The organism is Streptomyces sp. Je 1-79 (assembly GCF_025195125.1).
Taxonomy (GTDB): Bacteria; Actinomycetota; Actinomycetes; order Streptomycetales; family Streptomycetaceae; genus Streptomyces.
Genome location: NZ_JAMGSL010000003.1, coordinates 431,063 through 486,262, shown reverse-complemented (window position 1 = coordinate 486,262; position 55,200 = coordinate 431,063). Strand labels below are relative to the sequence as shown.

At 72.8% G+C, this 55,200-nt stretch carries 52 protein-coding genes, 1 other RNA gene and 2 pseudogenes (2 of these 55 only partly in view); 28 read left to right on the top strand and 27 right to left on the bottom strand.

What is annotated here, in order from left to right:
- Together M5362_RS07610 and M5362_RS07605 are read left to right on the top strand one after the other, a co-directional pair.
- Positions 1–17 carry the 3' portion of a DUF4190 domain-containing protein gene (locus tag M5362_RS07610; protein WP_260226563.1) on the top strand. Its footprint begins 856 nt before the window's first position, so the window shows 17 of its 873 coding nt (coding positions 857–873); the start codon falls outside the window, past its left edge; its stop codon occupies positions 15–17.
- A 66-nt stretch (positions 18–83) separates the two neighbouring features.
- Positions 84–1,844, top strand: a complete 1,761-nt coding sequence (locus M5362_RS07605; RefSeq protein WP_260226561.1) for an NAD+ synthase — start codon at positions 84–86, stop codon at positions 1,842–1,844.
- On the opposite strand, the gene M5362_RS07600 is transcribed toward M5362_RS07605, so the two are convergent.
- Together M5362_RS07600 and M5362_RS07595 are read right to left on the bottom strand one after the other, a co-directional pair.
- Positions 1,810–3,045: an MFS transporter gene (locus M5362_RS07600; RefSeq protein ID WP_260226560.1), complete on the bottom strand. Its 1,236-nt coding sequence runs from the start codon at positions 3,043–3,045 to the stop codon at positions 1,810–1,812. The two genes, M5362_RS07605 and M5362_RS07600, sit on opposite strands and share 35 nt — an antisense overlap.
- A gap of 160 nt (positions 3,046–3,205) precedes the next feature.
- The gene (locus M5362_RS07595; protein ID WP_260226559.1) at positions 3,206–4,228 is read right to left on the bottom strand and encodes an endonuclease/exonuclease/phosphatase family protein; all 1,023 of its coding nucleotides are present in this window, start codon (positions 4,226–4,228) and stop codon (positions 3,206–3,208) included.
- 311 nt (positions 4,229–4,539) lie between these two features.
- Between M5362_RS07595 and panB the strand changes: the two genes are divergently transcribed.
- The 3 genes from panB (at position 4,540) to M5362_RS07580 (ending at position 7,445) form a co-directional block, all read left to right on the top strand.
- The gene (panB, locus tag M5362_RS07590; protein ID WP_260226558.1) at positions 4,540–5,403 is read left to right on the top strand and encodes a 3-methyl-2-oxobutanoate hydroxymethyltransferase; all 864 of its coding nucleotides are present in this window, start codon (positions 4,540–4,542) and stop codon (positions 5,401–5,403) included.
- Positions 5,404–5,592: 189 nt separating this feature from the next.
- Positions 5,593–6,585: an ATP-binding cassette domain-containing protein gene (locus tag M5362_RS07585; RefSeq protein ID WP_260226557.1), complete on the top strand. Its 993-nt coding sequence runs from the start codon at positions 5,593–5,595 to the stop codon at positions 6,583–6,585.
- The gene (locus M5362_RS07580; protein ID WP_374214421.1) at positions 6,582–7,445 is read left to right on the top strand and encodes an ABC transporter permease; all 864 of its coding nucleotides are present in this window, start codon (positions 6,582–6,584) and stop codon (positions 7,443–7,445) included. The genes M5362_RS07585 and M5362_RS07580 overlap by 4 nt, the downstream gene beginning before the upstream one ends.
- Positions 7,446–7,494: 49 nt before the next feature.
- Here M5362_RS07580 and M5362_RS07575 read toward each other — a convergent pair whose 3' ends face one another.
- The gene (locus M5362_RS07575; RefSeq protein WP_260226556.1) at positions 7,495–11,292 is read right to left on the bottom strand and encodes a BTAD domain-containing putative transcriptional regulator; all 3,798 of its coding nucleotides are present in this window, start codon (positions 11,290–11,292) and stop codon (positions 7,495–7,497) included.
- A gap of 99 nt (positions 11,293–11,391) precedes the next feature.
- On the opposite strand from M5362_RS07575, the gene M5362_RS07570 reads away from it, so the two are divergent.
- Positions 11,392–12,186, top strand: coding sequence for a site-2 protease family protein (locus tag M5362_RS07570; protein WP_260226555.1), 795 nt, complete (start codon positions 11,392–11,394; stop codon positions 12,184–12,186).
- A gap of 26 nt (positions 12,187–12,212) precedes the next feature.
- On the opposite strand, the gene M5362_RS07565 is transcribed toward M5362_RS07570, so the two are convergent.
- Together M5362_RS07565 and npdG are read right to left on the bottom strand one after the other, a co-directional pair.
- On the bottom strand, positions 12,213–12,455 hold the full coding sequence (locus M5362_RS07565) for a hypothetical protein (RefSeq protein WP_260226554.1): 243 nt from the start codon (positions 12,453–12,455) through the stop codon (positions 12,213–12,215).
- Between the two features lie 24 nt (positions 12,456–12,479).
- Positions 12,480–13,178: an NADPH-dependent F420 reductase gene (npdG, locus tag M5362_RS07560; protein WP_260226553.1), complete on the bottom strand. Its 699-nt coding sequence runs from the start codon at positions 13,176–13,178 to the stop codon at positions 12,480–12,482.
- A 120-nt stretch (positions 13,179–13,298) separates the two neighbouring features.
- Here npdG and M5362_RS07555 point away from each other — a divergent pair, with 120 nt between their 5' ends.
- On the top strand, positions 13,299–13,901 hold the full coding sequence (locus M5362_RS07555; protein WP_260226552.1) for a hypothetical protein: 603 nt from the start codon (positions 13,299–13,301) through the stop codon (positions 13,899–13,901).
- 207 nt (positions 13,902–14,108) lie between these two features.
- Positions 14,109–15,446 carry an MFS transporter gene (locus tag M5362_RS07550; RefSeq protein ID WP_261365659.1) on the top strand — a complete coding sequence of 446 codons (1,338 nt, stop codon included), beginning with the start codon at positions 14,109–14,111 and terminating at the stop codon, positions 15,444–15,446.
- Between the two features lie 67 nt (positions 15,447–15,513).
- On the opposite strand, the gene M5362_RS07545 is transcribed toward M5362_RS07550, so the two are convergent.
- The gene (locus M5362_RS07545) at positions 15,514–15,744 is read right to left on the bottom strand and encodes a hypothetical protein (RefSeq protein WP_260226550.1); all 231 of its coding nucleotides are present in this window, start codon (positions 15,742–15,744) and stop codon (positions 15,514–15,516) included.
- 58 nt (positions 15,745–15,802) lie between these two features.
- Here M5362_RS07545 and map point away from each other — a divergent pair, with 58 nt between their 5' ends.
- A complete protein-coding gene (gene map / locus M5362_RS07540; RefSeq protein ID WP_260226549.1) occupies positions 15,803–16,660 on the top strand; it encodes a type I methionyl aminopeptidase in 858 nt (285 codons plus the stop codon).
- 114 nt (positions 16,661–16,774) lie between these two features.
- Positions 16,775–17,425 (top strand): heme oxygenase (biliverdin-producing), encoded by a 651-nt coding sequence (locus tag M5362_RS07535; RefSeq protein ID WP_260226548.1) that lies wholly within the window; start codon positions 16,775–16,777, stop codon positions 17,423–17,425.
- Positions 17,426–17,469: 44 nt separating this feature from the next.
- Here M5362_RS07535 and M5362_RS07530 read toward each other — a convergent pair whose 3' ends face one another.
- Positions 17,470–18,156 (bottom strand): PhzF family phenazine biosynthesis protein, encoded by a 687-nt coding sequence (locus M5362_RS07530; protein WP_260226547.1) that lies wholly within the window; start codon positions 18,154–18,156, stop codon positions 17,470–17,472.
- Positions 18,157–18,366: 210 nt separating this feature from the next.
- Between M5362_RS07530 and M5362_RS07525 the strand changes: the two are divergent.
- The 6 genes and pseudogenes from M5362_RS07525 to M5362_RS07500 form a co-directional block, all read left to right on the top strand.
- A pseudogene (locus M5362_RS07525) lies at positions 18,367–18,582 on the top strand (iron chelate uptake ABC transporter family permease subunit); the annotation flags it as partial.
- A pseudogene (locus M5362_RS07520) lies at positions 18,576–19,381 on the top strand (ATP-binding cassette domain-containing protein). The pseudogenes M5362_RS07525 and M5362_RS07520, both read left to right, overlap by 7 nt.
- Before the next feature lie 155 nt (positions 19,382–19,536).
- Positions 19,537–20,691, top strand: a complete 1,155-nt coding sequence (gene efeO, locus M5362_RS07515) for an iron uptake system protein EfeO (RefSeq protein WP_260226546.1) — start codon at positions 19,537–19,539, stop codon at positions 20,689–20,691.
- 11 nt (positions 20,692–20,702) lie between these two features.
- Positions 20,703–21,971: an iron uptake transporter deferrochelatase/peroxidase subunit gene (gene efeB, locus M5362_RS07510; RefSeq protein WP_260226545.1), complete on the top strand. Its 1,269-nt coding sequence runs from the start codon at positions 20,703–20,705 to the stop codon at positions 21,969–21,971.
- 16 nt (positions 21,972–21,987) lie between these two features.
- Positions 21,988–22,863, top strand: coding sequence for an iron uptake transporter permease EfeU (efeU, locus tag M5362_RS07505; protein ID WP_260226544.1), 876 nt, complete (start codon positions 21,988–21,990; stop codon positions 22,861–22,863).
- Positions 22,826–23,851: a hypothetical protein gene (locus M5362_RS07500; RefSeq protein ID WP_260226543.1), complete on the top strand. Its 1,026-nt coding sequence runs from the start codon at positions 22,826–22,828 to the stop codon at positions 23,849–23,851. Before efeU ends, M5362_RS07500 begins: the two co-directional genes overlap by 38 nt.
- Positions 23,852–23,871: 20 nt before the next feature.
- On the opposite strand, the gene M5362_RS07495 is transcribed toward M5362_RS07500, so the two are convergent.
- Positions 23,872–24,642, bottom strand: coding sequence for a bifunctional DNA primase/polymerase (locus M5362_RS07495; RefSeq protein ID WP_260226542.1), 771 nt, complete (start codon positions 24,640–24,642; stop codon positions 23,872–23,874).
- 100 nt (positions 24,643–24,742) lie between these two features.
- Complete coding sequence (locus tag M5362_RS07490; RefSeq protein WP_260226541.1) at positions 24,743–25,363, bottom strand: TetR/AcrR family transcriptional regulator; 621 nt, start codon at positions 25,361–25,363, stop codon at positions 24,743–24,745.
- Between the two features lie 220 nt (positions 25,364–25,583).
- Between M5362_RS07490 and ddaH the strand changes: the two genes are divergently transcribed.
- On the top strand, positions 25,584–26,417 hold the full coding sequence (ddaH, locus tag M5362_RS07485) for a dimethylargininase (protein ID WP_374214420.1): 834 nt from the start codon (positions 25,584–25,586) through the stop codon (positions 26,415–26,417).
- Positions 26,418–26,477: 60 nt separating this feature from the next.
- Here ddaH and M5362_RS07480 read toward each other — a convergent pair whose 3' ends face one another.
- Together M5362_RS07480 and M5362_RS07475 are read right to left on the bottom strand one after the other, a co-directional pair.
- A complete protein-coding gene (locus tag M5362_RS07480; RefSeq protein WP_260226540.1) occupies positions 26,478–27,485 on the bottom strand; it encodes a small ribosomal subunit Rsm22 family protein in 1,008 nt (335 codons plus the stop codon).
- 9 nt (positions 27,486–27,494) lie between these two features.
- Positions 27,495–28,769, bottom strand: a complete 1,275-nt coding sequence (locus tag M5362_RS07475) for a Bcr/CflA family multidrug efflux MFS transporter (RefSeq protein WP_260226651.1) — start codon at positions 28,767–28,769, stop codon at positions 27,495–27,497.
- 76 nt (positions 28,770–28,845) lie between these two features.
- Here M5362_RS07475 and M5362_RS07470 point away from each other — a divergent pair, with 76 nt between their 5' ends.
- Positions 28,846–29,847 (top strand): Gfo/Idh/MocA family protein, encoded by a 1,002-nt coding sequence (locus M5362_RS07470; RefSeq protein ID WP_260226539.1) that lies wholly within the window; start codon positions 28,846–28,848, stop codon positions 29,845–29,847.
- Here the strand turns inward: M5362_RS07470 and M5362_RS07465 are convergent.
- Entirely contained in the window at positions 29,834–31,465 is a 1,632-nt protein-coding gene (locus tag M5362_RS07465) for an alkaline phosphatase (RefSeq protein WP_260226538.1), read from the bottom strand. The two genes, M5362_RS07470 and M5362_RS07465, sit on opposite strands and share 14 nt — an antisense overlap.
- Before the next feature lie 135 nt (positions 31,466–31,600).
- On the opposite strand from M5362_RS07465, the gene M5362_RS07460 reads away from it, so the two are divergent.
- Positions 31,601–32,356: an SDR family oxidoreductase gene (locus M5362_RS07460; RefSeq protein ID WP_260226537.1), complete on the top strand. Its 756-nt coding sequence runs from the start codon at positions 31,601–31,603 to the stop codon at positions 32,354–32,356.
- A gap of 88 nt (positions 32,357–32,444) precedes the next feature.
- Here M5362_RS07460 and M5362_RS07455 read toward each other — a convergent pair whose 3' ends face one another.
- Together M5362_RS07455 and M5362_RS07450 are read right to left on the bottom strand one after the other, a co-directional pair.
- Positions 32,445–32,768 (bottom strand): nuclear transport factor 2 family protein, encoded by a 324-nt coding sequence (locus M5362_RS07455; protein WP_260226536.1) that lies wholly within the window; start codon positions 32,766–32,768, stop codon positions 32,445–32,447.
- 63 nt (positions 32,769–32,831) lie between these two features.
- A complete protein-coding gene (locus M5362_RS07450; protein WP_260226535.1) occupies positions 32,832–32,972 on the bottom strand; it encodes a hypothetical protein in 141 nt (46 codons plus the stop codon).
- Here M5362_RS07450 and M5362_RS07445 point away from each other — a divergent pair.
- Entirely contained in the window at positions 32,971–33,285 is a 315-nt protein-coding gene (locus M5362_RS07445; protein WP_260226534.1) for a MazG-like family protein, read from the top strand. The two genes, M5362_RS07450 and M5362_RS07445, sit on opposite strands and share 2 nt — an antisense overlap.
- A 139-nt stretch (positions 33,286–33,424) precedes the next feature.
- On the opposite strand, the gene M5362_RS07440 is transcribed toward M5362_RS07445, so the two are convergent.
- Positions 33,425–35,809 (bottom strand): hypothetical protein, encoded by a 2,385-nt coding sequence (locus tag M5362_RS07440; protein WP_260226533.1) that lies wholly within the window; start codon positions 35,807–35,809, stop codon positions 33,425–33,427.
- A 196-nt stretch (positions 35,810–36,005) separates the two neighbouring features.
- On the opposite strand from M5362_RS07440, the gene M5362_RS07435 reads away from it, so the two are divergent.
- Positions 36,006–36,542, top strand: coding sequence for a hypothetical protein (locus M5362_RS07435; protein WP_260226532.1), 537 nt, complete (start codon positions 36,006–36,008; stop codon positions 36,540–36,542).
- A 101-nt stretch (positions 36,543–36,643) separates the two neighbouring features.
- On the opposite strand, the gene rnpB is transcribed toward M5362_RS07435, so the two are convergent.
- An RNA gene (gene rnpB / locus M5362_RS07430) (RNase P RNA component class A) lies at positions 36,644–37,048 on the bottom strand.
- 77 nt (positions 37,049–37,125) lie between these two features.
- On the opposite strand from rnpB, the gene M5362_RS07425 reads away from it, so the two are divergent.
- Both M5362_RS07425 and M5362_RS07420 read left to right on the top strand, forming a co-directional pair.
- Positions 37,126–37,893 (top strand): MerR family transcriptional regulator, encoded by a 768-nt coding sequence (locus M5362_RS07425; protein ID WP_260226531.1) that lies wholly within the window; start codon positions 37,126–37,128, stop codon positions 37,891–37,893.
- Positions 37,890–38,777 (top strand): hypothetical protein, encoded by an 888-nt coding sequence (locus M5362_RS07420; protein ID WP_260226530.1) that lies wholly within the window; start codon positions 37,890–37,892, stop codon positions 38,775–38,777. The genes M5362_RS07425 and M5362_RS07420 overlap by 4 nt, the downstream gene beginning before the upstream one ends.
- Here M5362_RS07420 and M5362_RS07415 read toward each other — a convergent pair.
- Entirely contained in the window at positions 38,728–40,170 is a 1,443-nt protein-coding gene (locus M5362_RS07415) for an RNB domain-containing ribonuclease (RefSeq protein ID WP_260226529.1), read from the bottom strand. The genes M5362_RS07420 and M5362_RS07415 overlap by 50 nt on opposite strands.
- Before the next feature lie 97 nt (positions 40,171–40,267).
- Between M5362_RS07415 and yaaA the strand changes: the two genes are divergently transcribed.
- Entirely contained in the window at positions 40,268–41,032 is a 765-nt protein-coding gene (yaaA, locus tag M5362_RS07410; protein ID WP_260226528.1) for a peroxide stress protein YaaA, read from the top strand.
- An 83-nt stretch (positions 41,033–41,115) separates the two neighbouring features.
- Positions 41,116–41,763 carry a bifunctional 4-hydroxy-2-oxoglutarate aldolase/2-dehydro-3-deoxy-phosphogluconate aldolase gene (locus M5362_RS07405; RefSeq protein WP_260226527.1) on the top strand — a complete coding sequence of 216 codons (648 nt, stop codon included), beginning with the start codon at positions 41,116–41,118 and terminating at the stop codon, positions 41,761–41,763.
- On the opposite strand, the gene M5362_RS07400 is transcribed toward M5362_RS07405, so the two are convergent.
- The 4 genes from M5362_RS07400 to M5362_RS07385 all read right to left on the bottom strand — a co-directional run bounded on the left by M5362_RS07400 (position 41,756) and on the right by M5362_RS07385 (position 45,690).
- Positions 41,756–42,583: a GNAT family N-acetyltransferase gene (locus M5362_RS07400; protein ID WP_260226526.1), complete on the bottom strand. Its 828-nt coding sequence runs from the start codon at positions 42,581–42,583 to the stop codon at positions 41,756–41,758. The genes M5362_RS07405 and M5362_RS07400 overlap by 8 nt on opposite strands.
- A 76-nt stretch (positions 42,584–42,659) precedes the next feature.
- Complete coding sequence (locus tag M5362_RS07395) at positions 42,660–44,117, bottom strand: bifunctional RNase H/acid phosphatase (protein ID WP_260226525.1); 1,458 nt, start codon at positions 44,115–44,117, stop codon at positions 42,660–42,662.
- A complete protein-coding gene (locus M5362_RS07390) occupies positions 44,117–44,860 on the bottom strand; it encodes a zinc ribbon domain-containing protein (RefSeq protein ID WP_260226650.1) in 744 nt (247 codons plus the stop codon). Before M5362_RS07390 ends, M5362_RS07395 begins: the two co-directional genes overlap by 1 nt.
- A complete protein-coding gene (locus M5362_RS07385; protein WP_260226524.1) occupies positions 44,857–45,690 on the bottom strand; it encodes a Nif3-like dinuclear metal center hexameric protein in 834 nt (277 codons plus the stop codon). The genes M5362_RS07390 and M5362_RS07385 overlap by 4 nt, the downstream gene beginning before the upstream one ends.
- A gap of 805 nt (positions 45,691–46,495) precedes the next feature.
- Between M5362_RS07385 and M5362_RS07380 the strand changes: the two genes are divergently transcribed.
- Both M5362_RS07380 and M5362_RS07375 read left to right on the top strand, forming a co-directional pair.
- Positions 46,496–47,611, top strand: coding sequence for a hypothetical protein (locus M5362_RS07380; RefSeq protein WP_260226523.1), 1,116 nt, complete (start codon positions 46,496–46,498; stop codon positions 47,609–47,611).
- 35 nt (positions 47,612–47,646) lie between these two features.
- Positions 47,647–47,784: a hypothetical protein gene (locus M5362_RS07375; RefSeq protein ID WP_260226660.1), complete on the top strand. Its 138-nt coding sequence runs from the start codon at positions 47,647–47,649 to the stop codon at positions 47,782–47,784.
- Positions 47,785–47,880: 96 nt separating this feature from the next.
- On the opposite strand, the gene M5362_RS07370 is transcribed toward M5362_RS07375, so the two are convergent.
- Genes M5362_RS07370 through M5362_RS07360 form a run of 3 tightly spaced genes read right to left on the bottom strand, consistent with a single transcriptional unit; the run spans position 47,881 to position 50,805 of the window.
- Positions 47,881–48,822, bottom strand: a complete 942-nt coding sequence (locus M5362_RS07370) for a 3-oxoacyl-ACP reductase (RefSeq protein WP_260226522.1) — start codon at positions 48,820–48,822, stop codon at positions 47,881–47,883.
- 14 nt (positions 48,823–48,836) lie between these two features.
- Positions 48,837–49,913 (bottom strand): Zn-dependent alcohol dehydrogenase, encoded by a 1,077-nt coding sequence (locus M5362_RS07365; protein ID WP_260226521.1) that lies wholly within the window; start codon positions 49,911–49,913, stop codon positions 48,837–48,839.
- Between the two features lie 28 nt (positions 49,914–49,941).
- Positions 49,942–50,805: a MaoC/PaaZ C-terminal domain-containing protein gene (locus M5362_RS07360; RefSeq protein ID WP_260226520.1), complete on the bottom strand. Its 864-nt coding sequence runs from the start codon at positions 50,803–50,805 to the stop codon at positions 49,942–49,944.
- Positions 50,806–51,302: 497 nt separating this feature from the next.
- Here M5362_RS07360 and M5362_RS07355 point away from each other — a divergent pair, with 497 nt between their 5' ends.
- Positions 51,303–51,908, top strand: coding sequence for a response regulator transcription factor (locus M5362_RS07355; protein WP_260226519.1), 606 nt, complete (start codon positions 51,303–51,305; stop codon positions 51,906–51,908).
- Positions 51,909–51,954: 46 nt separating this feature from the next.
- Here M5362_RS07355 and M5362_RS07350 read toward each other — a convergent pair whose 3' ends face one another.
- The 3 genes from M5362_RS07350 to M5362_RS07340 form a co-directional block, all read right to left on the bottom strand.
- Positions 51,955–53,388, bottom strand: a complete 1,434-nt coding sequence (locus M5362_RS07350; RefSeq protein WP_260226518.1) for an MFS transporter — start codon at positions 53,386–53,388, stop codon at positions 51,955–51,957.
- 109 nt (positions 53,389–53,497) lie between these two features.
- Complete coding sequence (locus tag M5362_RS07345; protein ID WP_260226516.1) at positions 53,498–54,691, bottom strand: lipid-transfer protein; 1,194 nt, start codon at positions 54,689–54,691, stop codon at positions 53,498–53,500.
- A gap of 12 nt (positions 54,692–54,703) precedes the next feature.
- On the bottom strand, positions 54,704–55,200 hold the end of the coding sequence (locus M5362_RS07340; protein WP_260226515.1) for an acyl-CoA dehydrogenase. The gene runs 1,666 nt beyond the window's last position; only the last 497 of its 2,163 coding nucleotides appear in the window; its start codon lies beyond the right edge, outside the window — the gene reads right to left on this strand; the stop codon is at positions 54,704–54,706.

The window sequence follows — 55,200 nt, the reverse complement described above, 5'->3', positions numbered from 1 at the left end:
CCGGCTCGACCAAGTAGGACACGGCAGCGCCCGGACATGACGTCGCCAGGACATAGCGTCGGTCTGACGATTACACTGGGCCCGTGCCTCAACTACGCCTCGCTCTGAATCAGATCGACTCGACCGTCGGCGATCTCGCCGGGAACGCCGAGGCGATCGTCCACTGGACCCGGCACTCCGCCGAGCAGGGCGCGCATCTGGTCGCGTTCCCCGAGATGGTGCTGACCGGCTACCCCGTCGAGGACCTCGCGCTGCGCTCGTCCTTCGTCGAGGCGTCCCGGGACGCCCTGCGGGCGCTCGCCCGGCGCCTCGACGCGGAGGGGTTCGGTGAGCTCCCCGTGATCGTCGGCTATCTCGACCGTTCGGACCGCGCCGAGCCCCGGCTCGGCCGGCCCGCCGGATCCCCCGAGAACGCCGCCGCCGTGCTGCACCGCGGAGAGGTGGTGCTGCGGTTCGCCAAGCACCACCTCCCCAACTACGGCGTCTTCGACGAGTACCGCTACTTCGTCCAGGGCGACACCCTGCCCGTCGTCCGGGTCCACGGTGTCGACGTGGCGCTCGCGATCTGCGAGGACCTGTGGCAGGAGGGCGGCCGGGTCCCGGCGGCCCGCAGCGCCGGCGCCGGGCTGCTGCTCTCGGTCAACGCCTCGCCGTACGAGCGGGAGAAGGACGACACCCGGCTCGAACTCGTCCGCAGGCGCGCCCAGGAGGCGGGCTGCACGACCGCCTATCTCGCGATGATCGGCGGCCAGGACGAGCTGGTCTTCGACGGCGACTCGATCGTCGTCGACGCGGACGGCGAAGTCGTCGCGCGCGCACCGCAGTTCTCCGAGGGCACGGTGATCCTCGACCTCGACCTGCCGGCCGCCTCGCCCGACGCCCCGGAGGGCGTCGTGGACGACGGGCTGCGGATCGACCGCGTGATCCTCGCCGAGGAGCCCCTCCCCGCGTACGAACCGGAGCTGACCGGCGGCTACGCGGACCGGCTCGACGACGACGAGGAGGTGTACTCGGCGCTGGTCGTGGGGCTGCGCGCGTACGTCGCCAAGAACGGCTTCCGCTCGGTCCTCATCGGCCTCTCCGGCGGCATCGACTCGGCGCTGGTCGCCGCGATCGCCTGCGACGCGGTGGGCGCGCAGAACGTGTACGGCGTCTCCATGCCGTCCAAGTACTCGTCGGACCACTCGCGCGGCGACGCCGCCGAACTGGCCCGCCGCACGGGCCTCAACTTCCGTACGGTGTCGATCGAGCCGATGTTCGACGCGTACATGGGCGCGCTGGGCCTGACCGGCCTCGCGGAGGAGAACCTCCAGTCCCGGCTGCGCGGCACGACGCTGATGGCGATCTCCAACCAGGAGGGTCACATCGTCCTCGCGCCGGGCAACAAGTCCGAGCTGGCGGTGGGGTATTCGACGCTGTACGGCGACTCGGTCGGCGCGTACGGACCCATCAAGGACGTCTACAAGTCGACCGTGTTCCGGCTGGCGCGCTGGCGCAACCGGGCGGCCGAGGAGCGCGGTATGACGCCGCCGATCCCGGAGAGCTCGATCAGCAAGCCGCCCAGCGCCGAGCTGCGCCCGGGTCAGGTCGACACCGACTCGCTGCCGGACTACGACGTCCTGGACCGGATCCTCGCGATGTACGTCGACCGTGACCAGGGCAAGGACGCCATCGTCGCGGCCGGCTTCGACGAGGAGCTGGTGGCGCGGACGCTGCGGATGGTGGACACGGCGGAGTACAAGCGGCGCCAGTACCCGCCGGGCACCAAGATCTCGGCGAAGGGCTTCGGCAAGGACCGCCGGCTGCCGATCACGAACCGCTGGCGGGAGACGACGAGCCGCTGACGGCCCGCTCGACGGCCGGGGCGCTTCCCGCGACGACGCGGGAGGCGCCCTCGTGCGTACGCGGACGGTCCAGCAGGCCCGCCACCGCGGCGATCGCCAGGCCGACGACGGCGAGGACCGCGCCGACGAGGGTCGGGGAGGTCCAGCCCCAGCCGGCCGCGACGGCCGCGCCGCCCGCCCAGGCGCCGCCCGCGTTGGCCAGGTTGAAGGCGGAGTGGTTGGAGGCGGAGGCGAGGGTCGGCGCGTCCTTGGCCTTGTTCATGACCAGCATCTGGAGCGGGGTGGTGGTCATGAAGCCGACGGCGCCGAGGACGACGACGGTCACGAGCGCCAGCCACGGCACATGGATCGTGAAGCGGAAGGCGACCAGGACGAGCGCGAGGGCGGCGAGGGAGCCGTAGAGCGTCGGCCGGAGCGCACGGTCGGTGAGCGGGCCCGCGGCGAGCGCGCCGGCCGTCATGCCGATGCCGAAGAGGGCGAGGACGAGGGTGACGGAGGACTCGCCGAAGCCCATGACCTCGGTGGTCATCGAGGCGAGGTAGGAGTAGACGGCGAAGACGCCCGCGAAGCCGAAGACCGCGGTCACCAGGCCCAGCAGCACCTGCGGCCGGCCGAGCGCGCGCACCTCGCGGCCCAGGCTCTGCCGCTCGTCGACGGGGACGTACGGCACGAGCCGGGCGAGCGCCGCCATGGCCAGGAGGCCGATGACGGTGACGACGAGGAAGGTCGCCCGCCAGCCGAGGTGCTGGCCGAGCAGGGTCGCGGCGGGTACGCCGAGGATGTTGGCGACCGTGAGTCCCAGGAACATGGTGGCGACCGCCCGCGCCTGCCGGCCCTCGGCCACGAGCCGTGCGGCGACGACGGCGCCGACGCCGAAGAACGCGCCGTGCGGGAGCCCCGCGAGGACCCGGCCCGCGACCAGCCAGCCGAAGCCGGGCGCGAGCGCGGAGGCCAGGTTGCCGACGACGAAGAGCGCCATCAGCAGGAGCAGCATCTTCTTGCGCGGCACCCGGGAGCCGAGGGCGGTGAGCAGCGGGGCGCCGATGACGACGCCGATCGCGTACGCGGAGACGAGGTGTCCCGCGGTGGGGACGGAGGTGCCGAGGTCGTCGGCGACATTGGGCAGCAGGCCCATCATCACGAACTCGGTGGTGCCGATGCCGAAGGCGGAGACGGCGAGCGCGAACAGCGCCAGGGGCATGGGAGAAGCCTTTCCAGAGAATAGTTCGTCGACTGAACAAATACTCTCAGGCGGAATGTTCCCGGTGGCTTCCCCCAGGTGAAGGGGAGGTATCGACCCGGACGCGGATCGGAGTCGGCCGTGTTTCCGGGGCCGGGCTCCGCTCCGCGCCGTCCGCGGATCAGAGCTTCACGCGCGCCGCGATCGGCAGGTGGTCGCTCTCCGTCCGCGGCAGCGTCCACGAGGACATCGGCTCCACGCCCTTCACCAGGATCTGGTCGATCCGCGCCATCGGGAACGAGGCCGGCCAGCTGAAGCCGAAGCCGTCGCCCGACGCGCCCTGCGTGGAGCGCATCTGCGCGGTGACGGCGTTGAGGGAGCGGTCGTTCATGGTCCCGTTGAGGTCGCCGAGCAGGACGACCCGCTCGTGGGACTCGGCGGCGATGGCCTCGCCCAGCAGGTTCGCGCTGTTGTCGCGCTGGTTGGCGGTGAAGCCCGCGTTCATCTTGACCCGCACGGACGGGAGGTGGGCGACGTACACGGCGACCTCGGCGTCGGGCGTGGAGACCGTGGAGCGCATCGCCCGGGTCCAGCCCATCCCGATGTCGACCGCGGCGGTGCCGTGCAGCGGGTACTTGCTCCACAGGCCGACCGTGCCCTGCACGGAGTGGTGCCTGTACGTGCCGGCCAGGGCCTTCTCGTAGACCGGGACCATCTCGCCCTTGAGCTCCTCCAGGGCGACCACGTCCGCGCCGGACTCGGCGATCTGCCGGGCCGTGCCCTCGGGGTCGGCGTTGTCGGCGTTCACGTTGTGGGTGGCGACCGTGAGGTCGCCGCCCGGCTCGGACTTGTCGGTGATCAGCCCGCCGAAGAGGTTCGCCCAGACCACGGCCGGCAGGAGCAGGGCGATCAGCGCGGTCGCGGAGCGCCGCAGCAGGGCCAGGGCCAGCAGGACCGGCACGAAGACGCCCAGCCAGGGCAGGAAGGTCTCGTTGAGGCTGCCCAGGTTGCCGATCCGGTTGGGGATCTCGGTGTGGAAGACCATCAGCAGCGTGAGGAGCACCGCGCAGACGGCGAGCAGGATCCCGCGGCGCCAGATGCCGCGGTCGCCGCGCAGGCGGTCGAGCGCCGATCGGAACCGGGACCCGGAGCGCTCGTCCCCGGCGCCGCCGTTCTCCGTCTCCGCCATGTCCACCCGCGCCATCACTCAGTCCTCACTGCCTTGCCGTCGTGCTGCCTTGCCCCGCGACCCGACGTCGACACTAGGTGATGCCGGGCCCTCGGTACTGCCACGAGGGACGACAGGGCCGCGCGGCGGGTTCCCGCAGGTGGCGCCTGGCGGGGGTGCTGTGACAGAACGCGCACATTCGTACGTACGCGCTGAAAATCTCCTGTCGTGACGGTGTGAAGAGCGCCACTTCGCCGCACTTCCCCCGCCACGGCGGGAAGTGCCACCATGGATGTGGTCCGGGGACGCCGTCAGGGCGCCTCGAGATGACGAAGGAGCCGTTCACCATGACCCTTCAGCCTGCCCCGACGCAGTCCCCCGACAGCAGCAAGGCGCTGTACGGAGGCAAGGGCACGCGCCGTATCACGGTCCACGACATCACCGCGGCCAAGGCCCGCGGCGAGAAGTGGCCGATGCTCACCGCCTACGACGCGATGACCGCGTCCGTCTTCGACGAGGCCGGCATCCCGGTCGTCCTCGTCGGTGACTCCATGGGCAACTGTCATCTCGGCTACGACACCACCGTGCCCGTCACGATGGACGAGATGACCCTCCTGTCGGCCGCCGTCGTACGGGGCACCAAGCGCGCCCTCGTCGTCGGCGACCTCCCCTTCGGCTCGTACCAGGAAGGGCCCGTCCAGGCCCTGCGCAACGCGACCCGGCTCGTGAAGGACGCGGGCGTCGGCGCGGTCAAGCTGGAGGGCGGCGAGCGTTCGCTGCCGCAGACCGAGCTGCTCGTCCAGGCCGGCATCCCGGTCATGTCCCACCTGGGTCTGACCCCGCAGTCCGTGAACACCATGGGCTACCGGGTGCAGGGCCGCACCGACGAGGCCGCGCACCGGCTGCTCAGCGACGCCAAGGCGGCCCAGGACGCGGGCGCCTTCGCCGTCGTCCTCGAACTCGTCCCGGCCGAGCTAGCCGCCGAGGTCACCCGCTCCCTGCACATCCCCACCATCGGCATCGGCGCCGGCCCGCACACCGACGCCCAGGTCCTCGTCTGGACCGACATGGCCGGGCTGACCGGCGGCAAGGTGCCGCGCTTCACCAAGCAGTACGCGAACCTCCGCGAGACCCTCGGCGACGCCGCGCGGGCCTTCGCGGAGGACGTCACCGGCGGGGCGTTCCCCGCCGAGGAGCACACCTTCCACTAGGCCCTGCCCAGGCGGCACGGGCTTGCGGACGCGGGTCGCGCGCGAGGTGCGCGCGGCCCGCGTCCTGCCGTGTGCCAGGCCGTTCCCGGTGGGCCGCAGACCACTCGTTCCGGCGGCTGTCGTCGCGGTGTCGGGCTCCTGTCGGTCTTCTGTCGGTGCGTTGTCGGTGGCGGCTGCTCTCATAGGGGCATGACGCGATCCGCACACAACGCCGTCGAGGTACGAGGCCTCGTGAAGCACTACGGCGAGACGAAGGCCCTCGACGGGGTCGACCTCGATGTCCGGGAGGGCACGGTCCTCGGCGTGCTCGGCCCGAACGGCGCCGGCAAGACCACGCTCGTCCGCTGCCTCTCCACTCTGATCGTCCCGGACTCCGGGACCGCCACCGTCGCCGGGTACGACGTGGTGAAGCAGCCCCGCCAGCTCCGCCGCACGATAGGCCTCACCGGCCAGTATGCCTCGGTCGACGAGAAGCTCTCCGGCTGGGAGAACCTCTACATGATCGGGCGGCTGCTCGACCTCTCCCGCGCGGACGCCCGCCGCCGGGCCGACGAGCTCCTGGAGCGGTTCTCGCTCACCGAGGCCGCCAAGCGGCCCGCGATGCAGTACTCCGGCGGTATGCGCCGCCGGCTCGACCTCGCCGCGTCGATGATCGGCCGCCCGGCCGTCCTCTACCTGGACGAGCCGACGACCGGCCTCGACCCGCGCACCCGCAACGAGGTCTGGGACGAGGTCAAGCAGATGGTCGCCGAGGGGGTGACCGTGCTGCTCACCACGCAGTACATGGAGGAGGCGGAGCAGCTCGCGAGCGAGCTGACCGTCATCGACCGGGGCAAGGTCATCGCCAACGGCAAGGTGGACGAGCTCAAGGCCCGCGTCGGCGGCCGCACGCTCACGATCCGCCCGGTGGACCCGGCCGACCTTCCCGCGATGGCGGCTGCGCTGCGCGAGTCGGGCCTGGACGGCATCGCCGGCTCGTCCGTCGTCCCCGACGAGGGCGCGCTGTACGTCCCGATCCTCAGCGACGAGCAGCTGACCGCCGTCGTGGGCCTGCTGGGCACGCGCGGCTTCGGCATCGCGCACATCGGCACGCACCTGCCCAGCCTGGACGAGGTCTTCCTCGCCATCACGGGCGAGAAGACCACCGTTTCCGACACGACCCCCGAGGAGGTCGCCGCGTGAGCACCACGACGACCACAGAGCTCACCAAGACCCCCGTCGGCGCGCCCGGGCCGTCGCCGGTGCGTCCGCACCCCGCCGGCGAGGGCCGGATCGGGCTGCGGGCCAACCTCCGCCACATCGGCGCGCTGGTGCGGCGCAACGCGCTGCAGATCAAGCAGGACCCGGAGTCGATGTTCGACGCGGTCCTGATGCCGATCATCTTCATCCTGCTGTTCGTGTACGTCTTCGGCGGCGCGATCTCCGGCAAGGGCAACAACGACGCGTACGTGAACTACGTGACCCCCGGCCTGATGGCGATGATGGGCATGAACATCTCCATGGCCGTCGGAGTGGGCGTCAACGACGACTTCAAGAAGGGGGTGATGGACCGGTTCCGGACGATGCCGATCGCGCGGTCCTCCGTCCTCATCGCGAAGATCGTCGTCGAGATCGGCCGCATGCTGATCGCCACCGCGATCCTGCTCGGCACGGGCTTCCTGCTCGGCCTGGAGATCAAGACCTCGGTCCTGCACCTCTTCGGCGCCATCGGCCTGTCGATGGTGTTCGGCGCCTCGCTGATGTGGATCTTCATCCTGCTCGGCCTCACGATGAAGACGGCCCAGGCCGTCCAGGGGATGGCGATGCTCGTGCTGATGCCGCTCCAGTTCGGCTCCTCGATCTTCGCACCGACGTCCTCGATGCCCGGCTGGCTGGAGGCCTTCACGGACTACAACCCGCTGTCGAACCTCGCCGACGCGGCCCGCGCCATGATCAACGGCACGCCCGTGGGCGACTCGGTGTGGATGACGCTGGGCTGGGCCGTGGTGATCACGGCTGTGACGGCTCCTCTCGCGGTCGCCAAGTTCCGCAAGAAGACCTGAGCCGTAGGGGGTTCGGGGCTCCGGAGGAGTTCGGGGCTCCGGACCGGAGCTACGCGCGCCCGTTGATCGCGTCGGCGCGTACGACCAGGGCGGTGGCCTCCTCCAGGGAGAGGCCGCCGCCCTCGGCGTACGCGGCCGCGAAGGCCTCGTCACCGAGGACGGAACGGGCGGTCTCCGTGGCGCGTGCCAGGTTCTGCTGCTCGGTCGGCGAGAGCAGATGGCCCTCCGGGACCAGACCCGGCTGGGCGCCGAGGAGCCGGCCCGCGACGACGGCGCCGGGGCCGCCGAGGCCGGCGAGGGCCCAGGCTGCGGTGACGAGGTGGACGGCCGGCATCTGCGGGGCGACCATCATCGACAGCGTGCCGAGGGACCGGTCGAGGGCCTCCCGCGCGAGGGCGAGCGCCGAGCCGTGCCGCCCGTCGAGGTTGTCCAGCCAGCCCAGGCTCCCGAGGGTGAACCCGCCGAAGATCGACAGGGTCTCGGAGCTGAAGTCGTCGAGGAGCGCCGTCAGCTGTTCACGGGCCTCCGCCGTGCGTCCGGTGCGGCCGAGCAGCATCGCCAGGAACAGCCGGGCCGCCAGCATCGGTTCGTGCCCGCGGTTCTCCCCGGCCGCCAGGACCTCGCGGAGGATCGCCTCGGCCTCCTCGGCGCGACCGGTCACGGAGAGCATGTCCGCGTAGCGGGCGCGCAGCAGGGCCGTCTGGGACTGGGCGCCGATCCGCTCCGCGTAGCCGATGGCGGCGGCGAAGTCCTCGGCGGCGCCCTCGAACCGGAGCTGCCTCTCGCGGGCTTCGCCGCGCGAGGAGAGGGCCTCCGCCGCGCCCCAGGCGTCGTCGAGGCGGACGAAGATCGCCAGGCTCTCCTCGGCGTCGGCCGCCGCGCTTCCGGCCCAGTCGGCCCGGTTGGCCAGCAGGTTGGCGCGCAGCTGGAGGGCGTTGGCGAGCTCCCACTCGTACCCGAAGGCACGACACGCCTCGACGGTGGCGTCGAGGGCGTCGCGCATCGTGCCCGGCTCCCCGACGAGCAGGATGGCGAAGACGGCGAAGGAGCCGGGCAGCCGGCAGGTCTGCGGGAGCCCCGGCCGGTAGACCTCGGTGATGCGGCGCAGCCGCTCCCCGCCCTCGGGTGTGGTCCAGCGGCCCGTCTCGTAGTCCATGTTGAGCAGCTCGATCAGCCGCACCCCGCGCCGCGCCTCCCAGAGCTGCGCCTCGTCGAGGGGCGGCGGCGCGGCGGTGCAGGGGGCGTGGAGCGGTACGACGGGGGCCGCGGGCGGCGCGAAGGGATCGGGCCCGAGGGCGGCGACGGCCTCGGCCCAGTGCAGGGCTTCGGCCCGCAGGTCGCGCAACTGCCAGTACCAGAGCAGGCAGTGGACGAGGACGAGCGCCTCGTGCTCGTCGCGTACGGCCACGGCGCGGCGCAGGGCGGTGCGGAGGTTCTCGTGCTCGGTCCGGAACCATGCCATCGCGCGGAGCTGGCCGCCGCCGCGGAGCTGAGGGTCGGTGACACGGGCGAGTTCGCGGTAGTGGAGGAGGTGGCGCCGCTCGATCTCGGCCCGCTCCCCCGCTTCGTCGAGCCGCTCGCCGGCGTACTCGGCGACGGTCTCCAGGAGCCGGTAGCGCATGGTCCCGTCGTCGGTGGGCGCGGCGACGACCAGCGACTTGTCGACGAGCGAACCGAGCACGTCCAGGGTCTCGGCGCTCGGGACGGCGGGCGTGGCGGGGCGGCCGGGAAGGCCCGGGGCCGCCGGACCGACGGGTTCCGTGCAGACCGACTCCGCCGCCTCCAGGTCGCAGCCGCCCGTGAAGGCGGACAGCCGGCGCAGGACGGCCCGTTCGGGCACGTCGAGCAGTTCCCAGGACCAGTCGACGACGGCCCGGAGGGTCTGCTGCCGGGGCAGAACGGTACGGGCTCCGGAGGTGAGGAGGCGGAAACGGTCGTCGAGGCGGTCGGCGATCTGGCGTGGCGTCAGCAGCCGCAGCCTCGCCGCCGCGAGCTCGATCGCGAGCGGGAGGCCGTCGAGGCGGCGGCAGATCTCGGCGCATGCCTCGGGGTCGTCGCCGGGGTCGAAGCCGGGCCGGGCCGCCGCCCCGCGCTCCCCGAGGAGCCGCAGCGCGCTCTTGGGCGGCAGCGGCTCCACGGGCCGCAGGAACTCCCCGGGGACGCCGAGCGGTTCGCGGCTGGTGGCGAGGACCGTCACGCCCGGGCAGCGGGCCAGGAGCGACTCCGCGAGGCCGGCCGCCGCGTCCACGACGTGTTCGCAGTTGTCCAGGATGATCAGCAGCCGGCGCGAGGCGCAGTGCTCGACGAGGCGTCCGAGCGGGGTGTCGGTGCCGCGCAGCTCCTCGGCGCCCGCGCCGCGCAGCACGGTCTCGCGCGCCCCGACGGCGCCGAGCACGGCCTCGGTGACGGCCTCGGGGTCGGTCACGGGCGCGAGTTCGGCGAGCCAGACGCCGTCGGGCCAGGCCCCGGCGCCGGCGGCGCGCTCGGCCCCCTCCTGCGAGAGCCGGGTCTTCCCGGCGCCGCCGGGACCGAGCAGGGTGACGAGCCGGCTGCCGTGCAGGTCCTCCCGGAGCTGGGCGATGTCCTGGTCCCGCCCGACGAAACTGGTGAGCCGCGCCCGCAGGTTCCCGAGCCGGGGCGGGGCGCCGGGGCGTCCCGGACCCCCGAGGGCCTCCGCCCCGGGCCCGCCACCCGGGCCAGGCGCCGGGTTCGGCGCCTGGCCCGGACGGGCCGGACGGGCAGCGCGGCCGGCGTCGGCGCTTGGGCCGGTGGCTCCGGAGGAGGAGCCGGGGGTCCCGGAGTCGCCCAGCCTCGCAGAGCCCTGGGCCGAGCCGGGGGCCCCTGGGCCGCCCGGCCTCGCGGACGCCGCCCGGCTGGCGTCGGCGCCTGGGCCGGCGGCCCCTGGCCCACCCGGCCCCGCAGGGTCCTGAGCCCAGCCGGTGGTCCCGGTCCCACCCGGCGCCGCAGGGCCGCCGGTGGCGCCCCGCGGCCAGTCGGCGCCACGCGGCCCGCCGGGGGCGGGAGCGGGCCCCCGGTGGCCCCGCCCCTCGGCCGCTGTCGCCGCTCGCGCGCCGAGGTCGCCCCGGGCCGGTGCGACGGGTTCGGGGGCCACGTCCCGTACATCCCGCGTCGGTGACAGCAGCTCCGCGTGGAGCGTCCGGAGGGACGGGGACGGGTCCGTGCCCAGCCGGTTCGCCAGGTCGCGGCGGAAGGTCTCGTACGCGGCGAGGGCCTCCGCCGCGCGCCCCGTGTCGCGCAACGCCCGGATCCGCAGGGCCTGGAGGGGTTCGTCGAGCGGGTGCGCCTCGCAGAGGGCGGCCAGTTCGGGGAGGACCGACGCGCCCTCCCCGACCGCGAGGGCCGCGCCGAAGCGGGCCCGGCGGGCGTCCAGGCGGCGGGTCTCCCAGCGGGCCGCCTCCGCCGTGCGGTCCGGCAGGTCCGCGAGCGCGGGCCCGCGCCATAGTCCGAGCGCCTCGTCGAGCAGCTCCCCCGCCCGCGCCGGGTCACCCGCGCCGAGCGCCCGTACGCCCTCGCCCGCCAACCGCTCGAAGCGGTGCGCGTCCACGTCCTCGGGGCCGGCCGCCAGCCGGTAGCCGCCCGGGGACGACTCCACGGCCTCCCGCCCGAGCGCCCGCCGCAACCGTCCCACCAGGGCCTGGAGCGCCGCGCCGCCGTCGGCCGGCGGGGCCCCGTCCCACACCTCGTCCACGAGGACGGCGACCGGCACGGTCCGCCCGGCCCGCAGCGCCAGGACGGTCAGCAGCGCGCGCAGCCGCGCCCCGCCGAGCGCGACGGGGGTGCCATGGACGGTGTGGACCTGGGTAGGGCCGAGGACGGAATAGCGCACAGGCCCTATTCTCCGTGAGCCGGGGATCTTCGCAGGAACTCACCCCCGCCCCGGCACGTTTCCCGCACACACCCCGCCGCGCCCCAGGGAGTCCCCCCGATGACCACGGCCACCACCCGTAGCCACGAGCGCAGGATCAGCCCGGTCTTCCTGGCGATCCTCGCCGTCATGGCGGTCACCGGCTGGGCCGTGTGGAGCGGTTTCGCGGCCTCCACCGGTCTGGCGATCTTCCTGTTCGTGACGTCGGCGTGGGTCGTCTCGCTCTGTCTCCACGAGTACGCGCACGCCCGCACCGCGCTCCACGGCGGGGACATCACGGTCGGCGCGAAGGGGTATCTCACCCTCAATCCGCTCGCCTACACCCATGCCGTGCTGAGCATCATCCTGCCGGTGCTGTTCGTGATCATGGGGGGCATCGGTCTGCCCGGCGGCGCGGTCTTCATCGAACAGGGCCGGATCAAGGGGCGCTGGAAGCACAGCCTCATCTCGGCGGCGGGCCCGCTGGCGAACGTGCTGTTCGCGATCGTCTGCACGGCGCCGTTCTGGCTGGACGCGCTGGACGGCGTCCCGCTCGCGTTCCAGTTCGCGCTCGCCTTCCTGGCGTTCCTCCAGGTGACGGCGGCGCTCCTGAACTTCCTGCCGGTTCCGGGCCTGGACGGCTACGGGGTGATCGAGCCCTGGCTGTCGTACGGGATCAAGCGGAAGATCGAGCCCTACGCGCCGTACGGCTTCTTCGTCGTGATCGGGCTGCTCTTCGTACCGGCGGTCAACGGCGCGTTCTTCGACACGATCGACGCGCTGATGCGGGCACTCGGCGTGCCGGAGCTCTCCCGCTACTGCGGCTCGAACCTCTACCGCTTCTGGGAGGGGACGCCGGAGGGCTGCGAGGTCTAGGCCGAGGGGGACGCCCGGCGAGGCCCCTACGCGGTCTCGGCGGCGCGCGCCGCCTCGGTCCTCGCGCGGCGGATGTAGTACCAGGCCATGTTCGAGGAGAGGCCGGCGAGCAGGACCCAGACGATGCCCAGCCACATGCCCGCGGCGAAGGAGACGACGGCCGCGACGACGGCGAGGGCGCAGACGGCGAGGGCGTAGAGAGCGAGGCGGGGCATGGGGGTCGGCTCCTGTCCGGGTACGGCTGATGGTGCCCGTCCAGTGTCCCCCATGCCTGCGCCCGTCCGGGCACGCGGTCAGACGTCGGTGACCCGCAGCCCCGCGTGGGCCTTGTAGCGGCGGTTGACCGAGATCAGGTTGGCGACGAGCGACTCGACCTGGTGGGCGTTGCGCAGCCGGCCGGCGAAGACGCCGCGCATGCCGGGGATGCGGCCGGCGAGCGCCTGGACGATCTCGACGTCGGCGCGCTCCTCGCCGAGGACCATCACGTCCGTGTCGATCTCGTCGATCGAGGGGTCCTGGAGCAGCACGGCGGAGAGGTGGTGGAAGGCGGCGGCGACCCGGGACCCGGGCAGCAGGGCCGCGGCCTGCTCGGCGGCGGAGCCCTCCTCGGGCTTGAGGGCGTAGGCGCCCTTCTTGTCGAAGCCGAGCGGGTTGACGCAGTCGACGACGAGCTTGCCGGCGAGTTCCTCGCGCAGCGACTCCAGCGTCCTGGCGTGCCCGTCCCACGGGACGGCGACGATCACGATGTCGCTGCGGCGGGCGCACTCGGCGTTGTCGGCGCCCTCGACGCCGAGGCCCAGCTCTTCGGCGGCGGTCCGCGCGCGGTCGGCGGCGCGGGAGCCGATGATCACCTTCTGCCCGGCCTTGGCGAGGCGGTAGGCGAGGCCGCGGCCCTGGTCGCCGGTCCCGCCGAGGACGCCGACGACGAGGCCGGACACGTCGGGGAGGTCCCAGGGGTCCTTGGGGGCGGGCTTGCTGTCAGTCGTAGTCATGGCCTCGACATTACTGGCCGGTCCGGCCGTCCGTTTCCCGTACGGCCGGACTTCCCGTACGGGTGGAGCCCTCTTCAACCGCCCCTCACGCGGGGCCCGGTTGCGGCAGGATGCGGCCCCATGGATGCCGTACGGGTCGCGCTGCTGCGGGAAGTGCTCGCCGGGACGGAGTGGCCGCGCGCCGCCCGCCGGTTCGCGGGTTCGCTCCGGTCCTCGGTCGTGCCGCACGGGGGCGGGCTGCTCCTCGTGGGGACGGAGGGGTACGAGCCCTGGCATCTGGCGGCCCATCTCGTGGACGAGGCGGCCTGGTCGGGGCAGCCGGAGCTGAAGCCGACGCTGGTGCGTCACCGGGTGCGGCCGGGGGATCCGGTGCACCTGGCCGTGGGCCTCGGCCGGCTGGAGTCGGCGAGGCGCGGGGCGACGCTGCTGATGGTGGCGCCGGAGCGGCCCGACGCGGGGCTCCTGGAACGGGTCCACGACGCGCGCAGGGCGGGGGCGACGGTGCTCTCCCTCGACGGGGGCGACCCGGAGGTGCGGGGCCTGGCGCACGAGACGCTGACGGTGCGGGAGGGCGCGGAGGTCGACCTGGACACGGTCCAGCACCTGGTGAGCGCGGCGGCCGGCGAGAACAGCCTGCCCTCCCCGCGCGGTCGTCGCCGCTTGCGGGACCGGCTCTCCCTGCTGGCGGACCATCTGACGTCGCCGCCGCCGGCGCGCTGGTAGCGCGGCCCGACGTCACCTCCGGGTCGCTGCCGGAGCGCTGGCGGCATCTCCCCGACGCCTCGTCCGGCCCGCCGCCGGCGCGCTGGTAGCACGGGCCGACGTCACGTCCGGGCCGCCGCCCGCGCGCTGGTAGCGGAGCCCGACGCCACGTCCGGCGCCTGCCGGTGGCTCGCCGCTCGGCGCCGTCGATATTCGCTTGCATGATGCATGGGTTTCGGCGGAGCATGGCGCCCCGTGACCTCGAAGCTCTCCGCCGTGCTGCCCGATCTCGCGCCCTGGCACTCCTCCCGCGACTTCCGGCTCCTTTGGGTCCAGGGGCTCGTCGCCTTCTTCTCCAGCGCCGTGGCGATGATCGCCCTGCCGCTGCAGATCAAGGATCTGACCGGATCGCCGCTCGCCGTCGGCGCGATGGGCGCGGTCGAGCTGGTCCCGCTGGTCGTCTTCGGGCTCTACGGCGGCGCGCTCGCCGACGCCGTCGACCGGCGCAAGGTCCTGATCGCCACCGAGTCCGGGCTCGGGCTGCTCGCCGGGCTGCTCCTCCTCAACTCCCTGCTGCCCGAGCCCATGCTCTGGCCGCTGTACGTCGTCGCCGCCGGAGTCTCCGCGCTCGCCGGTCTCCAGCGCCCCGCCCTCGACTCGCTGCTCGCCCGGATCGTGCCGCACGACCAGCAGACCGCCGCCGCCGCGCTCAACTCGCTGCGCTGGCAGATGGGCACCATCGCGGGCCCCGCGCTCGCGGGCCTGCTCGTGGCGTACGCCGGGCACGCCCCGGCCTACGCGGTGACGATCGCCGGCTTCCTCGTCTCCGTACTCCTGTGTCTGCGGCTCTCCCCCGCGCCGCCCGCACACGACGCCGACAAGCCGTCACTGCGCGGCATCGCCGAGGGCGCGCGCTACGCCTGGTCGCGGCCGGTGCTCCTCGGGACGTACGCGATCGACCTGGCCGCCATGTTCTTCGCGTTCCCGAACACGATCTTCCCGTTCCTGGCGGACGAGCTGGACGCCGACTGGTCGCTGGGTCTGATGTACGCGGCGGGCTCGGTCGGCTCGCTCGTCCTCGGCCTGACCAGCGGCTGGACCTCACGGATCCGCCGGCACGGGTGGCTGGTCGTGTGCGGCGCCACGGCCTGGGGGCTGGCGATCGCGGCGGCCGGCTGGTTCTCGAACATCTGGCTGGTGCTGCTCTGCCTGGCCTTCGCGGGCGCGGGCGACATGGCGAGCGGGCTGGGCCGCGCCACGATCTGGAACCAGACGATCCCGGAGGAGCTGCGGGGCCGGCTCGCGGGGATCGAGGTCCTCTCCTACAGCGTCGGCCCGCAGCTGGGCCAGGTCCGGGCGGGCGCCATGGCGGGCTGGACGGGGACGCGGGCGGCGATCTGGTCCGGCGGCGTGGCGTGCGTGGCCTCGGTGGGGCTGCTCTGCCTCGCGCTGCCGAAGCTGCTCGGGTACGACTCCGAGACGGACGAGGACGCGCTGCGCCACAGGGCCGCGCAGGCGGAACGCGAGGCACGGGAAGCCGGAGCCGGGGCCGGAACCCCGGCCTGACCGGCCCGGCCTGGTCGGGTGTCTCGTGGATCACGCCGCAAGCCCGGCATGATCCACAAGGCACCCCCTAGTCCGGTGTCTCGTCGGACTTCGGGGCGTCGTGCCACTTGGGGTCCGTCTCCCACTCCTCGTTGCGCTCCCGCGCGGTCTCCATCGCGTGCGACGCCTCCTCACGGCTGCCGTACGGGCCGAAGCGGTTCTTCGACGGGCACTCCGGGCCCTCCTCGACCTTCTTGTGCTCCAGGCAGTAGTACCATTCGCCCGGTTTGCCCACCGTGCGCTTCTTGAACAGGGCCATCGTCGGCTCCTTCCTCTGAGGCCATGCTGCCCCAGACACGGTCGTTAGACTCGCTGACATGTCTGGCCAGTCGCTGCTCGTACCGGGGGAGCTCTCCCCCCACCGCTCCGTTCCGGGAGCCATCCGTCGTCCCGAGTACGTCGGGAAGCCCGCACCCACCCCGTACAAGGGGCCCGAGGTGCAGGATTCCGACACCGTCGAGCGGATGCGGATCGCCGGCCGCATCGCCGCGCAGGCGATGGAGGAGGCCGCCAAGCACATCGCGCCGGGTGTCACCACGGACGAGCTGGACCGGGTGGCGCACGAGTTCATGTGCGACCACGGGGCGTACCCCTCCACCCTCGGCTACCGCGGTTTCCCGAAGTCGCTCTGCTCCTCGGTCAACGAGGTCATCTGTCACGGAATCCCCGACTCCACCGTCCTCAAGGACGGCGACATCGTGAACCTGGACGTCACGGCGTACATCAACGGGGTCCACGGCGACAACAACGCCACCTACCTGTGCGGCGACGTGGACGACGAGTCCCGGCTGCTCGTCGAGCGCACCCGCGAGTCGCTGAACCGGGCCATCAAGGCGGTCAAGCCGGGTCGGCAGATCAACATCATCGGCCGGGTCATCGAGTCGTACGCCAAGCGCTTCGGCTACGGGGTCGTGCGCGACTTCACCGGGCACGGCATCAACTCGTCCTTCCACTCCGGGCTGATCATCCCGCACTACGACTCCCCGCACGCCACCACGGTCATCCAGCCGGGCATGACGTTCACCATCGAGCCGATGCTGACGCTGGGCACGCACGAGTACGACATGTGGGACGACGGCTGGACGGTCGTGACCAAGGACCGGAAGCGGACGGCGCAGTTCGAGCACACGCTCGTCGTGACGGAGAGCGGGGCCGAGATCCTCACGTTGCCCTGACCCGTTCTCGGGGTAGCTTTTTACCGACAGGTCGTCGGGAACCAATTGACTTAGGTAAGCCTAAGTAGCAGTATCTCAGCAGGTTCCCGTCCCCATCGGCTCCGGAGGCTCGCCTTGGACACGCCCTTCTCGACGCTCATCCGTACGGCCTCTCACGAGCAGCACACGGAGGCCGAGACGTCGCCCTTCATGAGCGACCTCCTCGGCGGCCGGCTCGCGGTGGACGCCTACACGCGGTACACGGAGCAGCTCTGGTTCGTGTACCGCGCACTGGAGGACGGTGCCGAGGCGCTGAAGGACGACCCGGTCGCCGGGCCGTTCATACAGCCGGAGCTGTTCCGCACGGCCGCCCTGGAGCAGGACCTCTCCCATCTGCGGGGCCCGGACTGGCGCGCCGGGCTCTCCCCGCTGCCCGCCACGGCCGCGTACGCCGCGCGGGTGGCGGAGTGCGCGCGGGAGTGGCCCGCCGGCTATGTGGCGCACCACTACACGCGCTACCTCGGCGACCTCTCCGGCGGCCAGATCATCCGCGACAAGGCGGAGCGCACCTGGGGCTTCACGCGCAAGGGCGACGGCGTCCGCTTCTACGTGTTCGAGGAGATCGCCAACCCGGCGGCCTTCAAGCGGGGGTACCGGGAGCTGCTCGACGCGGTGAACGCCGACGACCTGGAGAAGCAGCGGATCATCGACGAGTGCAAGCGCGCGTTCGACTTCAACGGAGCGGTCTTCCGCGAGCTGGGAAGCGAGTTCCCGCTCAGCGCGTGAACGCAGCGTGTGAACGTCGACGCATGAACGTCAGCGCGTGAGCGTCAGAGCGTCAGAGCGAGGGTCCGCTCCAGGCGGACCCGTCCGCCCAGTTCGATCACGCCGTCGGGGCCGGGGGCCGTCAGTATCTGCGACCCCCGGCCCTGAGTGATGTTCAGGGCCCGGCCCAGCCGGTCCGTGAGCAGCAGAGCCGCCGCACCCGTCGCCTCGTCCTCGTCGATGCCGTCGCCACGGCCGGGGAACGCCCGCGCCCTGATCCGGCCCGCCGCCTCGTCCTCCCAGGCCCAGGCGTAGATCCACTCCCCCGGCTCGGGCACGGAGAGCGCCTCGACCTCCTCGGCCGTCTCGTACCGCCGCAGGGTCCGCGGCGGCGCCCACTCCGCCCGGGCCTCGATCCAGGTGAACTCCCCGTCGCCGCGCACCCACACCTCCCCGGCGGGCGGGCGGACGAGCTCCACGTCGAGCAGCCAGGCCGCCCCGACCAGCGGGTGGCCGGCGAACGGCAGCCGCACACCGGGCGTGTAGATGTCGACCGTCCCGCGTTCCGGATCGTCCACGAACACGGTCTCGCTGAAACCGAGTTCCTTGGCGAGTGCCTGCCTGGACGCCTCGTCGGGATGCGTGCGCCCGTCCCGTACGACACCCAGGGCGTTGCCGTACCGGCCGTCGCCGGCGCAGAAGACCCGCAGGACGTCGATGTCGGTGGCGCCGGTCGTCGCGGTCGTGTTCATGGCGGAATTCAAGCATCCAGTCGTCCCCTTCCGCCGGTCCACCGGGAATCGGCCACGTCGGCGCGGGGTTCCGCGAGGGGCTTCCGTGCACGCGGCGGCAGGGCCGCACCGCCTGTTCCGGGGGCGCGGCCCTGCCTGTTGGGGGTGTCGTTCTCAGGATCCGGGGCTCAGGACTCCGTCGTGCGGCGGCGGACGGCGAAGACGACGGCCGTCCTGATCCTGGTCGTCGCGCTGCTGACGGCCGCGGCGGTCGCGGTGGCGGGCATCATCACCTTCGTGGGCCTGCTCCTCGCGGCCCGAGATCTGGCGGCCCGTACGGTCGCGGCCCCGGCCGAACTCCCCCTGGGCGTCCTGACCGCCCTCTTCGGCAGCCCGTTCTTCTTCTGGCTGCTCCGCAGGACCCGTCGCAGGCAAGGTGGTTGGGCAATGCGTCCGTACTGTTCCGCGGTCTGCTGTCCCGTCGTACGCGGGAGCTTCCCGCCCCCGCCCGGGCCGGCGAGACCGTCGCCGAGGCCCGGGGGCTCCGGGTCCGGCTCGGCGGGCGGGAGGTGCTCGGCGGGGTGGACACCGCCGTACGGGCCGGTGAGGTGCTGGCCCTGGTCGGGCCCAACGGCGCCGGGAAGTCGACGCTGCTCGCCGCGCTGGCCGCCGACCTCCCGCCCGCCGGCGGCGAGGTGCGGATCTGCGGCCGGCCCGCGTCGGGCTGGTCCGCGCCCGAACTCGCCCTGCGCCGCGCCGTGCTGCCGCAGGCGGCCGCGCTCGCCTTCCCCTTCCCGGTCGCCGACGTGGTCCGGATGGGCCGTGCGCCCTGGAGCGGAACGGCGCACGAGGACGAGGACGAGGCGGCCGTCGCCGAGGCGATGGCGGCGACCGAGGTCGAGTCCTTCGCGGACCGCCCGTTCTCCGCGCTCTCCGGCGGCGAGCGGGCCCGGGTCGCCCTGGCCCGGGTACTCGCCCAGCGCACCCCGCTGCTGCTGCTCGACGAGCCGACGGCGGCGCTCGACCTGCGCCGCCAGGAACTCGTCCTGCGGGTCTGACGGGAGCGCGCCGCGGACGGCGTCGCGGTCGTCGTCGTGCGGAGCTGCTGAGCCGGGTGTACCGGCAGCGGGTGGAGGTCTTCCCGCACCCGGGGACCGGGGTGCCGCTCGTCGTTCCCCGGCGCGGGACGGCGCTCGGTGTCCGGTCCGCCGAAACGGACAAACCCGGCTCCTTGACTCGCGGTTGACCCAGTCATGGGGTGTCTTTGAGCGCTCCGTGACCCCTCCGTGAGCGGGCCGGGAAGGTGAGAGCCGAATCACTGGACGTCCCGGTATGGGCGAGGTAAGCCTCGGTTAAGTTAGGCCAGCCTCACCCCGAACCCACGTTCTCCCTGGAGCCCGTATGCGAGCCGTCCGTCTCCCCGTCGTCACCGCCGCCGCCACCGTCGCGGCTCTGACCGCCGTCACGGGCTGCGCCGAGAAGAGCGACGCCAAGGGCGACGGCGACGCCGTCCGGGTCGTCGCCAAGGACGACTCCTGCGAGGTCTCCACGAAGGAGTTCCCCGCCGGGCACGTGAAGCTGGCCGTGGAGAACCGGGGCTCGAAGGTCACCGAGGTCTACGTCCTCTACCCGGACGACCGGATCGTGACCGAGCGCGAGAACATCGGCCCCGGCACCAAGGCCACCATCACCGCCGAGGTCAAGGCCGGTGAGTACGAGATCGCGTGCAAGCCGGGCATGACGGGCGACGGCATCCGTCAGAAGGTCACCGTCACCGGTGGTGCGGCCGCCGCGAAGCGCTCGCCCGAGATGGACGCCGCCGTCGCCGCCTACCGCCAGTACGTGCAGGCGCAGGCCGACGGCACTCTGCCGAAGGTGAAGGTCTTCACCGACGCCGTCCGCGCGGGTGACGTCGAGGCCGCCAAGAAGGCCTACGCCGACTCGCGTATCGGCTGGGAGCGCACCGAGCCGGTCGCCGAGTCCTTCGGCGACATCGACCCGAAGGTCGACGTCCGCGAGGACGGCCTGGAGGAGGGCCAGGACCCGGCGAAGGACTGGACCGGCTGGCACCGCCTGGAGAAGGCCCTCTGGCAGGACAAGAAGATCGGCGACCGCGAGAAGCAGCTCGCCGACACCCTCGACAAGGACCTCGCGGACTGGGTGAAGCGGGTCGGCAGGGCCGACATCACCCCGACCTCGATGGCCAACGGCGCCAAGGAGCTCCTGGACGAGGTCGCCACCGGCAAGGTCACCGGCGAGGAGGAGCGCTACTCCCACACCGACCTGGTCGACTTCAAGGCGAACGTCGAGGGCGCGCAGAAGTCGTTCGAGCTGCTCAAGCCGGTCGCCTCGAAGAACGACCCCGCGCTCGTCGCCGAGCTCGACAAGCAGTTCGCCGCGCTGAACACGCTTCTCGACAAGTACCGCGCGGACCGGGCGAGCTACGTCTTCACCTCGTACGACAAGGTCGGCAAGGCCGAGCGCAAGGAGCTGTCGGACGGCGTCAACGCGCTGGCCGAGCCGCTCTCCAAGCTCGCCGCCGCCGTCGTGAAGTAGGGGACGCCGAGATGTCCGACGCGCACGAGAGCCCTGTGCCAGGGCACACCCCGGCCTCGCGGCGCACGGTGCTGGGCTGGGGCGGTGCCGGGCTCGCGCTCGGTGCCGCCGCGGCCGGCGGCGCCGTCGCCCTCACCCGTACGGGGGACGCCGCCGTGCCCACCGCCGACGGCGGTCCTGCCGTGCCGTTCCACGGTGCCCACCAGGCCGGTATCGCCACCGCCGTGCAGGACCGGCTGCACTTCGCCGCCTTCGACGTGAAGACGGACGACCGCGCCGCACTCGTCCGGCTCCTGAAGGAGTGGACGCGCGCCGCCGAGCGGATGACGGCCGGTCACGAGGTCGGCGAGGGCGCCTACGGCGGCCTGCCGGAGGCTCCGCCGGACGACACCGGCGAGGCCCTCGGCCTCAGGCCGTCCCGGCTCACCCTCACCATCGGCTTCGGGCCCTCCCTCTTCGACGGCCGCTTCGGCCTGAAGGACCGGCGGCCCGGCGCCCTGATCGATCTGCCCCGCTTCCCGGGCGACAACCTGGACCCGGCCCGCAGCGGCGGCGACCTCTGCGTCCAGGCGTGTGCCGACGACCCGCAGGTCGCCGTGCACGCGATCCGCAACCTGGCCAGGATCGGCTTCGGCAGGGTCGCGGTCCGCTGGTCGCAGCTGGGCTTCGGCAAGACGTCCTCCACGACCCCCGACGCGCAGACCCCGCGCAACCTCTTCGGCTTCAAGGACGGCACCCGCAACATCGCGGGCACCGACACCGCCGGGCTCGACAAGCATGTGTGGGTCGCCGCGAAGGACGCCCCGGGGCGGGCCGCCTGGATGACCGGCGGCTCGTACCTCGTCGCCCGCCGGATCCGGATGAACGTCGAGACCTGGGACCGCACCCCGCTGGCCGAGCAGGAGGACATCTTCGGCCGCGACAAGAAGGAGGGGGCGCCCGTCGGCAAGGCCGGGGAGCACGACGAGCCGTTCCTGAAGGCGATGAAGCCGGAGGCGCACGTCCGCCTCGCGCACCCCGACAGCAACAACGGGGCGACGATCCTGCGCCGCGGCTACTCCTTCACCGACGGCACCGACGGCCTGGGCCGCCTGGAGGCGGGCCTGTTCTTCCTCGCGTACCAGCGGGACGTCCGTACCGGCTTCGTCCCGGTGCAGACTTCGCTGGCCCGCGCGGACGTCCTCAACGAATACATCCAGCACGTGGGTTCGGCGCTCTTCGCCGTCCCGCCGGGCGTCCGCGACAAGGACGACTGGTGGGGCCGGGCGCTGTTCTCCTAGAAGAGAGAGGACCGACGTGTTCGGCAACTATCTGATCGGTCTGCGCGAAGGCCTGGAAGCGAGCCTGGTCGTCTGCATCCTCGTCGCGTACCTGGTGAAGACCGGGCACCGCGACGCCCTGAAGCCGATCTGGATCGGCGTGGGTGCGGCGGTCGGGATCGCGCTCGCCTTCGGCGCCGGGCTCGAATTCGGCTCCCGGGAGCTGACGTTCGAGGCGCAGGAGCTGCTGGGCGGCTCGCTCTCCGTCCTCGCGGTGGTGCTGGTCACCTGGATGGTCTTCTGGATGCGGCGCACGGCCCGCCATCTGAAGGCGGAGCTGCACGGAAGGCTCGACGCGGCGCTCCGGGTTGGCACGGGCGCCCTGGTCGCCACCGCCTTCCTGGCGGTGGGCCGCGAAGGGCTGGAGACCGCGCTCTTCGTCTGGGCGTCGGTACGGGCCTCCTCGGACGGTACGTCAGCGCCGCTGGTCGGGGTGGTCCTGGGCATCGCGACGGCGGTGCTGCTCGGCTGGCTCTTCTACCGGGGCGCGCTGAGGATCGATCTGGCGAGGTTCTTCATCTGGACCGGCTCCATGCTGGTCGTGGTGGCGGCCGGCGTGCTCGCGTACGGCGTGCACGACCTCCAGGAGGCGCGCTTCCTGGACGGTCTCGCGGACAAGGCCTTCGACATCTCGGCGACGATCCCTCCGGACAGCTGGTACGGGACGCTCCTCAAGGGCGTCTTCAACTTCCAGCCGAACCCGACGGTTCTTCAGGTCACGGTGTGGGCGCTCTATCTGGTCCCGGCACTCGCACTGTTCCTGTCCCCGGTAGGGTCGGTTCCGTCCGTGCCGGTGAAGAAGCAGAAGGCGACCGATGAGAAGGCTGAGGGGACCGTCGAGGGCACTCGCTGAGCCGGGACGACCGTCCCGGGTGTTCGTGGCGACGACGGCGGCGACCGTGCTGGCGCTCACGGCGAGCGGCTGCGTGACGGTGCACGGTGAGCGGGAGCTGATCCCGGCGGCGACGAAGAGCGAGGCCGGGCAGGCCCTCAGGGACTTCACCGACGCGTACAACCGGGCGGACAAGGCGCACGACCCGGCGCTCGACGCGGACCGGGTCACCGGGCCGCTCGGGGCGATCAACCAGGCCGGTCTGAAGTCCCGTTCGATCACCGACCCCGGGGGCAACGCGAACCACCAGCCCCTGGAGCTGACGGACGCGACGTTCGTCCTGCCCAAGAAGGCGGGGTGGCCGCGCTGGTTCGTCGCGGACGCCGACTCCAACCGCGACACCGACGAGGGCCGGGGCGACAACCGCTGGCTCCTGGTCTTCGTGCGCCACGGCGCCGACCAGCTGTGGGAGGTCGCCTATCTGGCGATCCTGACCCCGGACGAGATCCCCGCGTTCAGGACGGAGGGCGGGTTCGCCGTCCCCGTCCCCGCGGACTCCGCGCAGCTCGCGGTCGCGCCGAAGGATCTGGGCCGGAGCTATGTGTCGTTCCTCGGCGGCGGGGAGCGGGGCCAGTTCGCGGCGGGGCCGCACACCACGCTGTGGCGGGAGCAGCGGGAGAAGGGCACGAAGCGGGCGGGGCTGGCGACGCAGTACGTCGACCAGGCCACGGACACCGGGGACTTCGCGCCGCTGGCCCTCGCGACCGAGGACGGCGGGGCGCTGGTGTTCTTCGCGACGCGGTACTTCGAGCAGCAGACGGCGGCCAAGGGCTACCGGCCGAAGGTCGGTCCCGACGTGAAGGCGCTGATGACGGGTGAGGTGAAGAACACCGTCACCAAGGAGTGGGTGTCGAGCCAGACGGTGCTGGTGAAGCCGGCGGGCACGGGCCAGGACGGGGTCACGGTCACGGGCCGGCTCCAGGGCGTGACGGGCGCGAAGGGTTCGTAGCAGCCCGGCGGCCTCGTCGCTCAGCGGCGGCCGAGCGGCCAGGCCACCTCTTGCACGGTGTGGTGCTCGCCCTGCTCGGCCGCGTGCCGGGCGCACGCGTCGGTGAGGGTCTCCAGGAGGTTCAGCGGGTCGGGCAGGGGGTGCTCGGGGCCGCGGACCCAGCTGACCGCCGGCCGCTCTTCCTCGTCACCGATGAGCCGGGCCGGCGGTACGAGTACGTAGCTGCCGCGACAGTGCCAGCGGAGCCCCGGATGCTCGTCCATGGTCTCCGGATGGCAGTCCAGCTCGCAGGGCCACCACTCGTCCTCGTCCTCGGGGGTGCCGCGCGTGGCGGTGAAGAAGAGCATCCGTCCGCCGTCGCCGGCGCTCTCGGCGGACTCGGCGACCGGTCCGACCTCGACGCCCCGGTCGAGGAGCCGCTCCAGGGCCGCCCGGCCGGCCTGGAGGGGGACGTCGAGGACGTCGTGGACCATGCCGGTGGCCGTCACGAAGTTCGCCTCGGGCTCGTTGCGCGCCCAGCGCTCGATCTGTGCGCGGTCGGTGGTCGACTGGGTCTGCCAGGCGAAGGAGACGGGGTGCCGGGCGGGGGTGGGACAGCCGATGCGCTCGCAGGAGCAGCGGTAGCCGACGGGGTACGCGGCGGGGGCGAGGGGCAGTCCGGCGGCGGCGGTGGCCAGGAGCAGGTTCTCGCGGCGGTTCTCGTCCTCGGCCGCGGAGCGTTTGGGGCGCCTGCGCAGCCACTGCGGAAGCCTGCTCTCCGTGCCGCGGTAGCGGCCGATACCGTCGCCCATCTATCCCCTCACACCTGTACTCGCCCGTTCGGCTCTGCCCATCGTCGCATCTTCCGGTGCTCCAGGTGACCGGAGTACCCAACCGGGGTACGTAACGGGGTTACGCCCTGGGCGCGAGCCCGCGCAGCGCGTAGTCGACGAGGGTGTCGGCGTAGGCGTGGGTCAGGGGCAGGGTCCGGTGCAGCCAGCGGTGGTTCAGGGGGCCGACGAGCAGTTCGAGGGCGATGCGCGGGTCGACGTCGGGGTCGATGTCACCGGCGGCCTGCGCGGCCTCGATGCGGCGTACGTAGTACTGGAGCTGGGGTTCCAGGAGTTTCTCGGCGAACTGGGAGCCGAGCTCGGGGTTGACGACGCCCTCGGCGGCGAGGGCGCGGGAGGGGGCGTCGTAGGTCGGGTTGTTCAGCTCGTCGACGGTGGCGCGGAGCACGTACTTCAGGTCGGCGGCGAGGTCGCCGGTGTCGGGGATCTCACCCTCGTCGTCGCCGCCGAGCGCCTCGTTGGCCTGGGCCGCGAGGTCGAGGAAGGCCTCCAGGAGGACGGCGGCCTTGGAGGGCCACCAGCGGTAGATCGTCTGCTTGCCGACCCCGGCGCGGGCGGCGATGCCCTCGATGGTGGTCTTCGCGTAGCCGGTCTCGGAGACGAGGGCGAGGGCGGCGTCGTAGATGGCGCGGCGGGAGCGCTCGCTGCGGCGGGTGGCGTCGGGGCTCTTGGTGTCGGACATGGCTCCAATCTAACAGCGGACGAGACGGAACGTCTCGCCTGTCAGGGTGCGGCCGGAGCTCACCCCGGACGCCCGGTCCCGGTACCCACCCCGACGGCCACCCCTGATGCCCATTCCGAACGCTCGGTGAACCACCCGAACGGTCCACTGCGCGGAGCCGGTCGAGGAAGGACCATGGGCTCCGTCAGACGACTGTTCTTCCGTCCGTGAGGAGCCCTCTTTGCGCCAGACCCCGCGCGAGGCCTCGCCCCGCCGTTATCTGATGTGCCCACCCACGCACTTCGAGGTGACGTACTCCATCAACCCCTGGATGGACCCGACCAAGCCGGTCGACCTGCCGCTCGCCCTCGCCCAGTGGGAGGACCTGACGGCCCGCTACCGGTCGCTCGGCCACACCGTCGAACTCCTGGACCCGATCCCGGGCCTCCCCGACATGGTCTTCACCGCGAACGGCGCGACCGTCGTGGACGGCCGTGTGCTCGGCGCGCGGTTCGCCCATTCCCAGCGCACGGAGGAGGAGACGGCGCACCTGGACTGGTTCCGCGGAAACGGTTACGCGGAGGTACGCGTGCCGGAGCACGTGAACGAGGGCGAGGGGGACTTCGCGGTGACCTCGTCCTGGATCCTGGCCGGCCGGGGCTTCCGCTCCACCCCGCTCTCGCACCTGGAGGCGCAGGAGTTCTTCGGGCTCCCGCTGATCGGCCTGGAGCTGGTGGACCCGCGCTACTACCACCTGGACACGGCGCTGTGCGTGCTGGACGCGGAGCGCGACGAGGTCATGTACTACCCCGGCGCCTTCTCCCCCGGCAGCCGGGCCGTGCTGGCCCGGCTCTTCCCCGACGCGCTGCTCGCGACGGAGCACGACGCGGCGACGCTGGGCATGAACGCGGTCAGCGACGGCCACCACGTGCTGCTGCCCCAGGCGGCGGTGGACCTCTTCGAACCGCTCCGTGACCGGGGCTTCGAGCCGCTGGGCATGGACCTGTCGGAGCTCCTCAAGGGCGGGGGCAGCGTGAAGTGCTGCACCCAGGAGCTGCGCCCCCGGCAGGCGTAGGCCCGGGCGGCCCCTGTCCCCCGGCCCCTGCCGCGGGGGCCGGGGGCCGCCCCACTCCCTCTACTCCGGGGGCCAGGCGTCGCCCCACTCGGCGTCCCTCGCCGCCTTGTACAGCGCCCCGTGGCGCTTCGTGACCGTCTCGCGGGTCAGTCCGGTCTCCTCCGGGCCGCAGAGGTCGAGCAGCACCTGGCCCTTGCGGATCTGGGGCTTGCGGACGACCCGGGAGGCCGTCGGCACGACGGGGAACCGCGTCGCCGCCACGTACCCGAACTTCTCGTCCTCGTACGGCAGCGAGCCGCCCTTCACCTGCCGGTGCAGCGACGACCTGCTCACCCGGGCCGCGAAGTGGCACCAGTCCTTGCCCGGCTCGATCGGGCACGTGCCGCTGTGCGGGCAGGGCGCGGCGACGGTGAAGCCCGCCTCGACGAGCAGGGTGCGGGCCGCGATGATCCGCTCGTAGCCGTCGGGCGTGCCCGGCTCGACGATCACGACCGCCTGCGCGACCCGCGCCGCCTCGGTCACGACCGCCCGGCGGTCGGCCTCGGTCAGCTCCTTCAGGACGTAGCTGACGGTCACCAGGTCGGTCTCGTCGAGCCGCAGCGCCCCGCTGATCCGGGCCCGCCGCCACTCCGCGTCGAAGACCCCGTCCGCCAGCTCCCTGCCGAGGGCGAGGGCAGGCTCGGCCCAGTCGAGCACGGTCGTGCGCGCGGTGGTGTCCCAGGCCTCCGCGACCGCCCAGCTCGCCGCCCCGGTGCCGCCGCCGACGTCGGTGTGCGTGGCCGGCTCCCACGCCGGGGCCGCGTCCCGCAGGGCGTCGAGTACGGCCCGTACCGCCTCGAACGTCGCCGGCATCCGGTACGCGGCGTACGCGGCGACGTCGGAACGGTCCCGCAGCACGGGGGCGTCGGTCGGGGTGGTCCCCCGGTAGTTGGCGATCAGCCGCTCGACGGCCGAGGTCGCCTGGCGGGGCGGCAGCCCGTCGAGGAGCCCGGCGAGTGCGGCGCGCAGCGTGTCACCGGAGGCGCCACCGAAGGCGCCGCCGGAGAGGAGGGAGGGGGAGGCGTTCACCTCCACATTTTAGGCGGCCGCCCGGGGGTGCCACGGCCGGCACATCCCCAGGAAGCAGGCGAGCGCCCCGGCCGCGCACACCAGCTGCACCACGGCCATGGGCACGGCCGTGGCCTCCCCGGCGATGCCGACGAGCGGCGAGGCGACCGCCCCGATGAGGAAGGAGGAGGTGCCGAGCAGCGCGGAGGCGGAGCCCGCCGCGTGCGGGGTGCGCATCAGCGCCTGCGCGTTGGTGTTGGGCAGCACCAGACCCATCGCCGACATCAGGACGAAGAGACCGGCGGCCACGGCCGCGAGCCCCGGCTGCCCGAAGACGCCGCTCGTCATGAGCAGCAGCGACACCGCGGCGAGCAGGATCACGCCGAGCCCCCAGCCGAGCGTCTTGTCCATGCTGACCCGGCCGACGAGCAGCTTGCCGTTGATCTGGCCGACAGCGACGAGACCGATGGAGTTGAGCCCGAAGAGGAGGCTGAAGGTCTGCGGCGAGGCGCCGTAGATCTCCTGCACGACGAACGGGGAGGCCGAGATGTACGCGAAGAGCGCGGCGAAGGCGAGCCCGCCGGCCAGCACGTAGCCGGTGAAGACCCGGTCGGCGAGCAGCCCGCGCATGGTGCGCAGCGCCTGGCCGACTCCGCCCTCGTGCCGCCGCTCGGGCGGCAGCGTCTCGCCCAGCCACTTCCAGACCACGAGGGTGAGGAGCACGCCGATGACGGCGAGGACGTGGAAGACGCCCCGCCAGTCGGTGATCCGCAGGATCTGGCCGCCGATGAGCGGGGCGATGATCGGGGCGACGCCGGAGATGAGCATGAGGGTGGAGAAGAACCGGGCCATCGCGACGCCGTCGTACAGGTCACGGACCACGGCCCGGGCGATCACGATGCCGGCCGCGCCCGCCAGGCCCTGGAGCAGCCGGAAGCCGATGAGCAGCTCGACGGTGGGGGCGAACGCGCAGACCGCGGTGGCGGCGACGTAGACGAGCATGCCGATGAGCAGCGGTCTGCGGCGTCCCCACTTGTCGCTCATGGGGCCGACGACGAGCTGGCCGAGCGCCATGCCCGCGAGGCAGGCGGTCAGGGTCAGCTGGACGGTCGCGGCGGGCGCGCGCAGCGCCTCGGTGACCTCCGGCAGCGCCGGCAGGTACATGTCCATGGAGAGCGGGGGGAGCGCGGTCAGACCGCCGAGGACGAGCGTGACGAGGAGGCTCGCACGCCGTGCGGCGACGGCGGGGCCGACGGATATGTGTCCTGGGGAACCCTGCTTCGTGGGCTGGCCGCTCTCCGGCATCGACTGCTCCATTTCGTTGAAACCTTCCCTATGCTCTCAGCTCGTCGGAACGCGTCGAGACGTCTTGGGGTGGGGCATGGGGAAGACCGTGCGGTGGGGTGTGCTGGCGACCGGTGGGATCGCGGAGCGGTTCGCCACCGATCTGGGCACGATGCCGGACGCGGAGGTCGTGGCCGTGGCCTCCCGTGCGGAGGCCTCGGCGAAGGCCTTCGCCGACCGGTTCGGGATACCGAAGGCGTACGGCGACTGGGCCTCGCTCGTCGCCGACCCGGACGTGGACGTCGTCTACGTGGCGACTCCGCACCATGCGCACCGGGCGGCCGCCGGGCTCGCCCTGGAGGCGGGCAAGGCGGTCCTCTGCGAGAAGGCCTTCACGCTCAACGCGGCCGAGGCGGAGGAACTGGTCGCGCTCTCCCGGGAGCGTGGTCTCTTCCTGATGGAGGCCATGTGGATGTACTGCAACCCGCTGATCCGCCGTCTCCGCGAACTGGTAGCGGACGGGGCGATCGGCGAGGTCAGGACCGTTCAGGCGGACTTCGGGCTCGCGGGTCCGTTCGCCGCCGGCCACCGGCTGCTCGACCCCGCCGTCGGCGGCGGGGCGCTCCTGGACCTCGGGGTCTATCCCGTCTCGTTCGCGCAGCTGCTGCTCGGCGAGCCCGTCTCGGTGCAGGCTCACGCCCTCCTCTCGCCCGAGGGCGTCGACCTGAACACGGGGATGCTGCTGGGCTGGGATTCGGGGGCCTCGGCCCTGCTGTCCTGCTCGCTCGTGGCGGACACCCCGCTGACCGCGTCGGTGACGGGGTCGCTGGGCCGGATCGAGATCCCGCGCGGTTTCTTCTTCTCTGACCGGTTCACGCTGCTGCGCGACGGGCGGGAGCCGGAGGAGTTCGTGAACGGGGACGATCCGCACTCGCTGCGCCACGAGGCGGCCGAGGTGATGCGCTGCCTGCGTGCGGGGGAGACCGAGTCGGCGCTCGTACCGCTGGAGGGAACGCTCGCGGTGATGCGGACGCTCGACGCGGTACGGGACCGCATCGGCGTCCGCTATCCGTCCGAACGGGCGGTCACGCCGGCGTGAGACCGGGGTTGCCCGCCTCGGTGACGTAGGAACCGGCCGTGGCGACCGGGGCTCCCGGGGTCGTCACGGCCGAGACCGTACGGAAGTCGGCGCGGGCGCTGTCCTGGCCGAGCGCGACCGTCACGTAGCCGCGCCGCCCGTTGTAGAACTTCAGGTGCGGGTTGGCGGCGGTGAGGTTGTCGTAGTTGGCGGGCCGGTCGGCGCCGTCCTTGCCGCTGGCGATCGAGGTGGCGACGATCTCGGTACCGAGGGTGCGCGAGGCCGGGTCGCGGTGGTCGGCCTTGATGTCGAGGCCGTAGCCGACGTGGACGTCGCCGGTGAGCACCATCAGGTTCTCGACGCCGGCCGCCGCCGCGCCGTCGAGGATCCGCTGCCGGGAGGCCGGGTAGCCGTCCCAGGAGTCCATGGAGAGCTTGAAGTCGGCGGTCGGCACGTCGCGCCGCTCGGCGAAGACGACCTGCTGGGGGACGACGTTCCACAGCGCGCGCGAGTCGCGCCAGCCGTCGAGCAGCCAGCGCTCCTGCGTGGCGCCGGTCATGGTGCGCGAGGGGTCCTCGGACTCCGGCCCGGGGACCCGCCAGCCGTCGCCGTACGCCTGGTCGGAGCGGTACTGGCGGGTGTCGAGGATGTCGAACTGGGCGAGCCGGCCGAAGCGGAGCCGGCGGTAGAGCCGCATGTCCGGGCCTTGGGGCTGCTGGACCTTCCGGAGCGGCTGGTTCTCCCAGTACGCGCGGTAGGCGGCGGCTCTGCGGAGCAGGAACTCCTCCGGCGGGACGTCGTTCTCGGGGGTGCCGCCCGCGTAGTTGTTCTCGGTCTCGTGGTCGTCCCAGGTGACGACGAAGGGGTGCGCGGCGTGGGCCGCCCTCAGGTCGGGGTCGGACTTGTAGAGGGCGTACCGCAGCCGGTAGTCCTCCAGGGTGATCGTCTCCCGGTTGAAGACGGCGGGCAGGCGCCGGTCGGTGTAGGCGCGGGCGCCGCCGGTGGCGTTGACGGCGTACTCGTAGAGGTAGTCCCCGAGGTGGAAGACGACGTCGACGTCCTCCCGGGCGAGGTGTCCGTAGGCGGTGAAGTAGCCGTCGTGGTACGCCTGGCAGGAGACGGCCGCGATCCTGAGCTCCGATATCCGGGCTCCGGCGGCGGGCGCCGTCCGGGTGCGGCCGACCGGGCTGGTCCAGTCGCCGGCGCGGAACCGGTAGAAGTACACGCGGTCCGAGTCCAGCTGGTCGATCTCCACATGGACGCTGTGCTGGTACTCGGGATGCGCGGTGACCTTGCCGCGCCGGACGGTACGGGCGAAGCGCTCGTCGTGGGCGAGCTCCCAGTGGACGGTGACGCGCTCGCGGGGCAGCCCGGCGTCGGGTTCGAAGGGGCGGGGCGCGAGCCGGGTCCAGAGGACGACGGAGCGGGGCAGCGGGTCGCCGGACGCCACCCCCAGGGTGAACGGGTCCTCGGTGATGCGGCGGGGGTTCAGCTCGGCGGCGCTCGCCGCGCCGGCGGCCGGCAGCTGGACCGCGAAGGCCAGCGCGGCGGCGGCTCCGGCGGTGGTGAGGAATCGGCGGCGCCCGAAGTGCCGGGCGGCCGCGCGGAGTTCGTCGGTATGGGTCTGTGCGTACGTCATATGCCCCTCCCCTGACGGATGTTGTCCGTCAGGCATTGGAGTGGCGCGGGACGTCCCTGGGTTGTCGGGTACAGGACATCCGCGTGTCGGACAGATGAGTTCCCTGTGCACCGATCTCACGTACGCTGCGCGCCCATGAGCACTGAGTCGCGCATCGCAGTGGTGACGGGAGCGGGATCGGGCATCGGCCGGAGTGTGGCCGTGGCCCTGGCCGAGGCGGGCTGGTCGGTGGCGCTGGCGGGCCGCCGGCGCGAGCCCCTGGAGGAGACGGCGGCGTCCGTACCGTCGTCCGACGTCCTGTGCGTCCCGACGGACGTGACCTCACCGGACCAGGTGGCGTCCCTCTTCGAGGCGGTACGGGACCGGTTCGGCCGGGTCGACCTGCTCTTCAACAACGCGGGCACGTTCGCGGGCGGCGGGACCCCGGTGGAGGACCTGGGCCACGAGACCTGGCGCGCGGTCGTCGACGTGAACCTGACGGGCGCGTTCCTGTGCGCCCAGGCGGCCTTCCGGGCGATGAAGGAACAGGCTCCGCAGGGCGGCCGGATCATCAACAACGGGTCGATCTCGGCGCACGTGCCGCGGCCGCACTCGATCGCGTACACGGCGACGAAGCACGCGATGACGGGGATGACGAAGTCGCTGTCGCTGGACGGGCGCCCGTACCGGATCGCCTGCGGTCAGATCGACATCGGCAACGCGGCGACGGAGATGACGGCGCGGATGCAGTCGGGGATCCTGCAGGCCAACGGAGAGCTGGCGGCGGAGCCGGTGATGGACGCGGCGGACGTGGCGGCGACGGTGGTGCACATGGCGGGCCTGCCGCTGGAGGCGAACGTGCAGTTCGCGACGGTGATGGCGTCGGCGATGCCGTACATCGGACGGGGGTAGGAGCCATCGGACGGGGGGAGGAGCACGGGCTCCACCCCCTGCCCGGGTGTGCGGGGTGCGGGGCGTGCGGGGCTGACGCCCCCGCGGGCTACGCCTGGCCGGTCTCGAAGCGGGTGACCTTCCCGTCCTGCACCTGGAACCGCCACGCGGTCCGCATCTCGCCCCAGCTGTCGTTGCGGTAGCGGGCGACGAGGGCGCGCCCGCCGTCCTTCTCGGACTCGATCTCCATATGGCCGCGCGAGGAAAAGATCTCCTTGTCGGTCCACTCGTCGACGTTCCGGTCGGAGCCGTCGTCGGACATGGTGGCGCCGGGGGTGAGGACCGCGAAGAAGGCGTCGCGGTCGTTGGCGTTGAGGGCCGCGACGAACGCGCGCACGGCGGGGTCGGTGAGTCTGTCCACGGGAATCGTCATGGGGCTACCCGTACACCGCCCCGCCCCGATCCCCACGGATCCGGGCCGCGCGTGTGGCGCGGCTCAGCGCACGGACTCGGCCACCTGGACGAGCAGACCCGCGGCCGCGCTCCCGGTCAGCACGCGTTCGAGCGGACGCCGCGAGCCGGGCCCCGCCTTCCGCGTACCCTGCCGACGCGCCGAGCTGGCAGTCTTCTGCCCCATGACCGACCCGTGGAACACCATCGACCGCCTCGCCTCCTGGATCGCCGCGCACCACACCCTCCCGCCGGAACAGGACGTCCTGCTGCGTGTCCTGAAGCTCTCGGAGGAGGTCGGCGAGGTGGCGGAGGCCGTGATCGGCGTGACGGGCCAGAACCCGCGCAAGGGCACCTCGCACACCTGGCAGGACGTCGAGTCCGAGCTGTGCGACGTGATCATCACGGCGATGGTGGCGCTGCGGACGCTGACCCCGGACGCGGCCGAGGTGTTCACGGGCCACCTCCGGCGGGTGGCGGAGCGGTCCCTGACGGACTGACGGCTCCGCGGCGGCCCGGTACGAGCCCAGCCGAGCTGAGCCCGAGCCGAGCCGAGCCGTTCGTCACGGCGGCGACGCGGGACGGGACGGCCCCGCACCACACGGTGCGGGGCCGTCCGTTCTCGGGTTGCGCTGCCGGTCAGCTCCCGGTGTTCACCCGGCGGCGGCGCCACCAGACGAGGGCTCCGCCGGCCGCGACCGCGAGGGCGGCGAGGGCGGAGATCAGCCCGATGGGGGCGTCCGATCCGGTGTCGGCGAGGTCGCCGTCGGGGTCCGGGGCGTTACCGCCCGGCTTGCCCGGGACGGTCGCCGTCGGGTCCGGGGTACCGGGCCCGGTCGGGGTCGGGGTCGGGGTGGGATCCGGCTTCCCCGGGTCCGTCGGCGTGGGCGTCGGGGTGGGGTCGGGCTTGCCGCCGTCCGTCCGGGCGGACCCGTTGCCGCCGAGGAGGGCTGTGTCGCTGTCGCGGGCGGAGGTCTCCGCGCGGACGGAGTCCTTCGTGGTCCGCGGCAGCTCACGGTGCCGGGTCTGGAACTCCGCACCGGACATGTTCCGCTTCGGGGACTTGGAGAAGTCCACCCCGCCGACGGTGAAGGTGTAGATGGTGCCGCCGGAGGGCCATTCGTACGTGTACTCGCCCTCGGTGAACGACTTGCGCATCTGCTCCCACACCGTGCGCTTGTCCCAGCCCTTGTTCTCACCGCGCAGCGGCCACCGGTCGAGCTTGTTGCTGTTGATGATGGAGCGGAAGTCGGTGGCCTTCCTCGCGTCCTGCTGCCGGATCCACTCGGCCGCGACCCGCGAGCGGTAGACCGAGCGCAGGTCCTGGTACTTCGGGTCCTTGTTGATCTTCTCCTGGACCGCGGGCATGATCAGCTGCTTCATGAGGCGGACGCTGTACTCCTTCTCGGCCTGCGTCAGCTTCTTGTCGCAGCGTTCACCTGGCACCGGCGTGGTGAAGTCCATCGGCGCGTGGTTGACCTTCAGCGGGGCGTCGAGGATGTAGATGCCGCCGTCCTGCTCCCGCACCTTCGCCCGGTCGGGGACGATCCAGTTGCGGCCCGGACCCCAGCACGGCACACCGTCGACCTTCGGGGCCGCGGCCATGAACTCCCGGCCCGGGGACTTCTTCGGGTCCAGGGCGCGGGACCAGTCCCGCTTCATCTCCATGTCGGCTTCCAGCAGGATCCGGCCGGCGTCGGTCTCGCCGAACGCCTTGTCCATGATCGTGTTGGGCTGGTCCGGGTTCAGGTTGACCCACATCCGGTCCGGGGACAGCGCCAGCCAGGTGAAGAACGCGTCCGAGGCGAGCGTCAGCTTGGCCTCGCCGCCCCACCCGGGCTCGGTGTCCTCGTCGGGCATGAAGTCGGCCTTCATGGAGTAGTCCATGCCCTTGCCCTTGACGGGGTTGCCGACGTACTGGAGCTCAAGGGTGGAGAAGTCGACTCCGCCGGGTCCGCGGCCGAGCGCGGAACGGGTGTCGATCCGGTTGTGCTCGGCCTGGATCTGCCGCGCCTGGGCCGGGTTCTTGCCGGACTGATAGGCGAGGGAGTTGAGCGGACCCTGGGTGCCGGTGTTCGGCAGCGGGTTGAAGAGCGGGTAGGTCTTGGTGTACTTGGTCTGCGGCCACAGGCCCTTGGCCGTCGCCCTCCGTTCCGCGATCCGGATCGGGTTGTTGCCGGTACCGCGCTCGGCGCGCAGGGCCTTGTTCTCGGCCGCGTACTCGCGGCTGGTGACGCCGTTGGGCTTCTCACCGGTGAACATCGTGAACTTCGACTTCGTGAAGTCGTACTTCGCGTCCTTGTGACGCAGGATGATCTTGTCGTTCCGGAACTGGTCGATCTTGCGCTTGCCGTTGGATTTGAACTCGCCGAGGTCGCCGGTGCGCTGGTTGTAGGCGTCGTACCGACGCGAGGCGATCTTCTTGCCGTCCTTGTCGTAGATCTCGATCGTGACTTCGCAGAGCCAGTCGGGGCCGACGAGGTTGAAGTCCTGAACGGTCTTGCGCTCGAAGACGCCGCCCTTCGCCCCGTTGGCCTGGTTGTTGATCAGGTAGCGGGGCACCCAGGACCGGAACGGCTTGGGGCTGGCGGACTCCTTCTTGTGCCGGTGGTAGCGCGCGTAGATCGCGCGCTTCATGTCCTCGGGATCCTTGGACCTGGCGTACTCGGCGTCCCACTTGTCGATGTCCGCCCGGCTGGACCCGGCCGCGTTCAGGTCGGCCTGGGTCGGGACGGGAACGTTCTCGAAGCCCTTGAACTCGTTGTTGTAGTAGTACTCCTCGTCCGGGCCGGACCGGGTCCAGTGATGCTGACCGGTGGGCGCGCCGGAGTTGTCGGGAGTGCGCGGGAAGGTCTTCTTCAGGTGCATCTTGTCGCACCTGCCGCCGGATGTGATCTTGGCGTAGTCCCCGGGCGCGGCGGACGCGGTGGCGGGCAGGCCCACCAGCAGCATCCCCGCGGAAGCAACGACCGCGAGGCACGAGGCCAGGCGTCGCCGCAGTCGGATCGATATCGGTGTACTCACGTACGTGTCCCCGTGGGGGCTCATGGGACAGGAAAGGGAAGGCGGGGAAGGGCCCCCGTGACATGTCTCCGCCACCCTGTCGGCCACACTACGGGCCGACGGGCCGCGAGTTGCGATACATGAGCGACGTTGCATGTGTCAACTCAGTGAAGACCGCGCACAGTTGACGTCACATTCGCGCGCTAGCGTGAGCGGCATGAGCGACCACACCGACATCCGTCCGGCCGGCGATCCGGCAGACCACCCGGAGCTTCTGGAGTGGCTGACCGAACGACAGGCCGCGTTCCCGCAGTGGGCCGAGAGCACCGGCGGAGCCGACCGGTTCGACTTCACCCCGGCCTCGCTCGACATCCTCGACGACCTGATCCGCGAGACGTTCGACAGCTCCGAGGAGATCGACTCCCGGCGACGGCGTGACGATTTCGTGCAGGGCGCGGTCTGGTACGTCGGCGAGATGATGTGCCGCGAGCACGGGATGGTGTGGCAGTACACGCCCGAGCCCCTCGACGACGGCACGTACCCGCCGCTGTTCGACCCCGCCGACACACCGGCCCTCGACACCCCCAGCGTCGCCTTCCCCGACGCGGGTCCGTACGAGGGCTTCTACCCGCTCAACATCCTGCGCCGGATGCTCATCGACGAGGACGAGACCGGCATGCCGGTCGACGAACGCCTGGTCGACTACCTCGACCCCGACCACCTCAAGGACGACGAGGACGACGAGGACGAGTGACACCGCGCCCGCGAGGGCCGACCAGGAATCCGTCCGCCCCGGAGAACGGCCACATAAAGAGCCGCCCTGGCCGGGGAAACCCCAGGTCAGGGCGGCTGAGGCAGACGAGTCGGGCTGTACGCCGGGTTCTGTGCCCCGGGACCTCGCGGTCGTCGGGGTGACGGCCATCCATCTAGGACCGGCGTTGCCGCCGGTCTCGTGCGGTCTACCCGCGAACTCGGGCGGGCAGCCCTCAAGCGTTCGCGCAGAGCCGCCTGTCGCCAAGCGGCCCCTCTTGACCTTGCTCCGGGTGGGGTTTACCTAGCCGCCTGAGTCACCTCAGGCGCTGGTGGTCTCTTACACCACCGTTTCACCCTTACCGAGGACCGAGGTCCCCGGCGGTCTGTTCTCTGTGGCACTGTCCCGCGGGTCACCCCGGGTGGCCGTTAGCCACCACCCTGCCCTGTGGAGCCCGGACGTTCCTCGGGAGGATCCGAGGATCCCCACGCGGCCGCCCGCCCGGCTCGTCTGCCGTGCCGACCATGCTACCCGTCGCGCCGTGCCCGCTTGACCTTGTCGCGACGTCAGGGTCTGTACTGGGCTCATGCGAATCGGCGAGATCGCCGCCCTCGTGGGGATCACCCCGCGGGCCGTGCGGCACTACCACCACCTCGGGCTGCTTCCCGAGCCCGTACGGCGGGCCAACGGCTACCGCGAGTACGGCATCCGGGACGCCGTCCTGCTCGCCCGGATCCGGCGGCTCGCCGAGCTCGGGCTCGGCCTCGACGAGGTGCGGGACGTGCTCGCCGACGACGAGGGACGGGAGCTCGTGGAGGTGCTGGAAGAGCTGGACGCCGATCTCGGACGGCAGGAGGCGGTGATCCGCGAGCGGCGGGCGCGGCTCACGGAGCTGCTCGGGGAGGCGCGGGCCGGGCGGCTGCCCGCCGAGGGACCCGTCTCGGCCGACCTGGCCGACCTGTTCGCCGGACTGGGCGAGGTCCCGGAGTCCCCCATGGCCGCCAAGGACCGCGAGATCCTCGCCCTCCTCGACACCGTGGCGCCGGACGAGGAGCGGGCCGACCTGATCGGCGCGATGCGCACCATGACCACGGACCCGCAGGCCGTCGCCCGCGCCCACGACGTGTACGCGCGCCTCGACGCCCTCGCCGACGCGGGCGTGGACGACCCCCGCGTGGCCGAGGCGGGCCGGGCCCTCGCCGACTGTCTTCCGGACTCGTTGGGGGTGCAGATCGGCGAGCAGGGCGGCCTGCCCCAGGGGCGGATCGCCGAGGCCTTCTTCGGCGACTTCTCGCCCGCCCAGACCGCCGCCGTCCACCACGCCCTCCGCCTGCTCCAGGAACGGACCCGATGACCACCCTCGTCCGCCTCCTGCGCGGGGTCGCCTACGCCGCCCTGCCCGCCGAGGCCGTCCTCGTCGTCTGCCTCGTCGCCGGCGTACGGATACCCGCGCCCGCCCTCCTCGCCGCCGAGGCCGTCACCCTGCTGCTCGCCCTCGCCGGACTCGTGACGTACGTACTCCTCCGGCGGCGCGGGCTCTCCGCGCGGAACGCCCTCGGGGAGCTGGTGCCCGAGCCCGTGCTGCGGCTCGTCGGACACGAGCTGCGGCTGATGGGGAGCCTCGCCCTGTGGGTCGCCCGGCGCCGCCACGGGGTACGCCCCGGCGACCGGGTGTACCCGCACGCCCGTGACCAGGCCGCCCTCATGTACGGCTTCGCGTTCGTCTGCCTCGTCGAGACCGTCGGGATGTCGTACCTGCTCGCCGACTGGCCCGTGGTCCACGCGATCGTGCTGGTCCTGGACGTGTACACGGTGCTGTTCGTCATCGGGCTGCACGCCGCCTCGGTGACCCGGCCGCACGTCCTCACGTCCGAGGCGCTCCGGCTGCGGCAGGCCGCGCACGTCGACCTCCGTATCCCGCTCGACCGGATCGCCGCCGTCCGGCACGAGCTGCTCTTCTCCCACGAGAAGACGGAAGGGGAGCTGAACCTCGCCGTCGGCTCGCAGACCTCCGTGACCGTCGAGCTGACCGAACCGGTCGACGCGCCCCGGTTCCTCGGCGCTCCCCGGCCGGTACGGATCGTGCGCTGCCACGCCGACGACGCGCGGGCGCTGTACCGCGCGCTGGCGGCGGTCGCGGGGGACACGGCCCACCCGGCCTCGGCCCCCACCGCGGCCCCGACCGCGGTCACGCGGGAGCGAACCGGACCTTCGCCGACATCGGGTCCGCCTGCGTGAGCCGGACCCTCAGCCACTCCCCGAGCGGCAGCTCGGCGGTGCCGCCCTCGATCCGGGCGACCACCGCGGGGTCGTCCAGGTGGACGGTCCCGACGGCGGGTTCACGGTCCTTCACGTCGATCACGTACGCGTCGAAGATCTCGCCGACCCGCGCGGAGAGCAGCGCCGCCTCGACGATGTCGACGGACTCGCGCTCGATGGTGTTCGCGCGCCGCGAGCCCGTCGCCATCTCGTCGGGGAGGGCGGGGAGCGCTGCCCGTACCCACTCCGGTGGCTCCTGGCCCGCCACGGCCGCCACGCACAGCTCGCCCGCGTACCGGTCGACGAGCCGGCGCAGCGGCGCGGTGCAGTGGGTGTACTCGTCGGCCACGGCGGCGTGGACGGCGGGCGTCGGGACGCTGCCGTCGGTGAAGACCGTGTAGCCGGCGCCGCGCAGCAGGGTCGTGCACTCCTGGAGGAAGGCGGCCTGGCGGGGGTCGGCGGGGTCGGCGGCGCGGACGACGTCCGCGTACGAGACGTGGTGCGGCCAGTCGACGCCCAGGGCGTGCGCGGAGCGCCGCAGTCGGGCGACCTCGCCGACGGGCGCGGTGGGGAGCGTGCGCAGGATCCCGGTGCCGGCGGCGGTCATGAGGTCGGCGGCGGCCATTCCGGTCAGCAGGGAGATCTGGGCGTTCCAGCCGTCGGCCGGCAGTGGGGCGCGGTAGCCCAGGGCGTACGTGTGGTTCTCCTCGACGATCTCCTGGTCGGGCACCTTGAGGGAGATCCCGCCGCGTTCCGTTTCGAGGGCCTCGCGGAGCTCTCCGACGACCTTGAGCAGGGCGAGCGGCTCCTCGGCCGTACCGGAGTCGATCTGTGCCTGTACGCCGGCGTAGTCGAGTTTTGCGCGGCTGCGGACGAGGGCGCGGCGCACGTCGGTGGCGACGCGGCGGCCCTCGGCGTCGAGGTCGATCCGCCAGAGCAGTGCGGGCCGGGGCTCGCCGGGCAGAAGGCTGGCGGCGCCCTGGGAGAGCACTTCGGGGTGGAGGGGGACCTTGCTGTCGGGGAAGTAGAGGGTGAGGACGCGGCGGTGGGCCTCCGCGTCGAGGGCGGAGCCGGGGGCGACGAACGCGGCCACGTCGGCGATGGCGTAGTGGACGCGGTAGCCGCCGTCGGCGCGGCGGGCCAGGTGCATGGCCTGGTCGAGGTCGGTGGAGGTCGGCGGGTCGATCGTGAAGAAGGGGATGTCGGTGGCGTCCCGGCCGGGCAGGCGCGGGGCCTTGGCCGCCGCCTCGGCCTCGGCGAGGACGGCCGGCGGGAACGTGTCGGGGATCGCGAGCTCGGTACGGAGTGCGCGCAGGGCGGCCCGCAGCGGAGCCTCGGCTGCGCCGGTCACGTGAATGTGGCGGCGGGGCATGGACCGAGCGTATGGCGGGGGGCGGGGCCCGGCACTTTGTAGGCTGAACGCTCTGGGGCCGCACCCCCAGCCCCTGAACGTACGAAGGAGAACCACCGTGCTCGTGCTGTTGCCGCCGTCGGAGGGTAAGGCCGCGTCGGGGCGTGGGGCGCCGCTCAAGCCGGAGTCCCTGTCGCTGCCGGGCCTGGCCGAGGCCCGGGCGGCGGTCCTGGACGAGCTGGTCGAGCTCTGCGTCGCCGACGAGGAGAAGGCGCGCGAGGTGCTCGGCCTGAGCGAGGGGCTGCGTGGCGAGATCGCCAAGAACACGGAGCTGCGGACGGCGGGCGCCCGGCCGGCCGGCGAGATCTACACCGGGGTGCTGTACGACGCGCTGGGCCTGGCCACGCTGGACACGGCGGCCCGGAAGCGGGCGCGGGCCTCGCTGCTGGTGTTCTCGGGGCTGTGGGGCGCGGTACGGGTGGACGACCGGATCCCGTCGTACCGCTGCTCGATGGGCGTCAAACTGCCCGGGATCGGGGCTCTGGGCGCGCACTGGCGGGGCGCGATGGCGACCGTCATGCCGGAGGCCGCGGGGGACGGGCTCGTCCTCGACCTGCGGTCGTCGGCGTACGCGTCGGCGTGGAAGCCGAAGGGCGAGGTGGCGGCGCGGACGGCGACGGTGCGGGTCCTGCACGCGCCGACGCGGAAGGTGGTCAGCCACTTCAACAAGGCGACGAAGGGCCGGATCGTACGCAGTCTGCTGGAGGCGGGCGCGGCCCCGAAGGATCCGGTGGAGCTGGTGGAGGCGCTGCGGGATCTGAAGTACGTGGTGGAGGAGGGGAAGGCGGGGGCCCTGGACGTGCTGGTGGACGAGATCCACTAGGAGCCGGACCGGAGCAGAGACAGAGCGTTGCATTCTGCGCAACGCTCGTTGCGCAGAGTGGGGCACGCGGGCAGGATGGGGCCATGACCTCCGCGCTGCCCTCCGTCCTCGACCTCGCCCCCGTCGTCCCGGTGGTGGTGATCGAGGACGCCGCCGACGCCGTACCCCTGGCCCGTGCCCTGGTCGCGGGCGGTCTGCCCGCGATCGAGGTGACCCTGCGGACGCCCGCCGCGCTCGACGCCGTCCGCGCGATCGCCGCGGAGGTACCGGACGCCGTCGTGGGCGCGGGCACGGTCATCTCGCCGGCCGGCGTCGCGGACGCGGTCGGGGCGGGGGCGCGCTTCCTGGTGAGCCCCGGCTGGACGGAGAGCCTGCTCGACGCCATGGGCTCCTCGGGCGTCCCCTTCCTCCCGGGTGTCTCGACCACCTCGGAGGTCGTGGCGCTCCTGGAGCGCGGGGTGCGCGAGATGAAGTTCTTCCCGGCGGAGGCGGCGGGCGGCGTCCCGTATCTGAAGTCGCTCTCCGGGCCGCTCCCCCAGGCCCGGTTCTGCCCGACCGGCGGCATCTCCCTGAGCTCGGCCCCGTCGTATCTGTCGCTGCCGAACGTCGGCTGCGTCGGCGGTACGTGGATGCTGCCGGCCGACGCCCTCGCGGCCCGCGACTGGGCGCGGGTGGAGTCGCTGGCGCGCGAGGCGGCGGAGCTGCGGGCCGGCCGGCCGGCCCTCAGGTGAGGGTCAGGCCGACGTGGTCGGTCACGGGCCGGTACCCGAGCCGACGGTAGAGCGCGTTGCTCGTGGGGTTCGCCAGGTCCGTGAAGAGCAGGACCTGTTCCGCCCCCGCGTCCAGGGCCGCCCGGCCGACCGCGTGGGTGACGGCGCCCGCGTACCCACGGCCGCGCAGCCCGGCGGGCGTGAAGACCGGCGAGACCCGGGCCTGGCCCGCCACGACCGGCGAGACGCTCGCCATGGACACCGGTCCGTCGTCCGTCTCCCAGAGGTGGAGTCGGCCGTCGGCGACGCGGGGCTCGATGTTCGGGGCGTAGTCGACGTCGGCGTCCTCGCCGATGTCACGGGCGAAGTGCCGCATCCACTCCACGGCGAGCGGGATGTCCTCGGCGACCGCCGTCCGCGCCCGGCCCGGCGGCGCGGGGTCCGGCGGAGTGGGTTCGCCGAGCCGGTAGAGCCGCATCCGGCGCGCGGTCGTCCACGCCCCGCTCCCGCCCCAGGCCTCCTGGGCGAACGCCTCGGCCGTCTCCGCCTCGCCGCGCACGCTCGTCACCTCGGCCGCGTCCGGCAGGGCGCGGACGAGGGCGCGGGCGGCCGCCACGGGCATCGGGCCGAGCGCGGGTTCGTGGGGCAGCGTGAAGAGGAAGGCTCCGGTCACCCGGCCGTCCGGCTCGGTCCACCAGCCGTACCGCGCGGAGGGGAGGGGCCGGCGGCGCGCGCCTTCGCTGAGGGTGAGCAGCACGGTGTTGCGCGCGGGGTCGGCGGCGAAGTGGTCGTGGGCGGCGGCGCGGAAGGCGGCGGCGTCCTCGGTGATGTGCCAGGTCATGGGGTCGATGGTGCTACGGGAGCGGGGGCGGGTCCACGGCTTTCCGTGGCCCCGCCCCCGCTCGGGTTCCGTCGGCTCACCTCAGGTGCGAGGTGTCGTTCAGGAGTCGTACGGAGGCGTTGCCGTCCGCGTAGTACGCCACGGCCGACAGCGAGGCGGCCGAGAGCTCCATCCGGAACAGCGACTCCGGCGGTGCGCCGAGGGCCAGCCGCACCAGGGTCTTGACGGGTGTGACGTGCGTGACGAGGAGGACGGTGCGGCCCGCGTACGCGGCGGTCAGCCGGTCACGGGTCGCCGAGACGCGCCGCGCGACGGTCGCGAAGCTCTCACCGCCGCCGGTCGGGGCGGCCTTGGGCGAGGCGAGCCAGGCGTCGAGATCCTCGGCGTACCGCTCCCGTACCTCGGCGAAGGTCAGCCCCTCCCAGGCGCCGAAGTCGGTCTCGCGCAGCCCGTCCTCGATCCGTACGTCGAGTCCGAGCCGGACGGCGACGGCCTCGGCGGTCTGACGGCACCGCTTGAGCGGCGAGCTGACGATCTCCTGGATCGTCCCGCGCGCGGCGAGCGCGGCGGCGACGGCGTCGGCCTGGCGCAGTCCGGCGGCGGACAGCTCGGGGTCGGTGCCCCCGCTCCCGGAGAACCGCTTCTCGGGCGTGAGCGCGGTCTCTCCGTGCCGGAGCAGGACGAACGTGGCGGGAGCCCCCATGTCGGGCGCCCCCCACCCGCGCGCGCCGACGGCCGAGGCGGACGAGGCGGACGAGGCGGACTCGGGCTCGTGGCCGCGGACGCCCGCCTCGGCCTCGAAGTCACCGCTCGCCGCGGACTCGCGCTCGGCCGTGGCGGCGGCCGCCAGGGAGGCGCGGGCCTGGGCGGCGATCGTCCCGTCGGCGGGGAAGAGCCCGTCGTCGGGGCCGGCACCCCCGGCGCCCGTGGCCGTAGCGGGACGCGTACCCGTTCCCGTACCGGCGAGCGCCGCACGTGCGCGGGCCGCGCCCGCCGTCGCGTCGCCCGGGGGTCCGTCCCACTCCGCAGGCTGGGGACCCGAGGGCGGCGACGACGCGCTGCGCGCCGCCGAGGCGTCCAGGGCGGCAGTGGACGCCGAAGGCTCCCACTGCCTGCCCCGCTTGCCCGCGTCCATCGCCTCGTTCGCCAGACGGTCCGCGTGCTTGTTCTTCTCGCGCGGGATCCACTCGTAGCGGACCTGGCGCGCGGGGAAGATCCGGGCCGCCTCCGCCGCGAGCGGCTTCATGTCCGGGTGCTTGATCTTCCAGCGGCCGGACATCTGCTCGACGACCAGCTTGGAGTCCATCCGGACATGCACCGTCGCGTCGGGGAACAGCTCACGCGCCGCCTTCAGCCCGGCCACCAGGCCCTTGTACTCGGCGACGTTGTTCGTGGCCACGCCGATGTACTCGGCGCGCTCCGCGAGCGTCTCGCCGGTCACCGGGTCCAGGACGACCGCGCCGTATCCGGCGGGCCCCGGGTTCCCCCGGGAGCCCCCGTCGGCTTCGACGACGACTTCCCTGACGGCCGTCATTACAGGCCGGACTCCGACGTACGGACCAGGATCCGGCGGCAGTTCTCGCACCGGACCACGGTGTCCGCGGCGGCCGCCCGGACATCGTTCAGCTCGGTGATGTTCAGCTCGATGTGGCAGCCCTCGCACTTGCGCTGGTACAGCCGCGCCGCGCCGACACCGCCCTGCTGCTCGCGCAGCTTCTCGTAGAGCTTCAGCAGGTCGGCCGGGACGGAGCCGGCCACCAGCTCGCGCTCCTTGCCCACCGACGCCGCCTCGCCGTCCAGCTCGGCCTGCGCCGTGTCGCGGCGGGCGGTCGCGTCGTCGGACTTGGCCTGGACGGCGGAGGCACGCTCGGTCAGCTCGGCGACCCGCTCGGCCGCGGACTCACGGCGCTCCATGACCTCGAGGACGATGTCCTCCAGGTCGCCCTGGCGCTTGGCGAGCGAGGTGATCTCGCGCTGGAGGCTCTCCAGGTCCTTCGGGGAGGAGACGGCGCCGGAGTCGAGACGCTGCTGGTCCCGGACGGCACGCTGGCGCACCTGGTCGACGTCCTGCTCCGCCTTGGTCTGCTCGCGGGCGCAGTCGCTCTCCTCGGTCTGCGCGGCGACGAGCAGGTCGCGCAGCTGCGTGAGGTCCTTGTTCAGCGACTCGATCTCGGCGTGCTCGGGCAGGGACTTGCGCTTGTGGGCGAGCTGCTGGAGACGGACGTCCAGGGCCTGGACGTCGAGGAGTCGGATCTGGTCGGCGGGCGCGGCGTTCAGTTGGGGGCTCCAGGGGAGGTGTGATGGGAGGACCAGGGGTCGGTGACCGTCTTCGAGACGTGGACACGCAGGTCCCAGCCGTGGCGGTCGGAAATCTCGTCGAGCTGGGCGGCGGCCTGCTCGCACCAGGGCCATTCGGTGGCCCAGTGGGCGGCGTCCACCAGGCCGATCGGCCCTGAGGAGGTGAGCGCGGCCTGGGTGGCCTCGGACACCGGGTGGTGGCGCAGGTCGGCGGTGAGGAAGGCATCCACGCCCGCGGCCCGTACGGCGTCGAAGAGGCTGTCGCCCGAGCCGCCGCTGACCGCGACCCGGCGGACGGTCATCCCGGGGTCGCCGGCGACCCGGATCCCCTGGGCGGTGGCGGGCAGCCGCTTCGCGGCGCGGGCCGCGAACTCGGCGAGCGTCTCGGGGTGGTCCAGCTCGCAGACCCGGCCGAGGTTGTTCTCGGGGACCAGGGGGCCGGTGATCCGCAGGCCGAGGGCGCCGGCGAGGGCGTCGGAGACTCCGGGATCGGCGGTGTCGGCGTTGGTGTGCGCCACGTGCAGGGCGATGTCGTGCTTGATCAGCGTGTGCACGACGCGGCCCTTGAAGTGGGAGGCCGCGACCGTCGTCGTCCCGCGCAGATAGAGCGGGTGGTGGGTGACGATCAGGTCGGCGCCCAGCGCGATCGCCTCGTCGGCGATCTCCTGGACGGGGTCGACCGCGAAGAGGACACGGGTGACCTCGGCGTCGGGGTCGCCGCAGACCGTGCCGACGGCGTCCCACTGCTCGGCCCGGTCGGGTGGCCAGAGAGCGTCGAGCGCGGCGATGACTTCAGACAGACGGGGCACGGAGGAAAGGCTACCTGGCCTCCGTGCCCCGCCGTCCTGCCTGTGGACAACCATCGGAATCGCCGTCCCCTCTCTCTGTCGGCTCTCTGTCGGCGCTCTGTCGACGAGGCCGCCGCGCTGTTCCTCGACGAGGCTGGTGCGACGACCGTCGAGGGCGGGGCGCCGCGTCCTCCCTGAATACGTGGGCATGCCACCGTCTCCCGGGGAGAGAGCCTCACCGAGGGGCTCGGTCCCGAGCGGGACGACGCTCATCGTCCTCGCCGACGGCGAGGACGACGACCCGCGTCCGAGGCGGAGGTGATCTCCGTCGTACCGCGCGCGTGGGTGAGGGTGCGCGGGAACCCCCCCGGGCGTCGCGTCCGCCCCCTGGCCGCCGTCCCGGCGGCCGCGCCGCCGAAGTCCGTGCCGCCCGTGGCGACGCCCCTCCGTCGCGGCGCCCTCCTTGTCTTTCCCGAGGTGGCGGCCGGTGGGAGAGGACGGGAGCCACGGGGGCGAAGGAGGGCCCTGGGGCCCTCCCGTACAGGCGCGGGGACACGCGGCCCGGGCCCGCGGCGGACAGCGTTGCGTGCGTCGGTGCGGCCCCGGTTCACCCGTGCGCACGCCGGTCTGCCCCGGCTCCGCGACCGGAGGCACAGGCTCCACTGAGGGTCGCCTTGCCTGGCGCACCACGCACCTCTCCAGCACAGCAGGCCCCCTGTCCTCAGCAGAATCGATTCACGGCCACCCTTATGTGTGAAGTGACCCGGCTCGTGTTGTTCGGCAGGAAGTGCGAAAACTAGCTTCGGTGGCCGGAGGTGACGAGTCGATGACAGCCTGTGCCATCGAGACAACGACGGATGACGGCGGCGCGGTGCGGCCGGCGCGATTCACGATCACGGCGAACGGGGCGTACGCGGCGCGGCTCGCCGGCACGGGGGACGCCCTGTACGCGGAACGGTGGACGCTGGACGGGCCGGAGCCGTACGCCGTACCGCTGCCGCTCGACCAGCCCGAGGAACCCCACACCCAGCTGCTTCCGCTGGCGGACGGGCGGGTGCTGATCGGCCGCCGCGTGGACGGCCGCCGCCACACGTTCTCCCTGCTCTACCCGACGGGCCCGGGGACGGGCCAACTGCTCCTGGGAGCCGTCGAGGCCGACGAGCTCGTGCTCCTGCCACCCTCCCCGGACGGCATCTGCGGCTACGCGATGTGCGTCGGCGCCGACACCACCACGATCTGGCTGGTGGCGGGCGGGGCGTTCGGCCCCGAGCAGGTCGCCGAGGTCAGGGGCCGCTGCACGGGCGGCGTCTGGCTGGACCGTACGGGGCGGATGCTCGCCCTCGACCGGTCCCTCGACGACGGCCCGGTGAAGGCGGTGGCGGTCGACCTGGAGCGCGGCGGCGAGGTGACGCCGCTGCTCCAGATCACCGAGGAGAGCAACGACCGACTGCTGACGGCCGACCCGGACAGCGGGCTGCTGCTGATCCGCTCCGACGCCCCTTCACCCGGCCACGACCGGCTCGGCTGGGGTGTGCTCGGCAGTCTGCTGCCGGTCCGCTTCCCCGAGTGCCTGCGGCTCGACGACGCCGCGGTGACCCCCTTCGCCGTCCAGCCGGGGCAGGTGCTGCTGCCCGAGAGCTGCTCGGTCGCGCTGCGGATCGACGCGGCGGCCGGGAGCTGGGTCGGGATGTGGCGCCCCGCGGAGCGGCGGATGCACCAACTGGCCGCCCCCGCCGGGTGGCTGGCCGGGTCGGGCGTCTGGACGCAGGAGGGCGTGCTGAGGCTCCCGTACGCGACCGAGGAGACGACCTGCGGGCTCCTCGGCCTGGAGGTCCCGCCGGAGCCCGAACCGGCCTTGGTCACGGTCACGGTGGAGCCGCGCGTCTGCCGCCCCGTCCCTCTTCAGCAGGCACCCCTCGCCGACCGTAAAGCCGCTGGTTAGACTCACGGCCGCACGACAACAGCGATCATTACGGGGTGAGTTCCACCATGTCGGAAGCGCGTACGGACGGGACGGAGTCGCAGGGCTCCGGAAAGCATCGCGGCGAGGCGGCGCCGTCGGAGGACTCCTCGTCCTCCCCCCACGGCCGCCACCGCCGCGACGCGGACCACTAGTCGCGACCACGTCGGACAGCCCCGGGAGGAATCCCGGGGCTGTCCGGCGTTCTTCACCTGGTGACGTGCGGGATCCGGGCCGGGATCCCCCGCTCCTCACCCCCGCTTCAGTCCGAGGACCTCCGCCGCCGCGAACGTCTCCCCCGCCGGCCGCGCCGCGTAGTGCGGGGACAGCAGCCCGTCCAGCTCCTCGTACGTGAAGGCGTCCTTCGCCGTGTCGAACTTCGCCGCGACCTTGGGCCGGTCCACGATCGCGACCATCCCGCCGTGCACGACGAGCAGCTGGCCGTTGACGGCCGCCGCCGCGGGCGACGCCAGATAGCCCACCAGCGGCGAGACGTGCTCCGGAGCCAGCGCGTCCGGCTCGCCCTCCGCCGGCTCTCCGAAGCCCGCGAAGACGTCCTCCGTCATCCGGGTCCGCGCGCGCGGGCAGATCGCGTTCGCCGTCACGCCGTACTTCGCCAGCGCCAGCGCCGTCGACGTCGTCAGCCCCACGATCCCGCCCTTGGCGGCGGCGTAGTTGGGCTGGCCCGCCGAACCGGCCAGGAACGCCTCCGACGAGGTGTTGACGATCCGGCCGTACACACCGGACTCCCCCGACTTCGCCCGCCCGCGCCAGTGCACCGCGGCGAAGTGCGTGGTGTTGAAGTGCCCCTTCAGATGGACCCGGATCACCGAGTCCCACTCGTCCTCGCTCATCGAGAAGACCATCCGGTCCCGCAGGATCCCCGCGTTGTTGACCAGGATGTCCAGCTTCCCGAACTCGCCCACCGCCAGGTCCACCAGACCCCGTGCCGTCTCGAAGTCGGCGACGTCGCCCAGGTGCGCGACGGCCCGGCCGCCCGCCGCGCGGATCTCCGCCGCGACCTCCTCGGCGGGAGCCGCCGACGCCTCGCCCGAGCCGTCGCGCCCCGGCTGCCCGTAGTCGTTGACGACGACGGCCGCGCCGAGGCGGGCCAGCTCCAGCGCCTCGGCGCGGCCCAGGCCCCGGCCCGCGCCGGTGACGATCGCGCTCAGCCCCTCTAGAGGGAGTGACATCTGTCGCGGTCCTCTCAGATCCCGATGCAGGTGCGCAGGGCGACACCCGTACGCATCTGCTCCAGCGCCTCGTTGATCCCGGAGAGCGGCACCCGGTGGGTGATCAGCGACTCCAGGTCGATCCGGCCGGCCCGCCAGAGCGCGATGGCCCGCTCGTACGAACGCAGCACGTCACCGCCCCCGTACATGGACGGCAGGATCCGCTTCTCGTCGAAGAACAGCTCGAACATGTTGAGCTGCAGGAAGTCGTCGAGCGCGCCCGCGCCGACGACGCAGAGCGTGCCGCCGCGCCGGGTCGTCTCGTACGCGGTCCGGGCGGTGGCGGACTTGCCGACGACCTCGAAGACGTAGTCGAAGCCCTCGCCCGCGGTGACGCGCTGCTTGGCGTCGGCGAGGGCGTCGGGGGCGACGGCCTCCGTCGCGCCGAAGCGCAGGGCCGCCTCGCGCCGGGACTCGACCGGGTCGACGGCGACGATCTGGGCGGCGCCCTGGAGCCTGGCGCCCTGGATCGCGGAGATGCCGACGCCGCCGCAGCCGATGACGGCGACCGAGGAACCGGCCTCCACCTTCGCCGTGTTGATGGCCGCGCCGAGCCCGGTGGTGACGCCGCAGCCGATGAGGGCAGCGATGTCGAAGGGCACGTCGTCGGGGATGGGCACGGCGCAGCCCGCGTCGACGACGACCTCCTCGGTGAACGTGCCGGTACCGGCGAAGCCGAAGACGTCACCGCCGGGGCGCTTGAAGTTGGGGGTGCCGGCGTTCATGAAGCCGGCCAGGCAGAGCTGGGTCTGGCCGCGCTTGCAGGCGGGACAGACCCCGCAGGCGGGCAGCCAGCACAGCAGCACCCGCTGGCCCTCGTTCAGCCCGCTGACCCCGTCGCCGATGTCGACGATCTCGCCGGCACCCTCGTGGCCGGGGATGAACGGGGCGGGCTGCGGGAGCACGCCGTTCATGGCGGAGACGTCGGAGTGGCACAGTCCGGTCGCCCTGACCCGGATCCTCACCTTGCCGGGACCGAATCCCACCGCCTCGACGTCGTCGAGGACCTCCAGTTTCTCCTGGCCGATCTCGTGCAGTACGGCTGCGCGCATGGTGCGGCTCCCTCCGGGAGGTCAGGGGTCACGAACACTCGACGAGGGTGTCGGCGAGCACGGGCGCGTCCGCGCGCTCCACGGCCGTCACCGACACCTGGACGCGGCCGGGCTCGGGAGAGTCCTGCCACATCCGGATACGCAGGGTCTCGCCGGGGAAGACGATCCCGGCGAATCGGGTGCGGTACGAGCGGACGCGGGCGACGTCTCCGCCGAGCACCGTGTCCACCACCGCCTTGAGGGTCATGCCGTACGTGCAGAGCCCGTGCAGGATCGGCCGGTCGAAGCCGGCGAGCTTGGCGAACTCGGGGTCGGCGTGAAGGGGGTTCCAGTCGCCGGAGAGCCGGTAGAGCAGCGCCTGCTCCTCGCGTACGGGCCGCTCGACGGTCCTGTCGGGCTCGCGGTCCGGGAGTGCGAGGCGGTCGGAGGGTCCGCGGTCGCCGCCCCAGCCGCCCTCCCCCCGGACGAAGATCTGCGCGTCGCTGGTCCACAGCGGGCCGTCGTCGTCGGCGACCTCGGAGCGCAGCACGAGGACGGCCGCCTTGCCCTTGTCGTGGACGGCGGCGACGCGGGAGGTGGTGACGGCCCTGCCCTGGGCGGGGAGCGGCCGGTGGAGGGTGATCGACTGTCCGCCGTGCAGGACGGCGGCGAGGTTCACGTCGATGCCGGGGGCGGAGAGGCCGCCGACGACCCCCATGCCGGCGCCGGCGACGGTGGCGAAGCTGGGCAGGACGTGGAGCCTGGATTCGAGGGTGTAGCGGAGCTCGTCGGGGTCGGTCGCCGGGATGCCGGCGCCCAGTCCCAGGTGGTAGAGCTGGACGTCCTTGTGGCCCCAGGAGATCTCGGCACTGCGGGGCTCGGCGGCGACGGCCTTGGCGGCATCAATGGGCATGGGGATGCTGCTCCTTGGAGATCCGTGAGGATCCTCGACGAGTGGAGGACCTCGGTGCGGCCGTCCGCACCGTCGGCCGCACCGAGGCCGTGCGGGACCGTCCCGTACGCGCCCGTTCTAGAACGCGTTCTAGGTCGGTGATTCTCATGTATAGCCGAGCGGGGATGAGTTGAGAACCCTTTCGGCGAGCTCTCTGACGGTACGTCAGTTCTGTGGGGCGCGCGGGAGGGCCGGACACCCGTTCCGGTCGGGTCCGTACCTTCACTCCTGCCGTGAAGCGGGCCGATCCGTCGCTTCGAAGGACCGGGTCCGCCCGACCGTGACGGACGGCGGCGGCGGCGGATCCGCCGCCGCGGGCAGCGGCCTGAAGGGCTTGAGCGCGCGGCGCGCGACCGTGGGCGGCACCCTGGACTCGGGGCCCCCGCCACGCGGAGGGTTCCGGGTCACCGCGGAACTCGCCGTGGAGGTCCAGGGGTCGCACGAGTGGGAGCCCACGGATGATCAGAGTTCTCCTCGCCGAGGACCGGGGCACGATGCGGGGCGCGCTCGCGCTGCTGCTCGGCATGGAGCCCGACATCGAGGTCGTCGCCCAGGTGGGCCGGGGCGACGAGGTCGTGGACGCGGCGCTGAACAGCCGGCCGGAGGTGGCGCTCCTGGACATCGAGCTCCCCGGCCGCTCCGGCCTCGACGTCGCCGCGGACCTCCGCGACGAGGTTCCCGACTGCCGGGTCCTGATCCTCACGACCTCCGGCCGGCCCGGCCACCTGCGCCGCGCGACGGAGGCGGGCGCGGCGGGCTTCCTGGTGAAGGACGGGCCCGTGGAGGAGCTCGCGAACGCCGTCCGCCAGGTCCTGCGCGGCGAAACGGTCATCGACCCGGCGCTCGCGGCGGCCGCCCTCGGCGCGGGCCCGAACCCGCTGACGGCCCGCGAACGGGACGCCCTGGCGGCCTCGGTGGACGGCGCGACGATCGCGGACATCGCGGCCGCCCTCCGCCTCCCGGAGTCGGCCGTCCGCGACGACCTCTCCTCGGCCATCGGCAAGACGGGCACCCGCGACCGCGGGGAAGCGGTCCGGGCGGCGCGGCAGCAGGGGTGGCTCTGACGGGGGGTCAGTCCTGGCGGCGCGGCAGCAGGGGGCTCTGACGGGGTCAGTCCTGGCGCTCGGGCCGCGGCAGCCAGACCAGCATGAGGACCGCCGCCGCGAGCAGGACACCCGTCGCCGTGCGGAAGGCCAGGGCGTAGCCCTCCGTCAGGGCGGCGGGGCTGGTGGCGCCGGAGGTGCGGGCGGCGGCCACGGTGGAGAGGACGGCCAGGCCGAGCGCGCCGCCCATCGTGCGGGAGGTGTTGACCAGGCCCGAGACCAGGCCGGCGTCGCCGGGCGCCGCGCTGGAGGTGGCGAGGGTGGCCAGCGGGGTGGTGAGCAGGCCGATGCCGGCCATCATCAGGATGCCGGGGCCCAGGATGATGGTCAGGAAGGTGCCGTCGGCGGTCATCGTCGACTGCCAGCCGAAGCCGGCCGCGGCGACGAGGGCGCCGATGACCGCGAGGTTCCGGGCGCCGACCGTCGGCATCAGGCGGGGGGCCAGCTTGGAGCCCACGATGACGCTGACGGAGCTGGGGACCAGGGCGAGGCCCGCCTGGAGCGGGGTGTAGCCGAGGACGTTCTGGGCGTACACGGTCATGAAGAACCACATGCCGAACGAGGTCGAACCGGCGAGCAGGATCGACACGTTGGCGGCCGTGACCGCCCGTGAGCGGAACAGCTTCAGCGGCATCAGCGGGGCCGCGGTCCGTGCCTCGACGGCGACGAAGACCGCGAGGAGCGCCAGGCCGCCGAGGAGCGGGACCAGGGTGGCCGGGTCGCCCCAGCCCACCTCCTCCGTCTGCACGATGCCGTACGCGACGGCGGCGAGGCCGCCCGTGACGAGGACGGCGCCCGGCAGGTCGAGCCGTCGGCCGGCGCCGGTGCGGCTCTCGGTCAGCCACAGTGCCGCGCCGACCAGGACGAGGACGCCGACGGGGACGTTGATCAGGAGCACCCAGCGCCAGGAGAGGAGGTCCACGAGCACACCGCCGACGAAGCCGCCCGCCGCGCCTCCGGCCGCACCGACGGCCGTCCAGGTGCCGATGGCCCGGGTGCGCGCGGGGCCGGCGGGGACGGCGGCGGTCACGATGGTGAGCGTCGCGGGCGCGAGCACCGCGGCCCCGAGACCCTGCACGGCCCGGGCGGCGACCAGCTGCCAGCCCTCCTGCGCCAGCCCGCCCGCGACGGAGGCCGCGGTGAACAGGCCGAGCCCGAGCAGGAACATCCGCTTGCGGCCGAAGAGGTCGGCCGCTCGCCCGCCGAGCAGCATGAACCCGGCGAACGCGATGGAGTACGCGTTCAGGACCCACTGCAGTCCGGTCGCCGAGAGACCGAGGTCGGTCCGCATCGACGGCAGGGCGACGTTCACCACCGACACGTCGAGGACGACCAGGAACTGGCCCGCGCACGCGGCGAGGACGACAAGCCAGGTGCGCGGGCCGGGGCGTACGGACGCGGAGTGCGCGGGGGCCGACTCGCGTGACTCGGTGTGGGTCATGCATGTGATGGTCGCAGAAGGCCCGTGCCCCGTACATGGGGATTCGGTCCTACACCCCGGGCCGGAGGTCCTACGACCTCCGGAGCACGTGAAGGCCGCCGCTGGAGGCCTACGCCCTCCGGAGCATCGTGACGACCGCCGCCCCGCCGAGGCCGATGTTGTGCGCGAGGCCGACGCGGGCCCCCTCGACCTGGCGCGGGCCCGCTTCGCCGCGGAGCTGCCAGACCAGCTCGGCGGCCTGGGCGAGACCGGTGGCGCCCAGCGGGTGGCCCTTGGAGATCAGCCCGCCGGACGGGTTCACGACCCACCGCCCGCCGTACGTCGTCGCACCCGACTCGACGAGCTTCCCCGAGGCCCCGTCCTCGCACATGCCGAGCGCCTCGTAGGTCAGCAGCTCGTTGACGGAGAAGCAGTCGTGCAGCTCCACCACGTCGACGTCCTCGATGCCGAGTCCGGACCGCTCGTAGACCTGCCGGGCCGCGGCGCGCGACATCGGCCGGCCGACGGCGTCGATGCACGATCCGGAGGCGAAGGAGTCCTCCGTGTCCGTGGTCATCGCCTGCGCGACGATCTCGACGGCCTTGTCGTGCAGCCCGTGCTCGACCACGAACCGCTCCGACACCACGACGGCCGCCGCCGATCCGTCGGAGGTGGGCGAGCACTGCAACTTCGTCAGCGGGCGGTGGATGGTCTTGGCGGCGAGGATCTCCTCGACCGAGTAGACGTCCTGGAACTGGGCGTTGGGGTTGTTCGCCGAGTGCCGGTGGTTCTTGGCGCCGACGGCCGCGAGCTGTGCCTCCGTCGTCCCGTACCGCTCCATGTGCTCGCGGGCCGCGTTGCCGAAGATCTGCGCGGTCGGCGGGGACATCTCGAAGCCGTGACCGGCGGCCATGATCCCGTAGTGCCGGGCGACCGGCGACGTCGCGAAGTCGCCCCCGTCCGATCCCCCGCCCAGCGCCCCGCGCGCCATCTTCTCGAAGCCGAGCGCGAGGACACAGTCGCCGGCCCCGCCCTCCACGAACTGCCGGGCCATCATCAGGGCCGTCGAGGCGGTCGCGCAGTTGTTGTTGACGTTGTAGACGGGCACGCCGGTCAGGCCGAGCTCGTACGCGGCGCGCTGCCCGGCCGTCGAGGCCTGGAAGCAGTAGCCGACGGGGACCTGCTCGATCTCGTCGTACGCGACCCCGGCGTCGGCGAGCGCCGCCGTCCCGGCCTCGCGCGCCATGTCCCAGTACTGCCAGTCGCGCGTCTCGGGCTTCTCAAACTTCGTCATCCCGACGCCGACGATGTACGCCTTCCCCATCTTCGGTTCCCCTCAGTCTCTGGGCAGGCCGAGCAGCCGCTCGGCGACGACATTGAGCTGGACCTGTGTGGTGCCGCCCGCGATGGTGAGGCAGCGGGACATCAGCAGCCCGTGCACCGCCCGCTCCCCCGCCCCCTCCCGAACCGCGCCGTCGGGGCCGAGCAGTTCGAGCGTGAGCTCGGCGAGCTTCTGCTGGTGGACGGTCTGGACGAGCTTGCGGACGCTGGCCCCGGCCCCCGGTTCGAGGCCCGACACCTGGAGCATCGTGGTACGCAGCCCGATGCAGGCGAGCGCGTGGGCCTCGGCCGCCAGGGCCCCGATCCGTACGCGTACGGAGCTGTCGGCGTCGGCCGCGCGCTCGATCAGCGCTTCGAGGCCGGAGTCGAAGGCGACCTGGTCGGCCATGTGGACGCGTTCGTTGCCGAGGGTGTTGCGGGCGACGCGCCAGCCGTCGTTCACCTCGCCGACGACGGCGTCGGCGGGCAGCAGCGCGTCGTCGAAGAACACCT

Bases quoted from the DNA above. Each gene is read 5' to 3' on its own strand.
- M5362_RS07600 (WP_260226560.1), bottom strand. From the start codon at position 3,045: ATGCCCCTGGCGCTGTTCGCGCTCGCCGTCTCCGCCTTCGGCATCGGC.
- M5362_RS07595 (WP_260226559.1), bottom strand. From the start codon at position 4,228: ATGGCGCGGGTGGACATGGCGGAGACGGAGAACGGCGGCGCCGGGGAC.
- panB (WP_260226558.1), top strand. From the start codon at position 4,540: ATGACCCTTCAGCCTGCCCCGACGCAGTCCCCCGACAGCAGCAAGGCG.
- M5362_RS07585 (WP_260226557.1), top strand. From the start codon at position 5,593: ATGACGCGATCCGCACACAACGCCGTCGAGGTACGAGGCCTCGTGAAG.
- M5362_RS07570 (WP_260226555.1), top strand. From the start codon at position 11,392: ATGACCACGGCCACCACCCGTAGCCACGAGCGCAGGATCAGCCCGGTC.
- M5362_RS07565 (WP_260226554.1), bottom strand. From the start codon at position 12,455: ATGGGGGACACTGGACGGGCACCATCAGCCGTACCCGGACAGGAGCCG.
- npdG (WP_260226553.1), bottom strand. From the start codon at position 13,178: ATGACTACGACTGACAGCAAGCCCGCCCCCAAGGACCCCTGGGACCTC.
- M5362_RS07555 (WP_260226552.1), top strand. From the start codon at position 13,299: ATGGATGCCGTACGGGTCGCGCTGCTGCGGGAAGTGCTCGCCGGGACG.
- M5362_RS07550 (WP_261365659.1), top strand. From the start codon at position 14,109: ATGGGTTTCGGCGGAGCATGGCGCCCCGTGACCTCGAAGCTCTCCGCC.
- M5362_RS07545 (WP_260226550.1), bottom strand. From the start codon at position 15,744: ATGGCCCTGTTCAAGAAGCGCACGGTGGGCAAACCGGGCGAATGGTAC.
- map (WP_260226549.1), top strand. From the start codon at position 15,803: ATGTCTGGCCAGTCGCTGCTCGTACCGGGGGAGCTCTCCCCCCACCGC.
- M5362_RS07530 (WP_260226547.1), bottom strand. From the start codon at position 18,156: ATGAACACGACCGCGACGACCGGCGCCACCGACATCGACGTCCTGCGG.
- efeO (WP_260226546.1), top strand. From the start codon at position 19,537: ATGCGAGCCGTCCGTCTCCCCGTCGTCACCGCCGCCGCCACCGTCGCG.
- efeB (WP_260226545.1), top strand. From the start codon at position 20,703: ATGTCCGACGCGCACGAGAGCCCTGTGCCAGGGCACACCCCGGCCTCG.
- M5362_RS07500 (WP_260226543.1), top strand. From the start codon at position 22,826: ATGAGAAGGCTGAGGGGACCGTCGAGGGCACTCGCTGAGCCGGGACGA.
- M5362_RS07495 (WP_260226542.1), bottom strand. From the start codon at position 24,642: ATGGGCGACGGTATCGGCCGCTACCGCGGCACGGAGAGCAGGCTTCCG.
- M5362_RS07490 (WP_260226541.1), bottom strand. From the start codon at position 25,363: ATGTCCGACACCAAGAGCCCCGACGCCACCCGCCGCAGCGAGCGCTCC.
- M5362_RS07475 (WP_260226651.1), bottom strand. From the start codon at position 28,769: ATGCCGGAGAGCGGCCAGCCCACGAAGCAGGGTTCCCCAGGACACATA.
- M5362_RS07470 (WP_260226539.1), top strand. From the start codon at position 28,846: ATGGGGAAGACCGTGCGGTGGGGTGTGCTGGCGACCGGTGGGATCGCG.
- M5362_RS07465 (WP_260226538.1), bottom strand. From the start codon at position 31,465: ATGACGTACGCACAGACCCATACCGACGAACTCCGCGCGGCCGCCCGG.
- M5362_RS07460 (WP_260226537.1), top strand. From the start codon at position 31,601: ATGAGCACTGAGTCGCGCATCGCAGTGGTGACGGGAGCGGGATCGGGC.
- M5362_RS07455 (WP_260226536.1), bottom strand. From the start codon at position 32,768: ATGACGATTCCCGTGGACAGACTCACCGACCCCGCCGTGCGCGCGTTC.
- M5362_RS07445 (WP_260226534.1), top strand. From the start codon at position 32,971: ATGACCGACCCGTGGAACACCATCGACCGCCTCGCCTCCTGGATCGCC.
- M5362_RS07450 (WP_260226535.1), bottom strand. From the start codon at position 32,972: ATGGGGCAGAAGACTGCCAGCTCGGCGCGTCGGCAGGGTACGCGGAAG.
- M5362_RS07435 (WP_260226532.1), top strand. From the start codon at position 36,006: ATGAGCGACCACACCGACATCCGTCCGGCCGGCGATCCGGCAGACCAC.
- M5362_RS07425 (WP_260226531.1), top strand. From the start codon at position 37,126: ATGCGAATCGGCGAGATCGCCGCCCTCGTGGGGATCACCCCGCGGGCC.
- M5362_RS07420 (WP_260226530.1), top strand. From the start codon at position 37,890: ATGACCACCCTCGTCCGCCTCCTGCGCGGGGTCGCCTACGCCGCCCTG.
- M5362_RS07415 (WP_260226529.1), bottom strand. From the start codon at position 40,170: ATGCCCCGCCGCCACATTCACGTGACCGGCGCAGCCGAGGCTCCGCTG.
- M5362_RS07405 (WP_260226527.1), top strand. From the start codon at position 41,116: ATGACCTCCGCGCTGCCCTCCGTCCTCGACCTCGCCCCCGTCGTCCCG.
- M5362_RS07400 (WP_260226526.1), bottom strand. From the start codon at position 42,583: ATGACCTGGCACATCACCGAGGACGCCGCCGCCTTCCGCGCCGCCGCC.
- M5362_RS07395 (WP_260226525.1), bottom strand. From the start codon at position 44,117: ATGACGGCCGTCAGGGAAGTCGTCGTCGAAGCCGACGGGGGCTCCCGG.
- M5362_RS07380 (WP_260226523.1), top strand. From the start codon at position 46,496: ATGACAGCCTGTGCCATCGAGACAACGACGGATGACGGCGGCGCGGTG.
- M5362_RS07370 (WP_260226522.1), bottom strand. From the start codon at position 48,822: ATGTCACTCCCTCTAGAGGGGCTGAGCGCGATCGTCACCGGCGCGGGC.
- M5362_RS07365 (WP_260226521.1), bottom strand. From the start codon at position 49,913: ATGCGCGCAGCCGTACTGCACGAGATCGGCCAGGAGAAACTGGAGGTC.
- M5362_RS07360 (WP_260226520.1), bottom strand. From the start codon at position 50,805: ATGCCCATTGATGCCGCCAAGGCCGTCGCCGCCGAGCCCCGCAGTGCC.
- M5362_RS07355 (WP_260226519.1), top strand. From the start codon at position 51,303: ATGATCAGAGTTCTCCTCGCCGAGGACCGGGGCACGATGCGGGGCGCG.
- M5362_RS07350 (WP_260226518.1), bottom strand. From the start codon at position 53,388: ATGACCCACACCGAGTCACGCGAGTCGGCCCCCGCGCACTCCGCGTCC.
- M5362_RS07345 (WP_260226516.1), bottom strand. From the start codon at position 54,691: ATGGGGAAGGCGTACATCGTCGGCGTCGGGATGACGAAGTTTGAGAAG.